Consider the following 44,936-nt stretch of genomic DNA (forward strand, 5'->3'; position numbering starts at 1 on the left):
CGTCAGCGTCGTTTACTTCTATATAGTATAGAAGCAGGCACCACATTTCTTTTCTGCTTAATCGTTCACAGGGGACTTCGATTACTTTCATGATATCTTTTTTATATTTTTCTAAGCCAGGTAAAAACAAATGAAGATTAGCATCTACTAATATTTTCAAGGCATTTTTTCTATTCTTACCCATTAAGAGTTTTTCAAACTCTGCTCGTTTTCGTTCTACGGCAATTTTGGAAAGTAATTGATTGAGATTCGATAATGCCATTAGTGTTTCTGTATCAATTTGAAAAGACAGTTGACTAGCAAAGCGGACGGCCCGCAACATTCGCAATGCATCCTCATGAAAGCGTTCTTTTGCTAGTCCTACTGTTTGGATTAACTTATTATGAATATCATTTTGTCCGCCAAATGGGTCAATTAAATTGCCATTCAGGTCCATAGCAATGGCATTCATCGTAAAATCCCGCCGTTTCAGGTCTTCAGTTAGGCTGCGAATAAACGCTACTTCTTTCGGTCTCCGGTAATCCTGATATTCTCCTTCTGTCCTGAAGGTAGTTATCTCATACGAATTCTGATTATGAAGAACGAGAACGGTTCCATGTTCAATTCCGATATCAATGGTTTTTTTGAATAATGTTTTCACTTCATCCGGGGTAGCAGATGTAGCAATATCTACATCACTGATTTGCTTTCCCAGCAGGTAATCCCGGACCGATCCTCCCACGAAATAGGCTTGAAAGCCAGCATCCTCGAGTATCTTTAAAACGGGTACGGCGGATAAGAAGGGTTCTTTCATGGAAATCACCTTGCCAACAAATTGTAGTAAATCGATTCATACTGTTCCACTATATTTTCCGTGTTAAATTTCCTTTTAGCGATGGTTTGTGCTTCCTGAGAGAACTGATGATGCACGCTCGAATCTTTTAATAATTCGATCCCCTTTCGCGAGATACCTGGCACGTCACCTACTTCACAAATATAACCAGTCACGCCGTGTTCAATTACCTCGGGAATGCCGCCGACATTTGTCCCAATGCAGGGAACTCCGCACGCCATCGCTTCAAGTGCAACAAGTCCAAAACTTTCTTTTTCCGACAATAACAACATTAAATCACTTATGGAATATAATTCATCAAGATTCTCCTGTTTTCCCAGAAAGATAACCTGGTCTTCAATAGCCAGCCGGGTAACAAGTTTGGAAACAATGGACATTTCCGGTCCATCGCCAACAAGAAGAAGTTTTGCCGGCATAGCCGCAGCGATGTTTGCAAAAACCTTCACAACATCCTGAACCCGCTTTACCGCTCGAAAATTGGATACATGGATAATGACCTTTTCATCTTCCTTAATCCCAAACTCACGTTTTAAATGCTGTGCTTCGCTTTTATGATAAACACGCTCATCGATAAAGTTATAGACGGTTTGAATTTGTTTATCTGGATGAATGAGCTCGTAGGTCTGTTCAACCAATGCATGGGAAACAGCAGTAACAGCATCTGACTTTTCAATTCCAAACTTTATGGCATCAGATAGCGATGGGTCGGAACCCAACACCGTAATATCGGTGCCATGTAAGGTGGTTATAATTTTGATGTCCCTGCCTAACATTTGCTTAGCCAAAATGGCACAAACAGCATGTGGAATGGCATAATGAACATGAAATAAATCCAGTTTCTCCCGATTCGCCACCTCCGCCATTTTGCTGGCCAAGGCAATATCATATGGAGGATACTGGAAAAGCGAATATTGATTAACTTCTACTTGATGGTAATAAATATTATGGTAGATCCTGTTTAGTCGAAACGGAACACTTGAAGAAATAAAATGAATTTCATGACCTTTTTCCGCTAGCATTTTCCCTAGTTCCGTTGCCACCACTCCGGAACCCCCAACTGTAGGGTAACAGGTGATTCCAATCTTAAGCTTTTTCATAAATTAATCTCCTAATAAATCACGATGCAGCAGAATCGGCACTTTCGTCTTAAAGCCTTCGGCAAAAGTGACACCCACCTGCTTGCCAAACATTTTTTCTCTAGCTTCCACTGTTTCAATATAGCCATTTACAAGCGGTGTATCAAAACTATCATCGGTTCTCACAAACTGGCTTTCATAGGCTTGTAAAGCTGATAGTTTTTTTTCAATGAACTCCGAAATATCGACTGCAAAGTCCGGCCGGTGAAAACCATTAATCATATAAAAATAGACATTGGCCGCCTTGTGCGGTTCGTTTGTTTGAGGGGTCCGATATTTTTTAATTCCAGCAGAAAATACAGCTTCTTCCACTAGTCGTGCACAATTCCCGTGATCTGGATGCCTATCAACTATATAAGGAACAAAAACAAGCTTCGGCTTATAGGTCCGGATCACATCTGCTATTTTATTAATGTATTCTTCCTGCATATATAATCCTCTGTCTGGAAAACCCAGTGAGGTACGATAAACGACACCCAAAATTTCAGCGGACTTTCTAGCTTCTTGTTTTCTTAGTGTCACCGTACCATTCGAAGACAGGTCAGCATCGGTTAAATCACATATACCTATTTGCTTTCCTGCAGCAGCCAATTTGGCAATCGTTCCCCCCATACCAATTTCCACATCGTCGGCATGAGCTCCAAAAGCAAGAATATCTAGTGTTTTATTCATTTTCATCACTTTTTTCATTTACAATTTTTCGCCAATCCAACAAGCCTTCATCAATTCCCCTTATTAATAATTCTGCTGTTCCCATATTCGTCGCAAGTGGGATAGAATATACATCACACAATCGAACTAATGCTGTAATATCCGGTTCATGTGGTTGAGCAGTTAACGGATCACGAAAAAAGAAAACCGCATCCATATTGTTTTGGGCGATCATGGCACCAATTTGCTGATCGCCCCCCAGTGGGCCTGACTGAAACCGGGTAATAGGCAGCCCTGTTGCCTCTTGAATCCGCATGCCTGTTGTGCCTGTAGCAAATAAATGATGCTTGGCGAAAGTAAGTTTGTAGGCTGTTGCAAATTGAACTAAATCATCTTTCTTTTTATCGTGGGCAATTAAGGCAATGTTCATCGTAAGTCTCCTAATCTAAAATATTTTCAAGGCCATAAACAAACCTGTTTTGCTTCATAACGGTTTCCACTGCTACCTTTACGCCAGACATAAAGGAACTGCGGTCATATGAATCATGCCGAATGGTCAAGGTTTGTCCATCTGCGCCGAGTAAAACCTCCTGATGGGCAATTAACCCTGGCAAACGTACGGAGTGAATATGCATGCCATTGTACTGGGCACCTCGGGCACCTTGAAGAGTCTCTTTTTCATTAAGATGACCTTGAGTTTTAGCCTCCCTGACAGCCGAAATCATCTGGGCTGTTTTAACGGCTGTTCCTGAAGGAGCATCAAGTTTTTTGTCGTGATGCAGTTCAATAATTTCAACATCATTAAAATATTTAGCAGCCATTTGGGCAAACTTCATCATCAATACAGCGCCGATGGCAAAATTAGGGGCAATAATGCAGCCTAGATTTTTTTCTTGGCAGATTTGTTCTAATTGTGTAAGGTCTTCCTGTGAGAACCCCGTTGTTCCTACTACTGGTCGAACATTATACTCGAGGGCAGCAATAGTATGGTCCATTCCTACCTCAGGAGTGGTCAACTCGATTAATACGTCTGCTTCTTCTGACTGTAGACATTTCCTGATATCCGAATAAACAGGAACGTTTGAAATGTTCTGGAATCCTTCCAGGTCGCTTAACATCATTCCATCATTTTTATGATCAACCACAGCTGTTAGGATAAAATGTTCAGTACTAGTTACCATTTTGACTGCTTCTCGGCCCATTCGCCCCCGAGGTCCTGCAATGATTACTTTAATTGTATCGCTCATATTTCATTACTCTCCTGTTTTATTCTTGTCCAACGATTTTTATCTCTAGTGTTAAATTTCTTCATCACTTCATTGTGTGCTTGTTCCAAATCTACATTTAAAGAATTGGCTAAACAAATCAAAACGAAAAGCATATCGCCGATTTCTTCATCGATTTCTTTTTTCGTCTCTGAAGTTTTTTTCGGCTTTTCTCCGTAATAATGGTTTATTTCCCTGGCAAGTTCACCTAGTTCCTCTGTTAGTCTTGCCAGCATCGCCAGCGGACTAAAATAACCTTCTTTAAATTGGCTTATGTATGTATCCACTTCTTTTTGAAGTTGTTTCATTGATTTGCCGTCTGACAACATGGTTCACCCCTATTATGCTATAGTCAATATTCATGTTAGCTAAATTAACGCTGATTTACAAATGTTTTCGTTTTTTCGAACTGTTTTTCTGTCCAATTGCTATAACTGGGTTAATTCGATATAATAAAAACCGCCATTAGGGGAAAACCATGGAAGAGGTGGAAAGAAAATGAGATATGGACTCAAACCAAAAAATATCCTATTTATCTTGTTAGGTTCAGCAATAATGGCTTTCGGCCTCGTGAATTTCAATATGCAAAACAAGTTGGCTGAAGGCGGTTTTACCGGAATAACATTACTGCTCTATTTTCTGTTTCATTGGGATCCATCCTATACGAACCTCTTACTGAATATTCCTGTTTTTATTATTGGCTGGAAGTCATTGGGCCGGAATGCCTTTTTATATACCATTTTAGGGACAGTTGGTGTATCTGTTTTCCTTTGGATCTTTCAAAGGATGGCCATCGACATGCCTCTTGAGCATGATTTATTTCTTGCTGCCCTGTTCGCTGGTGTTTTTACCGGAATTGGTTTGGGGATTATCTTTCGTTATGGAGGTACAACTGGGGGAGTAGACATTATTGCAAGGCTTGTCCAAAAATATGCCGGATGGAATATGGGAAAGACGATGTTTTTATTTGATGCATGTGTAATCCTCCTTTCCTTAATAACCTACCTAAATTATAAACAAGCCATGTACACATTGGTTGCTGTGTTTGTAAGCGCACGGGTCATTGACTTTATCCAAGAAGGGACTTATTCTGCCCGGGGAGCGATGGTTATTTCCGAGAAAAATGATCAAATAGCAGATAAGATATTGCAGGAAATGGGACGTGGCGTTACTGCACTTAGGGGATATGGGGTATATACGAAAAGTGAACGGGATGTTCTATATTGTGTAGTAGGGAAAAATGAAATTATGCGTTTAAAAAATTTAATCACTTCCATTGACCCACATGCATTTGTCTCGATATCAGTGGTAAACGATGTGCATGGTGAAGGTTTTACTCTCGATGAAAATAAAATGCCTATAATTGACTAAAAGCAATGTCTTAGCGACATTGCTTTTTAATCATCGTTTCTATTCATCCCTGTAAAGATCAAAACCAGCCTCAACAGTTCGAGAACAGCAACCGCTGCGGCTGCAACATAAGTAAGGGCAGCTGCATTTAATACCTTTTTTGCCTCTGGTCTTTGTCTCTGGTCGATTAATCCAAGTGATAAAACCTGTTTCATAGCCCGGTTTGAGGCATTATATTCCACTGGCAGTGTTACAATTTGAAATAATACCGCAGCTGCCATTAAAATGATTCCCAAGAGAAGTAATCCGGACAATTGTGCAAATATCCCAATCATAATCAGAATCCATGAAGCATTCGAACCAAAATTAGCAACAGGAACTAACGCGTGACGAAACCTTAGGAATGCGTAGCTTTCAGCATCTTGAATCGCATGCCCGCATTCATGAGCTGCCACAGCTGCTGCTGCAATCGAATTACTATGATAATTTTGCGAGGACAAACGAACGGTTTTGGTTCGCGGGTCATAATGGTCACTTAAGTATCCTCTCACTTCTTCGACACCAACATTATATAAACCATTTTCATTCAAAATTTGCCTGGCAACCTCTGCCCCACGAAGATAGGCAGCAGAATTCACTCTCGAATACTTTGAGTAGGTACCTTTTACTTTCATTTGAGCCCATATAGGAATCAACGCAATGATGATAAAATAGATAAGATAGAACATATGTTACCCCCTAACCAGCTCTTTTGACATAAATTTTAGTAAAGCTGATTAGATGCGTCAATCTTTTTGCTCCCTTGAGCGGTCTTTCTTCAAGTCTTTTTCCCCTTGATATTTTCTCCATCCGACGTAGGACAAGGTCATTATAATGATGCTTCCTGTCGATATAATTACCCACCATAACGACGGATCTGCCTCATCATCTTCAATATTAGCAAATAATTTTTCCAAATCTGCATCGAGCTTATCAAGCTCCTGCTGCCCATCTTTATCTTGAATAATTTGAGAACGATATTCATCAATAAATTTAATACGAGCATCTAATCTTTGTATATTTTCTGCTGGCAAGTCAATTTTCATACTAGGATAAATGACGTTATAAAGGGATAAAAACATGTTAAAATTCGAATGAAAATCAGCAGTATTTCCACTGACTGCTGCTTCCTTTGCCTGATGAAAAGCTGTTCTGATTGGGTCTTCCATCTCTGTCCATAAGGGCTGATTGCTTGTTGCGATGGCATCAATGACTAGGCGAAACTTTGTCAACTTATTGATTCTTTCTTCATGTTTCATATCCGGACTAACAGCCGCCTCCATCGCCTCATCATGGGAGCTATTAATAATCCTTACCTCATCCATCGTTAATGGTTTCACTGTGACCGAAATACTTTCGAATGTGTCAGAAAAATAATCCAGCATTTTTTTGGCATCATCATATCTATGAAACTTTACCATTTGCAGAGCTTCATCCGAGATGTCATCTAACTTGTCCATTGGAGATTCGGTTTCTGCTGCAACGGACAAGGGAATAATCATAATAAAAATGGCAAATAAAAGGAACCACTTCTTTTTCAATTCTTGTCCCCCCTTTCATTTCTATAAATGTATGAAAGGTTGGACAAGGATAGACCATGATTATTTTATTTCTAGTTTAAAACGGTTGGCCCGTATACAGTAAAAATAGGCTATTCCAATTGAAGCGATTGACAGCCAAAACGTAAAGTAGCCAATTTGCGGCATATATTGATCAAGCATGGAATAATTCGGCATCATAAAGAATACATAGTCAATTATGTCATTATGTAAGGTCCAGATAGCTGCCACTACTAAATGCCAAGTTTTCATCCTATAAAACGGCGAGTACAAAACACCTTGCACTGCCATGGCAAAATGAGAGCCGATTAACATATATCCCGTCCAATCCAGTTCTCCTTGGACTATTAAAACAAGGAAATTCATCACAACCGCCCAAATACCATATTTAAATAATGTTACAATCGCTAGAGCCTCGATCAAAGGCCAGTTCTTTTTTAGTAAAAATGCCAACAACACAAATACAAAAAACAGACTCGCAGTTGGACTGTCCGGCACAAAGGCAAGAAAAATTGCCGGTGTTTGCTTTAGTTGATAACCATACCAATAATAGCCATAAATAGTTCCTACTATATTGACCAGGAATAGTAGTATTAAAACTTTACGATTTCCTAAGATGGGATAGATCCAGCGCACCTACAAACCTCCTATCTTCGTTGATATATGAAAAAAGCTGAGGAAACCCTCAGCTTTTTAATTGCTATTTTTTCGCAATGTCTGCAATGAATTCAGAAAGCTTTTTGAGCTGTTCATCATCACCCTTGAAGACACCAGCAGGCATTTTGCCTTTACCTTGTTTTGCAATTTTGGTAACTTCTTCAGCCGTAACACCTGATCCGGTAAGTGCCGGAGCAAGCGCACCTCCTGTAAGGTTTTCACCGTGACAAGTGAGACAAGTGTTGTCCTTCGCTATTTGATAACCTTCTGCTGTTTTATCAATATCCACTTTAGCTACAATCTTACCTTGACGTTCTGCTGCTTCCCAATCATGTGTTGCAACAGATTGCCAAGTTAAAAAGGTAATGCCAGCTAATGCTAATAACATAAATCCTGTAGCCAATGGCCGTCTGCTAGGACGACGTTCAGGGCCGTTATCAATAAACGGAGCTAATATTAATCCCCCGAAAGCAAGTCCCGGGATAACCATGGCACCGATTACCGTATACGGACCAGAAGCATATGAATATTTTAAAAGTTGGTACAAGAATAAGAAATACCAGTCTGGCATTGGTATGTACCCCGTATCGGTTGGGTCGGCTATCCTTTCAAGCGGTGCTGGGTGAGCAACGGTTAAACAAAGGAACCCAACAAGAAAAACTGCACCTACCATCCATTCTTTTAATAGAAAGTTAGGCCAGAACGCTTCGGTTTTACCAGGGTATTCTGAGTAATCTTTTGGAAGTTTTGGCGTCCGCATTTCTGGTGCTATTACGCGTGAGTCGCCGACAAACTTCATACCTTTACCGCGATGCATCGAGCAATCCCCCTCCTTTTTCCGTAGAAATAGAAAATAATTTCATCTCATTTAATCAGAATCAAAGTGGTCCGGAAATACCTTGTCTACGAATCATTACAAAGTGTGCGGCCATTAGTGCAAACAGCACAGCAGGCAGGAAGAACACATGAATTGCAAAGAATCGAGACAATGTTTGAGCTCCAACAATTGTTTCATGACCAGCCATTAAGGTTTTTAGGTAAGGCCCAATAAATGGTACTGAGTCAACAATTTGAAGGGTTACTTTTGTTGCGAATAATGCCTTCATATCCCATGGAAGCAGGTACCCCGTTAAACCTAGACCCATCATGACGAAGAATATAAGTACGCCGACGATCCAGTTTAACTCACGAGGTTTCTTGTATGCACCTTGGAAAAAGACACGCAAAGTATGTAAGAACATCATAACAATGACTAAACTTGCTCCCCAGTGATGCATGCCACGGACAATTTGTCCAAACGCCACTTCATTTTGTAAATAAAATACAGATTCCCACGCATTTTTAATATCTGGCACATAATACATGGTTAAAAACATACCAGAGAGAATTTGGATAACTGTTACAAAGAACGTTAGACCACCAAAGCAATAAACAAATGCGGAAAAATGGTGTGCAGGGTTTACATGCTCAGGTACTTCATGGTCTGCAATATCGCGCCACATCGGCGTAATATCTAAACGTTCATCTACCCAATCGTAAATTTTGTTTAACATGATTACGCCTCCTTCCGTGGTTCAGCTTTTCCTAAGTAAAGGTAACCATCTTTTTCTTTGTATGGATATACATCAAGTGGTGCTAATGGCGGTGTACCAGGAATATTGGTACCATCCTTTTCGTATCGGCCGTAATGGCAAGGACAGAAGAATTGGTTAGGGTGCTCCTTATTGGAGTTCCAGTTAACCGTACAGCCTAAGTGTTTACAAACCGGTGACAGGGCTACTACTTTTCCGTCATCACCCTTATAAACCCAAGCTGATTGTGTAACATCTGACTCGTACCAAGCATCCTTCTGCTTGAAAGTAAAGTCAACTCGTACAGGTTCATCTGTTAAATCGGCAACCTTTTGTGTGGTCGCAATAAATTCTCCGCCTTCTTCTGCTCGTAAAACAGGATCAACAGCAAATCTAACCATTGGCATTAACATTCCGGCTGCCATGAAACCGCCTACACCTGTTAAAGTGTAGCTTAAGAATTGTCGTCTTGAAACTCGCTCCTTACTCATGCTTATCCCCCCCTATTCGCGAAGTAAGTCCAATGGACATAATAAATACATATAAAACTAGGACATAACAATGATACTTCAATCTTCTTTGAAGGTCAATATCATACTATTTCAAAAAATAATTGATATGGTTATTTGCCCTGATTTTCTTGCCACTTTTGGGTAAAAAGAGGCAACAACTGGCTTACCTGGCTGTCTACCAATGTTATTTTTTGCCCATCACTCATAGATTCTAGTGGTATGGCCGGGAGCCAAATGAAGGAACCATCATACTTTTCTTCTTGCCGTCTCCACTCCGCATCAGCGGTTAAATAAAAAATGTGTTGAAATCCCGCAGCAGCAAGACTTAATTCCCAATTTTTCAACTGTTCCGCTGTTATTTCACTTGATGCCTTCTTTAAGTATGTAAACGGTGGCAGCAGCAATAGTCTTCCAGCAAACTGCCTTTCTACTTGAGCAGTCAATAAAGATATAAATTCAACTGCTTCAGCTGATTGTTTTAATTCTGCTTCCAAAGAGATTGAATATAACGGCACTATAGCTGTATCGATGTATTCCTTTGCAGACAAGAATGTCTGTACATCTTTTGAAATCCATTTCATGAATGCACCAACCTTTTTAAGCTTACTATCACTATACTATTTATTATCCCATTTTTCAAAAAAAGATAAAGTGATAACCCCTCATGATTCGTTAAAAATAAGCTCTGTTAAATGATAGTTAGATTTCTAACACTGTTGATTGAAGCAGGCGCTCAACTACTGTAGGAGTACCGGGCAGGACGAGCTCACAGGCCGAGGAACTCGCCGAGGAGGATCCCCGGCACGCCCGCGGGTTCACTGAATGACTGATAAGAATTTCAACAGTCCAATTTAACAGGCTCACCCCTGCAAAAAGGTTTTGCACTATGGGGTATGGATATAAGCGACTTGTCCATTTTCAGGGTAACAGAAAAAAGAAAGGAAGCCTTGCTTAATGCAAGCTTCCCGATTCATTAGATTTGGGTAGTTTATTTAACTGTTCAGTTAACACACTAAACGCCTGCCTGTCTTGCTTATCTAAGGCTTCATCGATGAGTCTAATAAGCTTTTCCCGCTGAAAACGTTCAATACTACTTTGTAATAGTTGCTCAGCAATTATTCCATCCTTCTCGTTGACCTGAAGATGTTTTGGAACATATGGATTTTCTTCCAATACTGCTGCATATTGATGGGCCTGATTGGAGGCGTGAAAATTAAGTTGGATATATATATCTTCATCCCTATTTAGTCGAATATCATGAAAAGATTTCTCCGCATCGGTTGTCATGACATTTTCCTTATAAAAGCGAAACGGAACCTTATCAACACAATGAGTCGACATAATTAAACCACGGGGACAATATTGGGCTTGCTCTACAAAATGTACCTTCTCCATCAGAGAATCGTGGCTCATTAAGTAATTCAGAATCCACACGCACTCTCTTCTTTTTAATTGATAATGATTTAAAAACCAGCGAATAAAGTCCTTCTTCTCGTTGACAGAAACAGGGGTTGCCATAATCTTTTCCCTCCTCTGCATTTTATGCGCTTAATTATCCTCAGTAAGGCGGTTAAGTACATCTAAAAATTCCGAATTAGTTGGATCTAATAAAAGCAGCTGTTTAAAAATTTCGGCAGCATGAGCCGTTTTTCCTTCCTCGATTAAAAAATATCCATAGTCCTGTAAAAAATCCTCATTATTTTTAAAGAAAGTATATGCGATTTCGTATTTGTCTAATGCTTCGGAATATCTCTCCAGTTTATCGAGGGCAAATGCAGAGTCCCATAACAGCTGAGGCTCCTGTTCCTCTAATAGATTTAGACTAGAGATAAGTTCGAGAACATCTTCGTAACGCTCCTGATGAAACAACAATTTATTTAACGTCAAAGCAGCTTCAATAAATCCGGGATCTAATACAAGTGATTCGCGCAAGAATTGTTCAGCTTCTTCAGAAAGTCCTAATTTCATGGCAATCTTGCCGCCATGGAAAAATAAATCTTTGTTAAATTCATCGTGTTTGATGCCTTCTTTTACCGCGTTAAAACTGTTCTCTAATTCCTCTTCCCGCTCATACGCTAGGCCGAGAGGCAAATAAAGCGAATGGTACTCAGGATCTAGTTCCTTTAATTCGTTGAATTTCTCGATGGCGGTACGATTATAGCCCGCCTGAAGAGCAGTAAAGGCATAACCAAATAACGTATTAATTTCTAATTCCTCATTGAGTGCTTTCTCATAGTAAACAAGAGCATCTTCAAATACACCTGATGTGCTAAGTAAGTCGGCCATTCTTGAATTTACGTTAACCCCGGCAACGACATCGACTTCCTGCAAGACACTTTTATATGCATTTACTGCCTTAACAATCTCTCCTTGCTCACTATAGAGCTCTCCTAATGCAAAATCAATAATAATTTCATTAGGTAGCAAGTCCTTTGCTTTCAGGAGTTTTCCTTCACTTACTTCGTATAGCCCTTGAAGCTGATATAGGTCAGCTAATAATAGCAACGACTGACCAAAAAAAGCATCGTGTTCGGAAATTCTCTCCAACACAAGAATTGCTTCCTCTTCTTCACCGAGTTCCAGAAGAATTTCCCCTAACAAAACAAGAAGCTCTCCTTCCTCGGGATAAGTTTCTAATAAATTCTCGATTAAAGCTTTTGCTTCATCTAAAAAACCATAGTGGAATAGTTCTTCCCCAAGCATGAACTTTTCGTCAGGCCTGCCGCTTCGTAGTACATCATTATATTCATTAATTGCTGCATTATGTTGGCCGTTTTCCAACATGTTGATAATTTTATTAATTCGATCCATCTGTCTATTACCTCTTCCCCTAGATTGAAAAATATGATGGGGTTTTCACTTTTACATGTTCTCCATAACCCGGTTTAAAAGATACCACTTTTCCGGAGCGGATAATTTTTCCCCGATGAACTGTTACAGTAAGTCTATCTTTATGATATTGAAACAAATCGGCTTGTTCAACTTTCCCGATTTGTATTGAATGGTCATATAGATTATAGCTTAACTCTGTACCATTCATCAGACTTCCTTTATAAGGATAAATGCCTATTTTATTCAAGATGGCCGTTGATAAAGGCTGGTTTTCTTCTATCTCCTCCAGGATTGCAGGTATTTTTTCATTTACCATGACCTCTTTCCATTTCGACAAAACCAATTTGACTTCCTTCTTTTCAGAGCAAGAAATAATTGGAATTAACGGGCTGTTAAACGGAAACATCGCATCCTTAATCCAGCTCCAAGGAATGTTGGCAAGTTCTGTTGCATCTTGGACCTCAACGAAAATGGCAGGTATTTTTTTCTTTTTACAGCTTCTAATAAATGATTGCGTAATCATCCTAACAGGAATCCTTACCCCAATTAGAAAATCAATCGGACTGCTGTTTAGCGATGTTTCCATCTCGCTCACTTTCGAATGGAGTTCATATTCATAATTGAGCGTTACATAGGTAAGAAACGTAGTGCATCCTTTTAGTAAAAACTGGTTTGTTATCAATTGTTTCAACTTTGGGAATGATTCATGCTGAGAGATGTTTGAATTAAGGAGGATATAAGTTGGTGTCATAATAAATTGACCCAGGTTCATTTTCATTAAAGAAGAGCGCTTAAAATTGGATTGAATGGCAGCTATTCGGTCTTCTTGGATTAAGAAAGAACAGGTTTTGAGCTGTCTATCCTTTAGAATCTGGGCATTTTCGATAATATAGGCCATCCTCTCACCCTTTTCTCCTGCATAATTGCCCATCTGATGTAAGGGCTGACCGCAGTATTGTCTAGTGTCTTTAAGACAAGCTATGCGAATGAGCGAACATCTATGACTGGTGGGATGCATAAAAAAAGAGGTGACACCGAAGTCCACCTCATTCACTCAACAAGTGATTTAAATGTGTAAAGAAGTTTGGATAGGATACAGAAATGGCTTCCGGCTGCTCCAAGGCCACTTCTCCATCACAGAGGAGCGCCGCTATGGCCAGCATCATGCCAATCCGATGGTCGCCATGGCTGGATACAGAACCGCCATGCAGTTTCGAATTTCCATGGATTAACATTCCATCCTCAGTAGCCTCAATTGCTGCACCTAGCTTCTGTAATTCTAGGACAACCGTATCAATTCGGTTTGTTTCCTTTACTTTTAGTTCCTCCGCATTCCGAATGATGGTAGGCCCATCTGCCTGGGTTGCCATAAGTGCAATAATCGGTATTTCATCAATTAAGGTGGGAATAATATCACCTTCAATGACAGTACCTTTGAGATTAGAAGTTTTAACTACGATATCCCCCGCCGGCTCAAAGGAACCATTATCGTATTCAAAAATTTTAAGTTCAGCGCCCATCCTTTTCATCACTTCAATCATTCCGGTTCTGGTTGGGTTTAACCCAACATTTTTCAGCACAATACTGCTACCGGACACTGTAACTCCGGCAGCTAAGAAGAAAGCAGCGGAAGAAATGTCGCCAGGAACGTGAACTGCAGCGGCGGATAGTTTTTGTCCACCTTTTACTTTTATCAAACGGTTTTCTTTTATGATTTCAGCGCCAAATTGGCGAATCATTCTTTCAGTGTGATCCCTTGTTTCTGCAGGTTCTTCTATCACAGTTTCTCCATTCGCTTGCAATCCGGCAAGGATGATAGATGATTTCACCTGTGCACTTGCGACAGGAAGCCGATAGTTAATCGCGTTTAGCTCTCCCCCGCGGATAGAAATAGGTGTATACTTGGCGTTTTGTCTTCCGTCGATGATTGCACCCATTTTAGCTAACGGGTCTGTTACGCGCGTCATTGGTCTTTTCCCTATGGAATGGTCTCCTATAATGGAAGTATAAAATGGCCTTCCAGCTAAAATCCCCATAAGTAACCGAATCGTAGTGCCTGAATTGCCCACATCTAATATTTCATTGGGTTCTGATAAGCCTTCAAAGCCATTGCCAATAATCCGAAGCCTGTGATTTTCTTCCTCTATCGTTACTCCTAATTTACGAAAACAGGAAATCGTACTTAAACAGTCATCTCCTGGCAGGAAGTTGGAAACGATGGTCTCGCCATGCGCAATAGAACCAAACATGACAGAACGGTGGGAAATCGACTTATCCCCTGGAATTATTATTTCACCTGTTAACTTATGCTTATTGCTTTTGAGTTCTAATAACGTCATTTCATCACCTTACTTCAACATTTTAAATGCCCAACGAGGTTGCAAAGTTAGTATGAGACAAAATACATTGTTCTGCACGAGTACGATCATGTTCTGTTTGAAAGCTAATAACGCATACTCCATTAATGTCCTCACGGGTTTCAAGTATCCGTATATTGGTAATACTAATTCTTTCCTTAGCCAGATATCCCGTAATCTCTGAGATCACCCCAGGATAATCTGGAAGATCTACATATAAATCGTAAAATGCCGGTATAGCCCCTTTTTCCTTCATCGGCAGCTCATCACGAAATTGTTTAGCTTGGTAAAAATAATCATAAATTTGTTCGCCTTGTCCTTCTATGAGCATTTGTTTTACTCGGTTCATTTCTGCTTGCCATTGATCTAGCAGGCCGATTAAATTTTCTTTGTTTTGCAATAGTATGTCCTTCCACATTTTTGGACTACTGGAGGCAATGCGGGTAATATCGCGAAACCCACCTGCTGCAAGGCGAGGAATCAAATGTTCCGATTGAGATAGGCTTTCTGTCTGCCGAACAATAGAAGCTGCAATAATGTGAGGAAAGTGACTCACTACTCCCGTGAGATAATCATGATTTTCTGGTGTTATCGTTAAAAACTTTGCATTCGTCCCCGCTAACCATTGTTTCAGAAGATCTACCTTCTCGGCCGCAATATGTACATCCGGCGCTAGTAAATAAAAGGCGTTTTCAAATAGAATTTCTTTGGCCGCGGTGATCCCCGTTTTATGGGAGCCAGCCATTGGATGTCCGCCGATAAAAGTAATGCCTTTTTGCGTTAAACAGGCTGCACCTTTGACTATCTTTTCCTTTGTGCTACCGGTATCAGTAATAATTACATCTGGTTTTAATGGAAGCTCGGATAGTAATTCAATAATGGCATATGTTTCATTTACTGGGACGGAAATGATGATTAAGTCAGCCTCGAGCGCCCCAGCCGTAACTGTTTCTGCTACCTCATCAATCACACCGAGCATCTTTGCTAGCCTTGCTTGTTCACTATTAATATCATAACCAATTATTTGTGCATGGTTATGTTGCTTTTTAATACATAGGGCTAGTGAACCGCCGATTAATCCTAACCCAATTACAAAAACCCGGCCTGTCAAAAAACTCCCTCCCCATTAGAAAAACGCAAGCGCCTTATGTAGGCGCTTAAGCAAAATGTCCTAAATTTCTTTAACGTAATAGGATATAAACTTTTTAGTTCTTATTCAAAAAATCAGATAAAGCTGACAGCAAACCTTCATTTTGTTCCTTGGTTCCTACCGTGATTCTTATGGCAGTAGGGAACCCTAATGCTTTACCTGAACGGACAATATAGCCTCTTTCTAGAAGGTATTGAAAGGCTTCGTCTGAATCAACCTCTAAATCAATTAAAATAAAATTTGTTTGCGTAGGATAATACTTTAGATTCCTTTGTTCACAAAAATCGTAATATTGGGCTAGACCTTGTCTGTTTTGTTCTCTGCAGAATTGAACAAATTCTTGGTCACGAATTGCTACAGCAGCAGCTAACTGCCCTAGAGAGTTCGCATTAAATGGTTCTCTTGCGGGTTCAAGAGCTTTTATGATTGCCCGATTAGCTACACCATACCCAACCCGTAACGATGCTAATCCATAGATTTTGGAAAACGTTCTTAAAACAATTAAATTGGGATACTTTCGGGTCAGACTAATAGAATCGTAATAATCTTCAGCCGTTACATATTCATAGTAAGCCTCATCCAGCACAATCAAGATGTGCTCCGGCACCTGGTCTAGAAACCTAGTGAGGCGTTCTTCTGGTATATATGTACCTGTTGGGTTATTGGGGCTGCAAACCCAAATAACATTGGTTTTTTCATCAATTGCCTCCAGCATAGCTTTTAGATCATGCTCACCATCTTTATCGGGGATTTCCTTAATAACCGTACCTTCAATAACAGCATTGTGTTTGTACTGTGAAAAGGTATGTTCTGACATAATGGTGCTTGCATTCGGGTGCAGCAATGCTCGTGAAATCATTTGAATCAGGTTATCCGAACCGTTCCCTAAGATAATTTCTTCTTCATTTACATGAAGAAATGCAGCAAGTTCCTCTCTTAATGCAGTAGCATATCCATCCGGATAAATAGCGAGACTGGCTGGTGCAGTTTGTAGTGCTTCGAGCACTTTTTTTGAGGATCCAAAAGGATTTTCATTTGATGCCAGCTTTACAATGTTGTCTAAGTTGTATTCCCGTTTAACCGATTCGATTGATTTCCCCGGCTTATAGGGAGTTAAGGTTAATAGTTGTTCTTTCCATCTCATTTTTCTCACTCCGTTGGTAAATTTCTCCGTAGTTATTATACTGCTGTATTTGCATCTAAGTCAGGTCTTAGAACCTTAGCACCATTTAAGTAAACATGATGAATCTCTTCTTGTGTTAGGCTTGTATTCATGTGCAGCATGACTCGAATGCACAACTTCAATGAATTCTCCACCGGAATTTCGCGCATACACATCACCGGAACGTAAGTCCATCCGGCAAAGTTGCGCAATGCCTTTGCTGGGAAGGCAGCCGTGATATCTTCGGTAGTTGAAATAAAGACGGAGGCAACGGTATCGGGCTGTATATGATTCTCTTTAATCATTTTTTCGAACAGCTCCTCTGTTGCAGCAAATATCTCATCTGCGGTATTGCTGCTAATCGTCGTTGCTCCTCTCACCCCTCTAATCATGAAAATCCCCCTTATTTAAAAGCATACAGTCCATTTAACAACAGTGACTCTGAAATTTCTTTAAGAACCGGATGTCCTACTTTTTCGAGCAGGACAAAGCGAATCGATTCACCTACTGATTTTTTATCCTGTTTCATCCTGCTTATAACCGAATCTAAATCAAGTCGCTCCGGTAAACTGGTTTGATAACCCAAACGTTTTGTCCATTCACTAAAATCTTTTAAATCAAAATCAAGTTCAAGTATTTCAATGCTCAATTTTAAAGCAAAAATCATTCCAATCAATACGGCTTCCCCGTGAGTGAATTTCCCATATCCCATTTCTGCTTCAATTGCATGGCCTAACGTATGCCCAAAATTTAAGTAGGCCCGAATTCCTGTTTCCCTTTCATCCTGGCTGACGTAAGAATTTTTTACTTTTATTCCTTTTATTAATGATTGAGACAACTGGCCTTGTGTCATGCTGTTTAAGTCCTGAATATTCATCCGAAGCCACTGGTAAAAATCCAGGTCGTAAATAAGAGCATGTTTAATCACCTCAGCAAACCCGGACCTGACTTCTTGCTCTGGGAGTGTATCCAGCAGACTTAGATCATAAAATACAGCATCCGGCTGGTGGAAGGCACCAATCATGTTTTTCCCCATGGGATGGTTGATAGCTACTTTACCTCCAACTGCACTATCATGGGCTAATATAGTCGTTGGCACCTGGATAAACGATATTCCTCTCATAAAGGTGGAAGCAACAAAACCAGCTAAGTCACCAACCGCACCGCCTCCAAATGAAATAATGACTGATTTTCGGTCAAGGCGATTTTGTAAACCAGCTGTTAGAGCATCATAAAAAACATCAAAAGTTTTCGCTTTTTCACCACTCGGGGCAGTAAAAACAACTGGATCCCAATCATCAAGTACGGAAACCAATTTCTCAAGATGAAGCCTAGCCACTGTTTCATCCGTAATCACTAAAATTTTTGTCAAGCTAGGGAAATGGCTTTTTAAAAACGGTGGAATATGGCCTAAGGCCCCTTCCCCAACAAACACATCATACAGCTTTGACTCTGTTTCGATGTGGATCGTCTCCATTAAAATCCCCTCGCATATTCCCGTTGCTTTTGTATTTCTTCAACAAAGGTTTCAAAACGGTCACTATAAAATTGTTCCACAAGAGCATTGGCTAATTCCCAAGCAACAACATGCTCTGCAACAACAGCAGCTGCAGGAACTGCACAACTGTCTGATCGTTCAATACTTGCTGAGAATGGTTCTTTTGTTTCAATGTCCACACTCATTAGCGGTTTATAAAGAGTTGGGATTGGCTTCATTACACCCCTGACTACAATTGGCATTCCTGTTGTCATCCCGCCTTCAAAGCCGCCTAGCCGGTTTGATTTCCGGTAATATCCTGTCTCTTTATCCCAAGCAATTTCATCGTGAACCTCACTGCCTGGCTTTCTTGCTGCCTCAAATCCAATCCCAAATTCCACTCCTTTAAAGGCGTTAATACTGACCATGGCTCCAGCTAGTTTAGCATCTAATTTTCGATCATAATGTACATAACTTCCGATTCCCGCTGGCATTCCTTCGGCAATGACCTCGACAATCCCGCCAATGGAATCGCCACTTTTTTTTGCTTCATCAATAGCATTCATCATGTCCTGCTCTACATTTGGGTCAACGGTGCGGACAGGTGAGCTTTCTGAACGTTCTTTTAAAGCTTCCAATGTTAAGGTACGGTCGACATTAGCTTTAATCCCACCGATTTCGACCACATGTGCCACAATGTTCACTCCTACTAAAGACAATAGCTTTTTGGCAACGGCTCCTGCGGCGACACGAACTGTTGTCTCACGTGCAGATGATCGTTCTAAAACATTTCTCATATCCCGATGGCCATATTTAATCCCGCCATTTAAGTCTGCATGACCGGGGCGAGGACGGGTTACCTTGCGTTTTACTTCATCCTCTTCCATGTCTACAAGCGGCTCCGCACCCATTATTTTGGTCCAATGTTTCCAATCATTATTTTTAACCACTAATGCAACAGGTGATCCCAACGTTTGCCCATGCCGTACTCCCGACATGATTTCTACTGTATCTTTCTCGATTTGCATCCGTCTTCCCCGGCCGTATCCTTGTTGTCTTCTTGCCAATTCAGCATTTATATCTTCCGTCAAAAGCGGCATCCCTGCGGGCAGCCCTTCCAAAATTGCTGTCAATTGCGGACCGTGTGATTCTCCCGCTGTCAAATATCTTAATCCCATACTCTTTCCCCCTTCAACTCATTAAAGGATTTATGTATCAATATAACATATTGTGTCGGATTCGCATAGTAGGACAATTCAGAAAATAGTTAGAATTTTTATATAAAGAAGCTAGTTGTTCTTACATCGCCAATAAAAAACACTTGTATCTAAGTACAAGTGTCAGATTGTAGACTGTACACAAAAGGCATTACGAAGGTTCACATTCGGGTGCCTTTTTCTAATTATGACTCTTTTTACTATAGTTTTGTATTAAACTGCCCCATCCAAGGTCAATTCATATGCCAATTCTGGTTAATCCCAATTCCCTGTCTCCATGTTTTTACGTCCTTTACATAGCAACCACTCTCTGGATTGGTGGTACTTTCTTTTATTTCCTTGATTCCTTTTTTTCAAACTTATCTAGTAGAAAAGGTTTTTTTCATGCTTTTCACTATGGCAGCTTATATCTTACGGACCATATGGTCCTCAGGTACAAACTGCTCTAAAGCGATCATTCCTACTTGGTCACGGTTCATCTGTGTGTTTTTTGTTAACATTTCATCACTCTCATAAAAAACGTGGCATAATTAAAAAGAAAAATAATCTATAGGTCATCTATGTTGTTTGCCCTGTTGATTGGAGCAGAAATGCGAAGACCCCGCGAAGCGCCTGGAGCACAAATAACGGCCCCCCCATAAAAAGAGCAAAAAAAGACTGTCGGCAAACCCGAAGTTTTTTCAGATTTGTCGACAGTCTGCCACTTGTATCTAAGTACAAGTGTTTATAATTTATTAAGTTAATAAATCCATTCGTTCACTAATTTGGAGTATTCTGCTAGTTCTGATTTACTAAAGAATAAACCGATTTCCCGGGCAGCGCTTTCAATTGAATCAGATCCGTGTATAACGTTTTTGCCAACTGTTAGACCAAAGTCTCCGCGGATTGTTCCTGGTGCAGCATCCTTTGGATTTGTAGATCCCATCATTTGGCGAGCAGTGCTAATGACATTTTCCCCTTGCCATACCATTGCAAAAACAGGCCCTGATGTAATGAAGTCAACCAATTCGCCAAAGAAAGGACGTTCCTTATGTTCACTATAATGCTGTTCAGCAAGCTCGGTAGGGATACTCATTAACTTTGCACCCAATAGTTGAAAGCCCTTTCTTTCAAAACGTGACACAATTTCCCCAATTAAATTACGCTGTACCCCATCAGGTTTAACCATTAAAAATGTGCTCTCCATCATTTCCACTCCCACTTTATATGTATAGGATTGTTATACCAAAATACAATCCACGAAAATATTAACATTGTTTTGAATATTTCGCAAGACTGTCTACATAACAAAACAAGTATAGAAATGGAAATGATGAAATTACATTTTAGAACTTACGTCTACCAATATTTTTCGCGATCTCCTGGAAGGATTTTTTTGCACGGTTATCTGGAAGCTCTTTTAATATTGCCAGAGCCTTATTCAAGTACTGATCACTGAGCTGAACCGACTTTTCAATCGCACCTGTTTGTTTTATTAGGGAGATAATCTCCTCGATATCCAATGCCGTTGTGTCCGGATGCACCTGTTCGATTTTTTCTCGAACTGTTTTGTTTTCCATAGCAAAAAATACCGGTGCTGTGATATTGCCATGCAGCAAGTCACTTCCAGCTGGTTTTCCAAGTTCTTCACCTGTAGCTGTAAAATCAAGAATATCGTCAGTAATTTGATAAGACATACCTACATAATAGCCAAACTGATACAATTTCTTATGCACTGACTCTTCCACATTTGCCGCTATTGCTCCCAATTGGCAGCTAGACGCAATCAACAATGCTGTTTTTCTTTTAATTCTCCGCAAATAGTCTCGAAATTTTTGGTCATAACGGTATTTATCTTTAATTTGTTCAATTTCTCCCACCGTCACTTCGACCATTGTATCTGCCAATATTTTATGCGCTAAGGGATTTTCAATATTAGTCATTGATTCAAGGGCAAGGGCAAATACAAAATCCCCTGTATACATAGCAACTTGGTTGTCCCATTTTGATTTTACAGTTGGCTTTCCTCGGCGAAGATCAGCATCATCAATGACATCATCGTGAACCAACGAGGCCATATGAATAAGTTCAAGCGCCACTGCAACATCCTTTAGGACATTGATGTCATAATCTCCAAACTTCCCCGCAAGCAGCACAAAAATAGGACGTATCCTTTTTCCGCCAGCCAGCAATGTATGCATAGAAGCCTGTTTTAAAAGAAGAGACTCGGTTTTAATAGTCTCCTCTAGTTTTTTCTCTATGATATTAATATCAGAATTCAAAAATGAATACATCATTTTTAATTTCATTGTATTCACCCAGCTTTTCATCCTATCTGTTTTGCGCGATTATTTTTTCTTCCCGATGTGTACTGCAGCGGCACCACCACTATAAGGCTTATATTTAACCTCAGAAAATCCTGCCGTTTCGAACAAAGATGCTAGTTCTTTCATCCCTGGAAAATCACGGGCAGACTCCTGAAGCCAAGAGTATTCCTTATAACTTTTAGCAAACAATTTACCAAACATCGGCATGATATACCGGAAATATAGGTAGAAAAGCTGTCTATATCCTATTAGAGTTGGCTGGCTTGTCTCTAAACAAACAGCAATTCCGCCAGGCTTCACAACACGATACATTTCCTTTAATACCTGAAGATAATCCGGGACATTTCGAAGTCCGAACCCAATGGTCACGTAATCGAAACTATTATCAGGGAAAGGGAGTTCCATTGCATTGCCATGGATTAATTTTACTTGGTCTAGATGAAGCTGCTCAACCTTTTCTTCTCCTACCTTCAACATATTTTTGCTAAAATCAAGCCCAACTACTTTTCCATGTGGTCCGACAGCTTCTGCTAAAGCAATCGTCCAATCAGCAGTCCCACAACAAACATCAAGAGCATGCGCTCCTTGCTGAACATTCATTCTTTTCATGGTGTCTTTCCGCCATTTAAGGTGCTGCTGAAAACTGATCACAGAGTTCATTTTATCGTAGCTATCAGAAATCTTTTCAAATACATGATGAACCCGTTCTTCCTTGGATTGCTGCATCTTTACCCTTCCTCCGCAAATGTTTTCACATATGGCTGATGTTGATTTAATAAAGTAGTGACTTTATTTTTCAAAAATTCATTTACATACGGCACTTTTGTCATTGCTTTTTCAATTGCCTGTTTTGTCTGCTTCAAATACTGCTCACAAATGATTAATAGCTGTTGCTGCTGTTCACTAGACAATTCAGATAATCGACAGTCACTGTATGGATATAAATGTGTTTTCAGACTTTCAAATAGGACGGAGTCTTGTTGTTGGACAAAATGTTCCTTTTCATTAAGTAGCCGTTTAAAGAATAACAAGTCTTCAAGAAAATAATTCCAGATATCTAATTTAAAATAACCAGCAAACCGTGTCATAAGAGAGCTTTCAATCAATTTCAAGCTTTCCATTACTTGATCAATACTCGATGGGCTTTGATAGTAAAAGGTTATCTTACTTTCATTAACCTCTTTGACACCTTTGGACAGTGTTTTAATCATTGAAATATCCTTTGAGTCTGCTAGAAGTTTGTAATATAAACCGCTAAAATAATCACCGGCTAATACCGTCAACTGCCGTTCGACTCCATCTTCCTGGAGCTTGGATATATGTTCATGAGTATCAAGGGCTATTTGTATGAGCATGGCCGATAGACAAAGGTTCTCACTTTCCCGCTCCTCCAAATTATGCAAATCTGCAATCGAAACAAGGACAAGAAGCTTATCCTGGTCGATAGTTGGGGATTCAATGTATTTAAGCAAGTAAGTGTCCCACACATATTTTTCGACCTTCTCTTTAATGTTGGTATACTTTTGTCGAATATCCAGCACAATTATCACCCTTGTTTCCCCGAAGTAATATGTCTATGTATGTCTATTATTTAACAAAAAGAGAGTAACGACTAAAAAAGCCCCTGTACGCTATAAAAGGCTCTCACCATTATATCACAAAAGAGAATAATTCGGCACTGCATGACCAAATAAATATATTTCCTTTTCTAAATAACGCAAAGTTTATTCAGAAAAGGAAAGTTATCGGTAGATTATTTTTTCATTTCACTGTCAATTTCCCCATAATTGGTAAGGATTTTGGCATTCCCTCTTATTTTTATCGCAGAAGTGTGTTCTGTAAACTGGGCAAGTAGCACCTCACCTTTATCAAGTTTCTCTAAATGATGAAATTTAGTGTCCGAACCTCTTGTTAGACCGATTACACTAACACCATCTTCCTCTGCCTTTATAACAACATAATCACCGTTTAGACTCCGCTGCTTTTCCAAGTCGCTTCACCCCTGGTTTTTATTTTTTCATCATTAATTTTTGATTAATGAAAGGATTTCTGCCCTTGCTGCCGGATCTTCAGACAACGTTCCACGAACTGCGGTTGTTACCGTTTTGGATCCCGGCTTCTTAACGCCTCTCATCGTCATACACATATGTTCTGCCTCTACAACGACCATTACACCATGTGGTTCAAGCTTTTCTACAATGCTATCGGCAACTGTGGAGGTAATCCTTTCTTGAAGCTGCGGACGTTTAGCAACAGCTTCTACTGCCCTTGCCAATTTGCTTAGCCCCGTGACTCGGCCATTTTGAGGTATGTAAGCCACATGTGCTTTTCCAAAGAAAGGGACAAGATGATGTTCACACATGGAATAAAACGGTATATCTTTCACCAATACAAGCTCCTCGTGGTCTTCACTGAATATGGTTTCGAAATGTTGCTTTGGGTCCTCATTTAATCCGCTAAAAACTTCTTCATACATCTTTGCTACCCTCTTAGGGGTATCAAGTAGTCCTTCCCGGTTTGGGTCTTCACCGATTGCTTCCAATATTAAACGTACCGCTTCCTCAATCTGGGTACGATTCACTTCTGTCATACGTCAATTCCTCCTAATATTCTGCTGTCAATTTGATGACAAGTTCATATTAGCATACTCGTTTCAATGCAAGCAAAAAATTCAAGCATATCAGAGTCACCCAAAAAGAAAAAAGGCCATGGGTGTCCATGGCCTTTGCCTAAGCATTCGCTTAAAGCAATAATTTATGTAATTATTTTACTGCATCTTTAAGCGCCTTACCTGGTTTGAAAGCAGGAACCTTGCTCGCACCAATTTCGATCTCCTCACCAGTTTGAGGATTGCGTCCTTTACGTGCTGCACGCTCACGTACTTCAAAGTTTCCAAAACCGATAAGTTGTACCTTATCACCATTTTTTAAAGCATCTAAAATTGTGTCAAAAACAGCATCAACTGCTTTCGTAGCGTCTTTTTTAGAAAGCTCGCCGGCCTCAGCAACTGCATTGATAAGTTCTGTCTTGTTCATGCCATTCACCTCCTCCCAAAGAAATTCGAGATAAATAAGAATACTTATCTACATTTCTAAACAAAATTTCTAATTTCTATACGTAACAGTTTTGTTTTTTATGCAAAAATTACCAAAGAATTTTGCATGTACAACAACGAATGAACCCCCAAGAAATCCCGTGAAATAAAGGCTTCAGCACTATTACGTAATCTGTTAAAAGATTAACACAATCAAATCCGCATATCAAGAAGAATTCAAGAAATTATGGTAATCTTTTCTTTTGTTCTACAAAATTCTACTTTTTTAGACTTTTTCTGGTAGAAAAGTCCCACAAAAAGTAAAAAAAGGACTCCAATTGGGAGTCCCTAACCTAGAGGATTATTGCGATTAAACCGCCAGAACCCTCGTTAATAATTCTTTCTAATGTTTCTTTTAATTTATATCTAGCATTTTCAGGCATTAACGAAAGCTTCGCATGAATGCCTTCACGAACAATTGAACTCAAACTGCGCCCGAAAATATCCGAGTTCCAAATTGAAAGCGGGTCATCCTCAAAGTCCTGCATCAGGTATCGGACCAACTCTTCACTTTGCTTTTCCGTACCAATTATCGGAGCAAATTCTGATTCGACGTCAACTTTAATCATATGAATGGAAGGTGCTACAGCTTTTAACCTCACACCAAACCGGGCACCCTGCCTGATGATTTCCGGTTCCTCCAAACTCATATCTGAAAGAGTTGGCGAGGCGATTCCGTATCCAGTCTGCTTCACCATCTTCAATGCATCTGAAATATGATCATATTCAGCTTTTGCATGGGCAAAGTCCTGCATCAACTCCAGAAGATGATCTTTTCCCCGGATCTCAACACCTACAATTTCTTTTAAAATATCATCATACAATTCATCTGGGGCAAACAAGTCAATTTCAGCTACTCCAGAGCCCATTTCAACCCCAGCTAATCCTGCTTTCTCAATAAAGTCAAACTCACTGAATTGCTGCACTACCCTATCTACGTCTCTTAATCTCTTGATATCTTTAACAGTTTCTCTGACAGCATCTTGGTAGCTCTCACGAAGCCAATGGTTTTCCCTTAGAACCATAACCCAACTTGGAAGGTTAACATTCACCTCTAAAACTGGGAATTCATAGAGAGCTTCACGCAGTACATTCAATACATCGCTTTCTCTCATGCTCTCAACACTCATGGCAATAACAGGAATATCATATTTTTCAGAAAGACTGGACCTTAATGTTTCCGTCGCCGGATGATATGGCTGAGCACTGTTTACAACCATGATAAATGGTTTTCCAACTTCCTTTAATTCTTCAATGACTCTTTCTTCAGCTTCAATATAGTTGCTTCTTGGTATTTCACCAATAGTGCCATCAGTTGTTACCACGACACCAAGTGTAGAATGTTCTTGTATTACTTTTCTAGTACCTATTTCAGCCGCTTCATGGAAAGGTATAGGTTCTTCATACCAAGGAGTGTTAATCATCCTAGGACCATTCTCATCCTCATATCCCTTTGCACCTGGAACAGTATAACCCACACAATCTACCAGCCGAATATTCACATCCAAGCCCTCATCAACATGAACCGTAGCCGCCTGATTCGGCACAAATTTTGGTTCAGTTGTCATAATCGTCTTTCCAGCGGCACTCTGTGGAAGTTCGTCCTGTGCCCGTGATCTTTCCGCTTCACTTGATATATTCGGTAATACCACTAGCTCCATGAATTTCTTAATGAATGTCGACTTTCCCGTACGGACTGCTCCTACTACCCCTAAATAAATATCGCCTCCGGTCCTCTCGGCAATATCCTTAAAAATATCAACCTTTTCCAAGTGATCCCCTCCTGAATTTTAGAGTGTAAAGTGGGATAATTTCATCCATATAGCTATTTTTGGACAGTATATGTTTATGACGTTGTCCTATATGGTTATGACACTTTTCTTAAATTTTTTACCTCCTTATTCAAGTTTCATAAGGATTCATGGATTAATAGTGCCTAAGTCTTCTTCACTGGAGGGTTTCTATTAATTATTTTCACGGATATGACATATCAGGAATTATCACATCACGCTCATTACAGAACAAAAAAACCCTTCACCTACAATATATTTCTTGGTGAAGGGGATATGACTAAAATTAATTCTTATTTATTATATCCAAGATATTCACTCCATTTATTTCTCAAGGAAAACTGGTTCATTTGTAGCAGCCTCTATTGTGTATGGAAGTGAGTAAGCAGGGACAAACAACGAATCTTCGGTAAGAAGCTGGCGGATGTCTTCTCCTGGAGTGATTTGGCGCTTTGTCTGTTTTAAAGCTTGATATAAATCCGGAGCGTAATCCGCATAAATTCCTCCATCCGTACTAATAACAAAGGAAAGGTTCTGCCCGGTAAATGGGCTAATTGCATATGGCGGCTTGTTATAGCCCAATTGTTTATAATCTAACGTATAGACATTTCTAGCAATCTGCTTTTTAAAGGGCGGGTATCCCTTCGTTTTAATTCTTAATTGAATTTCGCGAATAGTCTCGGCCATTCTTAAATCAAGCAGTTTCACTGTTGGATTCGTTTCTACATCAATTAACACATATTGAAAAATCCCACCGCTCTCAAATGCATTCCCAGGAGGCTCAGCGATATATTTAGGTGCAATTTTTTTAAACTCAATGGGATACTTTTGATAAATCGGTGTGTTATAGTCTTTTGTCTTAATAGGGAGAATCCCCCCATTGTCCTGTCTAAATTCATCTACCGCTGTCTGAACGGATTGTATTTGGTCCTTATAGGGTATTTGGTTTTCCGTTAATTTTTCATCAGGGTACATACATCCTGTCAATAAAAAAACGATTAAGCTGAACAAACAGGCAGCTCTTGTCCATTTCATATAATCACCTTTAATATTATGTAAAATATACAAGATTACGCTAAAAAGACGATTAACAGCGTAAATCCTGCTCCAATCAAAAATACATAGGCCAAAATCGCAGTTAGAATCTTAAATACTCCTTTTAGTTTAAATCTGCTTAAATAAATGGTGATCATGGCAAGAAACATCAAGCCGATTCCGGCAATTGAAATCCACATTTTTACCATTCCAGGTGACAAGTGTAATACCCCCTTTTCCGAATGCTATTATAACATAAGAACTTGTTATATAAAAAATAAAAAAAGCTGAAGTAAAGTGGGGCGTCTCTTTACTTCAGCCAGCGGACTAAAAATACCCAAACCAGGCGTTAAACTACCAAGTTGCTTCGCTCACATTTTATGCATACTAAATGAAAAGCGTATCATCGAACGCCTATATTCTTGTTAAAAAGGTACTTTTTTATTATTTATAACATTCGTTCATCCAGTACATTCACTAAATCTTCCATCTCATGAGTCTTTCCACGTGACATGAGTTCATCTACAGCATCTTTGGCATTTTTGCCAGCAAACAAGATTCCGTAAAGGGCATTCGTTATCGGCATTTTCACTTCATATTTTTTGGCTAACTGATGTGCTGCTTTTGTGGTTCTAACCCCTTCAACCACCATACCCATGTTATCAAGTACCTCTTCAAGTGTTTTTCCTTTTCCTAGCTGATTTCCCGCTCTCCAATTTCTAGAATGTACGCTTGTACAAGTCACAATTAAATCGCCAATTCCGGCCAGTCCGGAAAAAGTAAGTGGATTGGCTCCCATTTTTGTACCCAGTCTCGCTATCTCAGCCAACCCTCTTGTAATCAAAGCGGCTTTCGCATTATCTCCATAGCCAAGCCCATCCGATATTCCCGCTGCCAATGCGATGATATTTTTTAAGGCGCCGCCAATTTCCACACCGATCACATCAGGGTTGGTATAAACACGAAAATTATGATTGATAAACAGGTCCTGAATTCTTTCGGCCGCTGTCATTTCTTCCGAAGTAACCGTTACGGTTGTAGGGTGTCGCAAACTTACTTCCTCAGCATGACTAGGGCCAGATAAAACAACAACAGCTTCTAAACGTTCAGGGGGCATTTCCTGTTTAATCATTTCAGAAATTCTAAGCAAGGAGTCGGGTTCGATTCCTTTACTCACATGGGCGATAATAATAGGTTCAGTAAGAACTGGTGCCAATTTGCCAATCACTTCGCGTATTGCCTTTGTCGGTACTGCTAATATGACAGTATGGATTCCTGACAGAGCCTCTGATAACGAAGCCTGTCCAACGATTAATTCCGGAAGGTCAATTTCAGGCAAATATTTTTTGTTTGTGTGGTGCTCATTAATTTCTTTTACCTGCTCTTCGTTATGGCTCCATAGCCGTACCTTGTGTCCATTATCCGCTAAAACCATTGCAAGTGCTGTGCCCCAGCTTCCAGCACCTAATACAGCAATTTCTTCTGATTTTCCCTGCAAGACAACTCACCCGGCTTTCCGTTATTTTCTCTCCCTAGCGAAAATTTTAATTGGTGTCCCCTCAAAACCAAATGCGTCCCTAATTCGATTCTCGAGGAAACGTTCATAAGAAAAATGCAATAATTCAGGTTCATTTACAAAGATGACGAAAGTAGGCGGTTTTACAGCTACTTGAGTTGCATAATAAATTTTCAGCCGCTTCCCTTTATCTGTAGGTGTCGGATTCATGGCAACAGCATCCATAATGACATCGTTCAGGACACTCGTCTCGACTCGTCTAGAATGGTTTTCACTAGCCAAATTAATCATTGGCAGCAAGGTATGAATTCGTTTTTTAGTCTTGGCTGACAAAAATACAATTGGAGCGTAGGATAAATACAAGAAGTGGTCCCGTACTTTTTGTTCAAACTCCTTCATTGTTTTTTCATCTTTCTCAATGGCATCCCATTTATTAACAACAATGACAACAGCTCGCCCAGCTTCATGTGCATAACCGGCAATTTTTTTGTCCTGTTCAATAATCCCTTCTTCTGCATTTAAAACCATTAGGACTACATCAGAACGTTCAATAGCTCTTAATGCACGGAGTACACTATATTTTTCGGTATTCTCATAAACTTTCCCTTTTTTTCTAATACCTGCTGTATCAATAATGACATATTTTTCTCCATTATATGTATATGGTGAATCTATAGCATCCCGAGTTGTACCGGCAATATTACTAACAATTACCCGCTCTTCTCCTAAAATTGCATTAACCAGGGAAGACTTTCCTACATTTGGCCGGCCAATTAGAGAAAACTTAATCACATCATCATCATACTCGTCCTGTTCATCTTTAGGAAAATGTTTTGCCGCAGCATCCAACAGGTCACCCAATCCTAGTCCATGGGAGCCTGAGATTGGAATAGGCTCGCCAAACCCCAGCGCATAAAAGTCGTAAATAAGGTCGCGCATTTCAGGATTATCAATCTTATTAACTCCTAAAACAATAGGTTTTTTGGACCTGTATAAAATCTTAGCCACTTCTTCATCAGCGGCTGTGACACCTTCTCGTCCATTGGTTAAAAAGATGATAACATCCGCTTCGTCTATAGCAACTTCTGCTTGCTGGCGGATTTGTTCTAAAAACGGCTCATCTCCGATATCAATTCCACCAGTATCAATGATATTAAAATCATGTGTTAACCATTCCCCAGAACTATATATGCGATCGCGTGTTACGCCTGGAACATCTTCAACAATAGAAATTCTTTCTCCAACAATCCGATTAAAAATAGTGGACTTTCCAACATTCGGTCTTCCGACAATGGCAATAACCGGTTTAACCATCATAATCGCCATCCTTTCTTTCTGTATTTAAGCACTTAGCTTAAGAAAGAAACCCTTCTTATATGAGAAGGGTAACTTTTATTATCTTAGCAAATGTTTATCGCCTCCTGCAATGGTAAGAGTCCTAAATATTTTACGATGACTTCTGCTTAGCCTTTTCTTGAAGATGAAACAGTTGCTGCAGTACTGAGCCTGAATGTTCCAGAAGATTCCACCCAGAAAGTAAAAGGGCCGTTAATGAAAGGACATTTAAATAATCAAACGAACCAATCTCATAGGGGAATTCCAATCGATTTACTATATAGGCATAGAAAATCTCTCCCTGCATCATTCCGCAGACAACCATTAATAATCTTCGTTTTAATGTTTTTTGGAGCAGCATACTCAAATAACCAATAATAATTGCCAGCATCCATTCCCTTTTAAACAATATCCAAATCGGATCGAATATTTCGAACAATTGAAACGTGATATAGGAAATGGATAGGATTAATGAACAAATAGAAAGATAGATGATAGCACTTAATTTTTGTTTACTAATTTCCCAATACGCAAACACCAATAAGAAAATACCGCCGATGAAAACTTTATTTTGACCGATCGTCAAATAACTATTTGAAACAATGATGGTTACTAAAATCAACGCAGATAATTTAAACCGATATGGATTTTGTTTGTTAACGATAAAGGTAAGATACACCCAAAACAACCAGAAGATCCAGTAAAACATGTACCCATCCATTTCGCATACACCTCCTATTATTTTCATTATGGGCTGCCAATATGTATTTTCATACTTCCTTGAATAATATTCAGGGAGAGAATCATTCTATAAACAGGAGGTGTGAGGCGATGGGAAAAGACCGTCAAGAAGAAAAACTGAAAAAGATAGGGAAAACCGGGAAAGACCGAGATCAAGCACTGCACTATCCAGGCTCAACTAAGATGTCAAGTCCCGAAGAAGCACGGGATTTAAATAACGGAAAATACGATATGTAAAACTCGAACAAAAAAGAGGATAGCAAAGAACTTAATCTTTTTAGAAAAGAAAAAGCCGAGTGAAGCTTCGCAGACAGGCTTCGCTACTTACCAGTTACGGTGATTGAAAGTGGCTAGTGAGGCACTCAATGGCTGCAACCCAGCCGAACTATATAAATGATTGCAACACATTTTGCAAGGCTAGAAATGGTGTGTTGCAATACATTAGGTTAATTTACTTCCTGTTTATTGAGCGGAAGGTGCGAAGACTCCTGCGGGAGTACGGGGCTGGGGAGACCCCGCAGGCGTTCGCGCCGAGGAGGCTCCCCGGCACGCCCTAAGGTCCGCGAAGGAAATGGAGAAGAATTCAACAGGCCCCGTAGCATGGATAATAAATTTCAAAAAAGGTTTTTTATATAAAAAATTGTCGAGAAATACCCTTTCTCGACAATTTGAGGATGACTGCAGTCATCCTCTTTTACGCTCCATTGAACGCTGGCTATACATTTTTGTATCTATTCCTCTTTGATTTAACCAATGATAGACTTCACCAGAGATTAAAACAGGGGTCCTTTTTAGATCGGAAATTGTTTGCGCTCCGAGAGCGGTCATAATAAGCACCATTTCTTGATGCAGAGATTCAATTTCCTCCTTAAGCTTGTCAATTCCCTCTTCGACGAGAACTCTTAGGAAATACCCCGCCATTCCAATTGCATCAGCCCCTAAGGAGAGCCCTTTTATAATATCCAGACTTCTATTAAATCCACCCGAGCCAATAATCGAAAGCTGTTTCGAAACGGAGGAAGCTTCTACAATTGATACGGGTGTAGGAATACCCCAATCAGTAAAAAACGACAATGTCTTTTTTCTACGTTTATTTTCAATCTCAGCGAAATTCGTTCCTCCATACCCTCCGATATCAACAATTTTGACACCTGAGGATAATAATGCCTGCACGGTTTCTTTCGACATGCCAAATCCCACTTCTTTTACAATAACCGGCACGTCCAGCCTCTTAACAATCTCTTCAATTCTCTTCAACGCACCAGTGAAGTCTCTGTCCCCTTCCGGCATGGTTAGTTCTTGTATGACATTCAAATGGATTTGCAGGGCATCAGCAGCAATCATATCTACAGCAGTTTTTGCATCATCCACCGTTGCTTCACTTCCAAGATTAGCAATCATAATACCAGAAGGATTCTCTTTGCGAATGACTTCGTATGTATACCTTTGGGTTGGGTCCTTTATTGCGGCGGTTTGGGAACCAACTGCCATTGCCAGCCCTGTTTCCTTTGCTGCGATTGCCAGCTGTTGATTTATTTGAAACGTTTTTTCACCGCCACCCCCTGTCATCGCATTGATGAAAATTGGCGAACTTAAAGAAAGTTCGCCAATGACATGGTGTAACCGAACATCACTCATACTGATATCTGGTAAGCTCTGGTGAATAAACTTTATATCGTCAAAAGCAGACGAGCTCTTATGCCCTGCTTCCAGGGCATAACGGATATGATCCCATTTACGTTCGGTCCTAGACACAATCAATCACCATTATTTTCCTAGATTCTTTAATTTATCTCCGATCATTTCTCCTAGCTGGAAGCCTTTTGACTCTTCAGGTAGTTCATAATCGACATTCTCTTCCACTTCTTTTTCAAGCAGGTCTTTTATGCTTAAAGAAAGGCGCTGTTCTTGTTCATTGGCATCTAGTACCTTAACCTGCACCTCTTGGCCTTCCTTCAATACTTCATGAGGAGTTCCGATATGTTTGTGAGCAATCTGAGAAATATGGACTAGTCCCTCTACTCCTGGGAAAACCTCAACAAAAGCACCGTAAGACACCAAGCGCTTCACAGTACCGGTTAGGATACTGCCAGCAGGAGCTTTATCAGAAATATTTGTCCAAGGTCCTGGTAGTGTATCTTTAATGGATAAAGAAATTCTTTCATTCTCACGGTCAACATTTAATACTTTAACTTGGACTTTTTGCCCCTCTTGCACCACATCAGAAGGTTTATTGACATGTTCGTGAGATAATTGAGAGATATGAACAAGGCCATCAATACCACCAATATCAACGAACGCACCAAAATCGGTAATTCGCTGTACGGTACCTTCAATCACCTGACCAGGTTCTAAAGCATTCAAACGACCTTGCTTTTGTTTGCCCTTTTCTTCCTCAACCACAGCACGGTGAGATAGGATAAGACGGTTCTTTTCTTTATCAAGCTCAACAATCTTAAATGTAAGAGTACGGCCTTTATAATCACTGAAATCTTCTACAAAGTAGGTTTCTACTAATGAAGCTGGGATAAAGCCTCGAACTCCAAGATCAACTACTAAACCGCCCTTTACAACGTCTTTGACTTCTGTTTCAATGATTTCACCAGATTGGAATTTTTCCTCTAGGGCATCCCAAGCCTTTTCAGCATCTACTTTTCTCTTAGAAAGGACTAAAGCTTCTTCTTCTACTTTTACTACTGAAAGTTCTAATTCATCGCCTACAGAAACAGCATCAGAAGCTTTTTCAATATGCAAGCTTGACAATTCACTGATTGGAATAATGCCATCCAATTTGCTTCCTTGAATGTCTACAAGCACCTGTTTCTCCTCGACTTTGGTAACTTGTCCCGTTACTCTGTCGCCAATTTCAAAATTTCTTACTTCAACTTGATTCAACTCTTCAGACATATGTAATCCTCCTTAATCCTACTACAAATCTATACATGAACCGCGAATTGCCAATTCAGTCACCATAAGAGTGCAAAAAGGCACTCAAAATCACACAATTTTGTATGTCGGACCAGCCACTTCGGCAATTCATTTGGCTGCTAATATTATTATGGATGCAATATTTGTCAATAAATTCTGATTAGCCAAAAAAAAGATTCTCATTTATTAACTTCTTATAAATAAGCTATTTTGTCAAGCAGAACCTATCGATACTCATTAATAAGTTTATGAATTTCTGACATAATTAATTCAGTAACTTGTTCAGGGGATGCTTTGGATGCCCGCATTTTCTCCATATCAATTGGCTTACCAAAAACAACTTTCATTTTATGTAACGCTTTATAAGGCCCAATGACTGCGCATGGAGATACTACACAATTGGTTCTAAGCGCAAAGAACCCCGCTCCTGCCAAACCTTTTCCTAATTCTCCATTTTTACTTCTAGTTCCCTCAGGAAACAGACCTAAAACATGTCCTTCCTTTAAAACACTCATGCCTTTTCTAAGTGCCTCGCGGTCACTCATTCCTCTTTTTACGGGAAATGCATTGCACTTCCGTACAATGCTGCCTAGGACTGGAACACGAAAAATTTCTTCTTTCGCCATAAAATAGATGGGTCTTGGAGCTGAAATTCCAACCACGATTGGGTCAAAATTATGAATATGGTTGGAACACAAAAGCACCCCTTGTTCCTTTGGGATATTTTCCTTCCCTATTACTTCTATTCTATACCATGGCTGGAAAATTGATTTCACCACAGCTCTTGCGAATGAATAAAATGTCACACTACCCAATCCTTTCGTTTGCAAGCTTCATAATCGCTTCGACTACATCAGGAATGGTCATTGAAGTGGTATCAATTTCAATTGCATCATCTGCTTTTTTTAAAGGTGCAGCCTCTCGCTCAGAATCGATTTTATCTCTGCGGGCGATTTCTTGCTTTAATTTTTCTAAATCTGATTGAAATCCCTTTTGAAGGTTTTCGTGATGCCGCCGCAATGCCCGTTCTTCCACACTAGCTAGCAGGAACACCTTTACTTCAGCATTAGGCAGAACATGGGTGCCGATATCTCTTCCATCCATTACCACGCCTCCCCCTTTTGCAAAATCCTGTTGCCGTCTGACCATTTCCTCACGTACCTTTTTGTGCTTCGAAACAATCGAGACTGAGTTGGTGACATCACTTGTTCGAATTGCTTCTGTGACATCTTGATGATCCAAATAGACTAGTTGCCCATTAATAGCAGGCAATAATTCTATATTTGTGGATAACAGCATGTCTAACAAGGTATCCTCATCCTCTAAGTTAACCTTATTTAAAAGTGCTTTATAGGTTAACGACCGATACATGGCACCAGTATCAATATAAATATACGATAATTTTTCAGCAACAATCTTTGCTACTGTGCTTTTGCCAGCCGCAGCTGGACCATCAATAGCAATTGATATTTTTTTATCCATAAATCCTCCTTGTTACGTTACTCTCTTAGGTTGTCTCGTATTTATTTTACCATAATTTACGGATTACCTTTGTTTTTTAGTCCATTAAAAAGGATAATTTTATTAAATTTTAGTTTCCTGACACACTGTTGCATTCCAATACTCCTTATACAAAAAATAAAAGCAGTTGCCTGCTTTATTTTCCCCTTTGGAAAGTCTGGAGTATTTCGGTGAGCGTGCTTTCATTCACACCTTCATATTTTGTAAGTTGATTTAGTTTCGGCATGATATCGAGTTGATGAAACATAAGTTGTGTTAATAGTAAGAAGACAAACTGAATAATAATAACTTTGATTAGAATTTGTTCTATTCGTTTCACGATTATCACCTGGTTTTGTTATCAAGTTATTCCCATTATCGGTAAACTACAGGTCTTTTATTCTAATCTGTTGGAAAGGGAAAAAGGAAAAGCAACTGCTTTTCCTACAACACCCCGTCATAAGTTTCTTCTGGATTTTTCAGTTTTTCCACTTCTTCCTCATTACCGTCCTTTGCATTTATGAAAATACGATAAGTATCGTTACCGATTGTCCCTAGAAACTCATAACATAATACTTCTTCATTTAAATCATTAACAATAATCGCCTGTCGGTCTTCCATTACCTTTAAGTTAGGATTAATCTTTGTTTTTGCCTCGTCAACCGAAATGGCCGGTTTCTCAATATTCCTTTTTTTGAAAGACTTTAGATATTCTTCAGCCGACACCCCGATGATATCTCCATTATCCAAAGCTACCTGTACTTTTATCGACTCTGGGTAAACTCTTACACCGTTACTGTTCGTTACGAAATTGAAAACACCCATGTTTTCATATTGTGAGCTTTCAAATTGCTCCATATTTTTATAACCGTTATCTGATAAGAAGGCCTTAGCTCGATTACTAGCATCATTCAGACTAATTGCTTGTTTTTTTACCTCCCGATTATTGATGAACCAAATCGGGCGGCCAGCTTTTTTAGTAATATCCATATTGGCTTCCTGGCCTGTTTTTTTATTTTGGACGGCCACACTATAAAATCCAAAATCAGAACCCTTTCCATTTTTCGTCACTTTCACTGTGGCATTTCCGTCAAATTTCATGTATTTTTTTGCAATCCTAATTGCTTCATTGCGAGATATTGTCTTTCCAATAATATTGTTATAGTTTTCGTCCTTTATTTGCATATTGGAGAATGTTACGCCTTGGTCAGATTCATCGTAGCCGGTCACTGTTTTTTCTACGGTTTTAAATCCATCAATGATCGTATTGTCCGTCTGTTCTTTTCCTGATGCAAGGGCCATTTCGACATCCATCCAGCGCAAATTATTTTTCAACACCATTGATTGCACTTTACGAAGTTCATTCTGGATATCTCCTGATTGTTTATAGAGCGTCTTTAATGTTTCATATTCCTTTTCTGATAATGGATCCTTCTCCAAGTCTCTAACTGCTGTTTTATAGCTAAAATTTCCTATGTTCGCTAAGAATTCTTCCGTTTTATTAAATGGCAGTAACGACAAGGGCAGCTGTCCCACATCACTATGTGCTTGGGAGGTTAGTCTCCAAACCTCAATGAGGGATGGAGATAAAGAGTTTTTTGAGTTCATGGCAAGGGTTGTGCCTATTTTATCATGCAATAAATCAACCCGATAAGTTAAGTTGTGAAATGCCCGTTGATAATTATTCTCGGCATTCAAAAGTACCGCGTTCTTTTCCTGATGCTCCTGATAACCCCAGTAGGCTGTACCGGCAATGCCTAATGCCAGAATTCCTATCAATATTCCTCTAATCATGCTTTTCACCTCTATTTACAGAAGATATGTTTTCCGATCTTTTTAATTTGCGGTCTTCCCCAAATCCATGAACTTGTAGCGGTAGCTGGATTAAAATAGTATAACGCTTCACCTGTTGGATCCCAGCCATTAATGGCATCCATCACCGCTTTTTTCGAATTTTCATTCGGAGTCAGCCAAATTTGTCCATCCGCTACAGCAGTAAACGCGCCCGGTTCAAATATCACACCGGAGACTGTATTCGGAAAAGAAGGACTGTTAACCCGATTTAAGATAACGGCAGCAACAGCGACTTGTCCTATGTATGGCTCACCTCGGGACTCTCCATGAACGGCATTTGCCATCAGCCGAATATCATTTTGCGAAAACCCTTTTGGAGTATTGGAAGCTGTTGGTTTCGCTTTATTTGTTCCGGTTGTTTTAGCGGTATTCCCTCCTGAAGTCGTTGGAGGATTTTTATAATCATATTTTGTGACCTTCACCAGCTTTGCCTTTGTTGTGGGACCTGCCACTCCATCAATAGGCAGACCAAATTCATATTGAAAATTTCGCAATGCCCAATAGGTCCCCCAGCCAAAGACCCCATCAATCTTCCCATGATAAAACCCAATATAGTTAAGCCGTGATTGCAGTTCAATAACATCATCACCAACTGCCCCCTGCTGAATCACTTGACCTGTGAATGCTTGAGCAGAGTTTGTCTTTACCAATGATACTGGTGTAAGGCAAAGAAGAGCCAAGATGAGATATTTTGTAAACCATTTCTTCTTCATGGATTAATAACCCCCATTGTAAATCTTTTTACAGTAACCCTATTTTTTGTTTTACTGGGGATTTTATTCCAAAAAAATAAAAACCCTTCACTTATAAATGAAGAGTTTTTTGAATCGGGATATTAAAATGTTTGGCACTTAGTATTTTTGCTTTTTTTACTTTCCGGAGGCCAAACCACCACAGGAAAATCATAAACGGAAAAATAATAATTAGCCAGTTTTCAAGTGATATCAAAATAAAATCGTAGAAACCATGCAGCAAGGCAGGTAACATCAATGAGAGAGTGACCCACTTAGCTTTACTACCTTCCGTAAATTTGGCTTTCCCAATATAATAACCCATAATGACTCCAAACAGGGCATGACTGGACACTGGTAATAACGCACGTGTCATAGCATGTTCAATTCCGTTGGCGACTAAATAAAAAACATTCTCGACGGTTGCAAATCCAAGTGATACTGCGGATCCGTAGACAATGCCATCAAATGGTTCATCAAATTCAACATGTTGATACACAATATAGAATAGGATAAACCATTTAAAAAATTCTTCTAAAAGGCTACTAGTCAAGAACGCGTCGATAAATTCTGTCTTAACCAGATTTTCGGCTTCAAGTACGTGCTGGATAAACATGATTGGAAATACTAAAAGCGCACCGTATAGAAAAGTCCGCAGCACAAATGAAACTGGCTCAGATTCATATTCATCTTTCAGGTAAAAGTAACTAAGCAGGGCAATGCCCGGAGCGATTCCGGCCGATAATATTCCCAGCATGATAAACTCCTTTTAACATCATTTACTTAAGTCTAACATGGAAAGACAAATAAAGAAAACAATAGATTCATTCCGATGTATACATTTTTTAGAAGAATGTACAAGAGTGTACACCCGTAATACAAGCCGTTTCACCTTCAATATGAAATATGGTTGACTCCACTGGCTAATGCAACAGCCAATTTGATTCTTGCCTTTTTCGAGTCATAGTCACTGCCAAGAATGACTCCTTTCTTATACAAGTCATAAGCACTTCCTTTATAGTCATAGGTGGTATATACAGCACCTTCCTCTGCACTCGTGGCTATGACGATTTTAATTCCTTCTTTAATCGCCTGTTCAATTTCTTCCATCATTGAAGGGGCCACCTGCCCTCGGCCAACACCTTCAAGAACAATACCACTTACACCCGACTCCCGCGCTGCTTTTATAAATTTCCCGTCCGCCCCAATATAACACTTAATAATATCCACTTGCGGGATTGCTGATGCAACGTGGAAATACTCCCGTTTCATTGGTTTCTGGAAAATCTGAACAGTATCGTTGTCAATGATTCCAAGATAACCAAATCCAAAAGCATTAAATCCTTGGAGATTGGAAGCATGTTCTTTTTTTACATACCGGGCAGCAAAAATTCGTTCATTAAAGACGACCACCGTACCTGCACCGTGTAAATCAGGTGAACAAGCGGAATAAATCGCGTGCCTTAAATTGGTGTACACATCACTGCCTAAATCTTCTGGAGATCGCTGCGAACCTGTCACTACTACCGGGCGAGTATCTTTAATGGTTAGGTCCAGAAAATAAGCCGTTTCCTCCATTGTATCGGTACCATGGGTAACCACGACCCCTGAAACCGATTGATCATGAAAATAAGTCTCAATTTTATTCTTTAAAGTCAGCAGGTCATCAAAAGTAATATGAATACTTGCTTTTTGAAAAACAGATTCCACTATGACTTCTATGTCATTTGGTAATTGGCACATGGCGATTAATTCTTCACCTGTTAAAGCACCTGATGACAGTTTACCTGATTCTTTGTTTGGCTTACTTGCAATCGTTCCACCTGTTGTCAATAAGACCACTTTTCTCATTTTTGTCACCCTCTTGCCTCTTTTTCCACGATGGATCGCCCAATTTGACCGCCATGAAACCGTCCATTTTCAATAAATATTTCATTTGCATTATTCCCTGCAGCAATTACGCCCGCAATATATATCCCTTGAACGTTAGTTTCCATGGTGTCTGGGTTATAAAAAGGCCGACCTGTTTCCTTGTCAATCTTGACACCCATGGTTTTGAGAAATTGGTGATCCGGGTGATATCCAGTCATAGCAAAAACATAATCGTTTTCGATCACCTTTTCAGTTCCATTTTTCAAATAAACAACTTGGTCTTCAGTAATTTCTTTTACCACCGAGTTAAACTCCATTTTAATCCTCTCATTGCGGACCAATGACTCAAATTCAGGAAGAATCCAGGGTTTGATACTTGTGGAGTATTCGGTTCCTCGGTATATTACTGTCACCCGTGCATTGGCTTTTACTAGCTCAATGGCAGCATCCACACTGGAGTTTTTCCCGCCTATGACACAAACATCTTTATCAAAATAAGGGTGTGCTTCCTTAAAATAGTGGAATACTTTGGGAAGGTTTTCGCCAGGTACATTCATATAATTTGGATGATCATAATAGCCTGTTGCAATTACAACATAGCGCGCCTGATAAACGGCTTTATCTGTCAAAACCTTAAAGAACTCCCCTTGTTTCGATACCTCTGCAACTTTTTCAAATGCGTTGATCCGAAGCTTCTTTCTTTTTGCTACTTCACGATAATACACAAGTGCCTGGTTTCTTCTCGGTTTATAATTATCCGTTACAAAAGGGAAGTCCCCAATCTCTAATTTCTCGCTTGTGCTAAAAAATGTCTGGTGGGTTGGATAATGATATATAGCATTCACAATATTCCCCTTTTCAATAATTAAGGGATTTTTTCCAATATCCTGCATAGCAATGGCAGCTGCTAGACCACATGGACCTCCGCCTACGATGATGATATCTTCGATTTGCATGATTAATTCTCTCCTTTAAAAACACACATCTAACGGAAACTTTCTATTAAAAAACTCCTATCCAACTATGATAGGAGTTTTTAAGAAATATTTCAATGTTAAATCCATCCCCTGAACCGGCTTGCCTCTGCCATTTTTCTTACGCCGACCATATAGGCAGCCAATCTCATATCTACCCTTCGTGTTTGAGCTGTTTCATAAATATTATTAAAAGCTTTTACCATCACCTTTTCAAGCTTTTCTTCTACCTCTTCCTCGGTCCAATAATAACCTTGGTTATTTTGAACCCATTCAAAGTAAGAAACAGTTACACCACCAGCTGAGGCAAGAACATCCGGAACAAGGAGAATTCCACGATTAGTAAGAATTTTAGTTGCTTCTAGTGTAGTAGGACCATTGGCTGCTTCGACGACGATGTTCGCACGGATATTATGAGCATTATCTTCTGTAATTTGATTTTCAATTGCCGCAGGAACAAGAATATCGCATTCCAGTTCAAGCAATTCTTTGTTAGTAATTGTATTGTTAAATAGTTTAGTAACTGTTCCAAAACTGTCACGGCGATCCAAAAGGTAATCGATATCCAGGCCATCGGGATTGTAAAGTGCCCCATAAGCATCAGAGATGCCCACTACTTTAGCGCCGCCGTCATGCATGAATTTAGATAGATAACTGCCCGCATTCCCAAAGCCTTGGATCACCACCCGGGCACCTTTGAGCGAAATTCCACGTTTTTTAGCCGCTTCCTGAATACAGATTGTTACTCCTTTTGCGGTTGCAGATTCACGTCCATGGGAACCTCCAAGTACAAGGGGCTTGCCTGTAATAAACCCTGGTGAATTAAATTCATCGATTCTGCTATATTCGTCCATCATCCAAGCCATAATTTGAGAATTGGTATAAACATCTGGGGCAGGAATATCCTTAGTAGGCCCGACGATTTGGCTGATGGCCCGTACATATCCCCGGCTCAATCTTTCAAGCTCCCGAAAAGACATGTCGCGCGGGTCACAAACAATGCCGCCTTTTCCTCCCCCATAAGGCAAATCTACTATTCCACATTTTAAACTCATCCAAATGGAAAGGGCTTTTACTTCTGTTTCTGTTACATTTGGATGGAAGCGAATGCCGCCTTTTGTGGGTCCTACGGCATCATTGTGCTGCGCCCGATATCCAGTAAATATTTTCACGGAACCATCGTCCATTTTTACAGGTATCTTAACAGTCATCATGCGCAATGGTTCCTTTAATAGTTCATAAACTTCTTCAGGATAACCTAATTTTTCTAGGGCACTATGGATAACAGTCTGTGTAGATTTTAACACATCGTTTTTATCCTCAGAATTCTTTTTTTCAGTACCTTTTTCGGCTGCCATTAGTAAACCTCCTAGGAAATCACTTTTAAAAATGTTCCCGCTTTCAGTCACAAGTATTACACTTTTGCTTGACTAATGCAAGAGTTAAAATCATTGTCATATTGAGTATGTAACCGCCGGTAATATTGATATACAAGTATTTTATTGTGTACCCTTCCTTCAGGTCAGTAACGCCTCATACAAAAAGGAGAGGACGTCCCCTCCTTTAAAGTTTGATTAAAGAAAGTATTTGATAATTGTTTCAATGGCAGTATCCTCTACGATATTTCTGCCATATTCTTTGAGAATAAATGGACTTTTGATGGAGGCATTTCCATACTCTGAGAGGAGGGCTGCAGCCACTTCATTCTGTTTATCGTCCATTTGGTCAATCAACAAATAATAACGGTTATTCATTTCAAAGATACTGCCTCCCAGTATATTTAACGGGTATAGCCTTTTCGAAACTCCAATGAGGTCTTCAAAATCTTGGAATTCATACAAAAGATCCTGATAACCTCCAACCATTACCTGCATTTCGATAATGCCATCATCAATCATTTCTTCATCTTCTTTGTCATTACTGACAGTGATAATGATAATGATTCCTTGGGCATGGAGGGAGAATATTTCCACCGCAACAGGCCCCCTGATGTCAACATCAAATTCGACACTTGCCTCTTCCACCATATCGTGAAACAATTGGTTCCACTTACCTGAATCCTTCCAAACCTCATCATTAGTGAGTCCTCTTTCAAACAGATCATCTGAGGTTAAGAAGATTTTTATTTTATTGACTGCCAATCGTTCTAAGCGCATTTTTTTGCCCCCTGCCGTGACAATAACTCTTGGTTTAATGTATGGTCTTTGGGGCATTATTGTGAATTGTCTATATTAACTAGGGAGACACTTGTCCATTTTGAATCGTCAATAAATGGCATTCAGCAGGGGCTCCCAATCTTAGAGGTATCCCAGTAGTGCCATACCCATTGCTAATTAGCAATAAGGTGCTTCCTACTTTTTCCAACCCTCCGCGTTTGTATGGACTGTAACCCAACAGATGGATTTGCCCGCCATGGGTATGCCCACTCAAAACGAGGTTAATATGGTGTTCCGGCAATATTTTATCCACTATGTTTGGATAATGGCTGACTACAATCTTAAAACCGGAATTTTCTGTCTTCTCTAGCGCCAAATCAAGCCGATCGCGATTTTGATTCAAATCGTCTACACCAATTAAGTGAAGATTTTCGTGCCCGTCGTCTCGTAGGCTGACGGCTTTATTGTCCAATAAAGTAATTCCTAAATCTGTCAACATGGATGACAGTTTGTTTTCATCAGCTTCAAAATCATTATTGCCCCATACAAAATATACAGGACCTATTGTTAGTAATTTCCCTAAGTTCTCCTTAATCCTTTCGTACGGTACCCCCTTCTCAGTTAGATCACCGCCGATGACAACGAAATCAGCCTTGCCTTTTACTGCTAGGACCACTCTATCTGAGATGCTCCGTCTATGAATATCAGAAATAAAAAAAATGGAAATTGGGTCCATCTTTTTAGGATAGTCGGGGGATAAGAAATGATGAACAACCACATTGTTCGAAAATGCTTCCCGCAGCATCAAAGAAAGAAGGCATCCTCCAAAAAGGAACAGGATTACCACAAAGTACATCATTCCATTTTCCCCTTTTCCATCATCTTCTCACGGAAATGATAACATATATCAAACTCAAACAAAAAAGGATGAGACTATGAATCCAGCTTAAGTGAAATAATATAGAGAAAACTAGGAGGATACCAATCATATGGCCAATGGCACGTATTCCTTTTGGTTTTTGAATCAGTTCCCTTAGCAGACTACCATTCATTTGCACTCCTGCACATAACACTACGGTGGAAGCAAAAAACTCTAAAGGTTGAAGAATTACTTGAAGAATGAAATCGGTTAAATAAAATGGATGCTGTATTGTTAGCCAAGTGGCCAAGCAATAACCGCAGAGCAATATAGCCATTAATCTAACTAATGCAAATCCCATAAAATATCCCCCCATACCAATGTATGAGGGGGAATATTTATTTTTAACCTTGGCTCTGTTAAATTTGGCTGTTGATTTCCGCTCCAGTCGCTCGCTTTCCGCGGGCGTGCCGGGGAG

General features: G+C 39.8%; 51 protein-coding genes (1 of these 51 only partly in view). 2 read left to right on the plus strand and 49 right to left on the minus strand.

What is annotated here, in order from left to right; translation table 11 throughout:
- The 6 genes in view from BN2425_RS08770 to BN2425_RS08795 are tightly spaced (at most 10 nt apart) and all read right to left on the minus strand, a layout consistent with a single transcriptional unit that may run on beyond the window.
- Nucleotides 1-793, minus strand: the 5' portion of a protein-coding gene (locus BN2425_RS08770; protein ID WP_042457789.1) for a CCA tRNA nucleotidyltransferase. 407 nt of this gene lie to the left of the window's left edge; the window shows 793 of its 1,200 coding nt (coding positions 1-793); its start codon is at nt 791-793; its stop codon lies beyond the left edge, outside the window.
- A gap of 5 nt (nt 794-798) precedes the next feature.
- Entirely contained in the window at nt 799-1,929 is a 1,131-nt protein-coding gene (bshA, locus tag BN2425_RS08775) for an N-acetyl-alpha-D-glucosaminyl L-malate synthase BshA (RefSeq protein ID WP_042457792.1), read from the minus strand.
- Nucleotides 1,930-1,932: 3 nt separating this feature from the next.
- The gene (gene bshB1 / locus BN2425_RS08780; RefSeq protein WP_042457922.1) at nt 1,933-2,640 is read right to left on the minus strand and encodes a bacillithiol biosynthesis deacetylase BshB1; all 708 of its coding nucleotides are present in this window, start codon (nt 2,638-2,640) and stop codon (nt 1,933-1,935) included.
- Nucleotides 2,633-3,049, minus strand: a complete 417-nt coding sequence (mgsA, locus tag BN2425_RS08785) for a methylglyoxal synthase (protein ID WP_042457795.1) — start codon at nt 3,047-3,049, stop codon at nt 2,633-2,635. The genes bshB1 and mgsA overlap by 8 nt, the downstream gene beginning before the upstream one ends.
- A gap of 10 nt (nt 3,050-3,059) precedes the next feature.
- Nucleotides 3,060-3,866 carry a 4-hydroxy-tetrahydrodipicolinate reductase gene (gene dapB / locus BN2425_RS08790; protein WP_042457798.1) on the minus strand — a complete coding sequence of 269 codons (807 nt, stop codon included), beginning with the start codon at nt 3,864-3,866 and terminating at the stop codon, nt 3,060-3,062.
- Nucleotides 3,863-4,213, minus strand: coding sequence for a nucleotide pyrophosphohydrolase (locus BN2425_RS08795; RefSeq protein ID WP_042457801.1), 351 nt, complete (start codon nt 4,211-4,213; stop codon nt 3,863-3,865). Before BN2425_RS08795 ends, dapB begins: the two co-directional genes overlap by 4 nt.
- Before the next feature lie 169 nt (nt 4,214-4,382).
- On the opposite strand from BN2425_RS08795, the gene BN2425_RS08800 reads away from it, so the two are divergent.
- Entirely contained in the window at nt 4,383-5,255 is an 873-nt protein-coding gene (locus tag BN2425_RS08800; RefSeq protein ID WP_042457803.1) for a YitT family protein, read from the plus strand.
- A 26-nt stretch (nt 5,256-5,281) separates the two neighbouring features.
- Here the strand turns inward: BN2425_RS08800 and BN2425_RS08805 are convergent, their stop codons facing one another.
- The 29 genes from BN2425_RS08805 to BN2425_RS08950 form a co-directional block, all read right to left on the minus strand.
- The gene (locus BN2425_RS08805) at nt 5,282-5,962 is read right to left on the minus strand and encodes a zinc metallopeptidase (RefSeq protein ID WP_042457807.1); all 681 of its coding nucleotides are present in this window, start codon (nt 5,960-5,962) and stop codon (nt 5,282-5,284) included.
- A gap of 57 nt (nt 5,963-6,019) precedes the next feature.
- Nucleotides 6,020-6,814 carry a sporulation protein YpjB gene (ypjB, locus tag BN2425_RS08810; protein WP_235714592.1) on the minus strand — a complete coding sequence of 265 codons (795 nt, stop codon included), beginning with the start codon at nt 6,812-6,814 and terminating at the stop codon, nt 6,020-6,022.
- 60 nt (nt 6,815-6,874) lie between these two features.
- Nucleotides 6,875-7,468: a DUF1405 domain-containing protein gene (locus BN2425_RS08815; protein WP_042457810.1), complete on the minus strand. Its 594-nt coding sequence runs from the start codon at nt 7,466-7,468 to the stop codon at nt 6,875-6,877.
- Between the two features lie 64 nt (nt 7,469-7,532).
- Entirely contained in the window at nt 7,533-8,306 is a 774-nt protein-coding gene (locus tag BN2425_RS08820; RefSeq protein ID WP_042457813.1) for a menaquinol-cytochrome c reductase cytochrome b/c subunit, read from the minus strand.
- Between the two features lie 61 nt (nt 8,307-8,367).
- Nucleotides 8,368-9,042, minus strand: a complete 675-nt coding sequence (qcrB, locus tag BN2425_RS08825; protein WP_042457816.1) for a menaquinol-cytochrome c reductase cytochrome b subunit — start codon at nt 9,040-9,042, stop codon at nt 8,368-8,370.
- Nucleotides 9,043-9,044: 2 nt separating this feature from the next.
- A complete protein-coding gene (locus BN2425_RS08830) occupies nt 9,045-9,551 on the minus strand; it encodes a QcrA and Rieske domain-containing protein (protein ID WP_042457819.1) in 507 nt (168 codons plus the stop codon).
- A gap of 131 nt (nt 9,552-9,682) precedes the next feature.
- The gene (locus BN2425_RS08835; protein ID WP_042457821.1) at nt 9,683-10,153 is read right to left on the minus strand and encodes a YpiF family protein; all 471 of its coding nucleotides are present in this window, start codon (nt 10,151-10,153) and stop codon (nt 9,683-9,685) included.
- A gap of 370 nt (nt 10,154-10,523) precedes the next feature.
- On the minus strand, nt 10,524-11,090 hold the full coding sequence (locus BN2425_RS08840; RefSeq protein ID WP_042457824.1) for a ReoY family proteolytic degradation factor: 567 nt from the start codon (nt 11,088-11,090) through the stop codon (nt 10,524-10,526).
- 30 nt (nt 11,091-11,120) lie between these two features.
- On the minus strand, nt 11,121-12,383 hold the full coding sequence (locus tag BN2425_RS08845; RefSeq protein WP_042457827.1) for a tetratricopeptide repeat protein: 1,263 nt from the start codon (nt 12,381-12,383) through the stop codon (nt 11,121-11,123).
- Between the two features lie 19 nt (nt 12,384-12,402).
- Nucleotides 12,403-13,302: a hypothetical protein gene (locus tag BN2425_RS08850; RefSeq protein WP_042457830.1), complete on the minus strand. Its 900-nt coding sequence runs from the start codon at nt 13,300-13,302 to the stop codon at nt 12,403-12,405.
- 148 nt (nt 13,303-13,450) lie between these two features.
- Nucleotides 13,451-14,743, minus strand: a complete 1,293-nt coding sequence (gene aroA, locus BN2425_RS08855) for a 3-phosphoshikimate 1-carboxyvinyltransferase (RefSeq protein WP_042457832.1) — start codon at nt 14,741-14,743, stop codon at nt 13,451-13,453.
- 22 nt (nt 14,744-14,765) lie between these two features.
- Entirely contained in the window at nt 14,766-15,872 is a 1,107-nt protein-coding gene (locus tag BN2425_RS08860) for a prephenate dehydrogenase (protein ID WP_042457834.1), read from the minus strand.
- 94 nt (nt 15,873-15,966) lie between these two features.
- Nucleotides 15,967-17,055, minus strand: coding sequence for a histidinol-phosphate transaminase (hisC, locus tag BN2425_RS08865; RefSeq protein ID WP_042457836.1), 1,089 nt, complete (start codon nt 17,053-17,055; stop codon nt 15,967-15,969).
- Between the two features lie 35 nt (nt 17,056-17,090).
- Nucleotides 17,091-17,465: a chorismate mutase gene (aroH, locus tag BN2425_RS08870; protein WP_042457838.1), complete on the minus strand. Its 375-nt coding sequence runs from the start codon at nt 17,463-17,465 to the stop codon at nt 17,091-17,093.
- An 11-nt stretch (nt 17,466-17,476) separates the two neighbouring features.
- Nucleotides 17,477-18,550 (minus strand): 3-dehydroquinate synthase, encoded by a 1,074-nt coding sequence (aroB, locus tag BN2425_RS08875; RefSeq protein WP_042457841.1) that lies wholly within the window; start codon nt 18,548-18,550, stop codon nt 17,477-17,479.
- Nucleotides 18,550-19,728, minus strand: coding sequence for a chorismate synthase (aroC, locus tag BN2425_RS08880; protein WP_042457844.1), 1,179 nt, complete (start codon nt 19,726-19,728; stop codon nt 18,550-18,552). The genes aroB and aroC overlap by 1 nt, the downstream gene beginning before the upstream one ends.
- A gap of 778 nt (nt 19,729-20,506) precedes the next feature.
- Nucleotides 20,507-20,953, minus strand: coding sequence for a nucleoside-diphosphate kinase (ndk, locus tag BN2425_RS08890; RefSeq protein WP_042457846.1), 447 nt, complete (start codon nt 20,951-20,953; stop codon nt 20,507-20,509).
- A 139-nt stretch (nt 20,954-21,092) separates the two neighbouring features.
- Nucleotides 21,093-22,055 carry a heptaprenyl diphosphate synthase component II gene (gene hepT, locus BN2425_RS08895; protein WP_042457928.1) on the minus strand — a complete coding sequence of 321 codons (963 nt, stop codon included), beginning with the start codon at nt 22,053-22,055 and terminating at the stop codon, nt 21,093-21,095.
- A gap of 39 nt (nt 22,056-22,094) precedes the next feature.
- Nucleotides 22,095-22,799, minus strand: a complete 705-nt coding sequence (locus BN2425_RS08900; RefSeq protein WP_042457849.1) for a demethylmenaquinone methyltransferase — start codon at nt 22,797-22,799, stop codon at nt 22,095-22,097.
- Nucleotides 22,800-22,801: 2 nt separating this feature from the next.
- Nucleotides 22,802-23,614: a heptaprenyl diphosphate synthase component 1 gene (locus BN2425_RS08905; RefSeq protein WP_042457931.1), complete on the minus strand. Its 813-nt coding sequence runs from the start codon at nt 23,612-23,614 to the stop codon at nt 22,802-22,804.
- A gap of 212 nt (nt 23,615-23,826) precedes the next feature.
- A complete protein-coding gene (gene mtrB, locus BN2425_RS08910; RefSeq protein ID WP_042457852.1) occupies nt 23,827-24,063 on the minus strand; it encodes a trp RNA-binding attenuation protein MtrB in 237 nt (78 codons plus the stop codon).
- Nucleotides 24,064-24,096: 33 nt separating this feature from the next.
- Nucleotides 24,097-24,663 (minus strand): GTP cyclohydrolase I FolE, encoded by a 567-nt coding sequence (gene folE / locus BN2425_RS08915; RefSeq protein WP_042457854.1) that lies wholly within the window; start codon nt 24,661-24,663, stop codon nt 24,097-24,099.
- A 172-nt stretch (nt 24,664-24,835) separates the two neighbouring features.
- Complete coding sequence (gene hbs, locus BN2425_RS08920) at nt 24,836-25,108, minus strand: non-specific DNA-binding protein Hbs (protein WP_042457856.1); 273 nt, start codon at nt 25,106-25,108, stop codon at nt 24,836-24,838.
- A gap of 352 nt (nt 25,109-25,460) precedes the next feature.
- Nucleotides 25,461-26,939 (minus strand): stage IV sporulation protein A, encoded by a 1,479-nt coding sequence (gene spoIVA / locus BN2425_RS08925; protein WP_042457859.1) that lies wholly within the window; start codon nt 26,937-26,939, stop codon nt 25,461-25,463.
- A gap of 342 nt (nt 26,940-27,281) precedes the next feature.
- On the minus strand, nt 27,282-27,992 hold the full coding sequence (locus tag BN2425_RS08930; RefSeq protein ID WP_042457862.1) for a hypothetical protein: 711 nt from the start codon (nt 27,990-27,992) through the stop codon (nt 27,282-27,284).
- Nucleotides 27,993-28,027: 35 nt separating this feature from the next.
- On the minus strand, nt 28,028-28,213 hold the full coding sequence (locus tag BN2425_RS08935) for a DUF2768 domain-containing protein (RefSeq protein ID WP_042457865.1): 186 nt from the start codon (nt 28,211-28,213) through the stop codon (nt 28,028-28,030).
- A 227-nt stretch (nt 28,214-28,440) separates the two neighbouring features.
- Nucleotides 28,441-29,490, minus strand: coding sequence for an NAD(P)H-dependent glycerol-3-phosphate dehydrogenase (locus tag BN2425_RS08940; RefSeq protein WP_042457868.1), 1,050 nt, complete (start codon nt 29,488-29,490; stop codon nt 28,441-28,443).
- 21 nt (nt 29,491-29,511) lie between these two features.
- Complete coding sequence (der, locus tag BN2425_RS08945) at nt 29,512-30,822, minus strand: ribosome biogenesis GTPase Der (RefSeq protein WP_042457934.1); 1,311 nt, start codon at nt 30,820-30,822, stop codon at nt 29,512-29,514.
- Nucleotides 30,823-30,955: 133 nt separating this feature from the next.
- On the minus strand, nt 30,956-31,564 hold the full coding sequence (locus BN2425_RS08950; protein ID WP_042457871.1) for a YphA family membrane protein: 609 nt from the start codon (nt 31,562-31,564) through the stop codon (nt 30,956-30,958).
- A 110-nt stretch (nt 31,565-31,674) separates the two neighbouring features.
- Between BN2425_RS08950 and BN2425_RS08955 the strand changes: the two genes are divergently transcribed.
- Nucleotides 31,675-31,821, plus strand: a complete 147-nt coding sequence (locus tag BN2425_RS08955; protein ID WP_074433030.1) for a YpzI family protein — start codon at nt 31,675-31,677, stop codon at nt 31,819-31,821.
- Between the two features lie 447 nt (nt 31,822-32,268).
- On the opposite strand, the gene fni is transcribed toward BN2425_RS08955, so the two are convergent.
- The 14 genes from fni to BN2425_RS09025 form a co-directional block, all read right to left on the minus strand.
- Nucleotides 32,269-33,339 carry a type 2 isopentenyl-diphosphate Delta-isomerase gene (gene fni, locus BN2425_RS08960; RefSeq protein ID WP_042457937.1) on the minus strand — a complete coding sequence of 357 codons (1,071 nt, stop codon included), beginning with the start codon at nt 33,337-33,339 and terminating at the stop codon, nt 32,269-32,271.
- 12 nt (nt 33,340-33,351) lie between these two features.
- The gene (gene rpsA, locus BN2425_RS08965; protein WP_042457874.1) at nt 33,352-34,491 is read right to left on the minus strand and encodes a 30S ribosomal protein S1; all 1,140 of its coding nucleotides are present in this window, start codon (nt 34,489-34,491) and stop codon (nt 33,352-33,354) included.
- 245 nt (nt 34,492-34,736) lie between these two features.
- The gene (locus BN2425_RS08970) at nt 34,737-35,318 is read right to left on the minus strand and encodes a lysophospholipid acyltransferase family protein (RefSeq protein WP_042457877.1); all 582 of its coding nucleotides are present in this window, start codon (nt 35,316-35,318) and stop codon (nt 34,737-34,739) included.
- Between the two features lies 1 nt (nt 35,319).
- Complete coding sequence (cmk, locus tag BN2425_RS08975; protein ID WP_042457880.1) at nt 35,320-35,994, minus strand: (d)CMP kinase; 675 nt, start codon at nt 35,992-35,994, stop codon at nt 35,320-35,322.
- A gap of 175 nt (nt 35,995-36,169) precedes the next feature.
- A complete protein-coding gene (locus tag BN2425_RS22725; RefSeq protein ID WP_319922070.1) occupies nt 36,170-36,361 on the minus strand; it encodes a YpfB family protein in 192 nt (63 codons plus the stop codon).
- Nucleotides 36,362-36,456: 95 nt separating this feature from the next.
- The gene (gene ypeB, locus BN2425_RS08985; RefSeq protein WP_042457886.1) at nt 36,457-37,806 is read right to left on the minus strand and encodes a germination protein YpeB; all 1,350 of its coding nucleotides are present in this window, start codon (nt 37,804-37,806) and stop codon (nt 36,457-36,459) included.
- Nucleotides 37,807-37,817: 11 nt separating this feature from the next.
- The gene (sleB, locus tag BN2425_RS08990) at nt 37,818-38,579 is read right to left on the minus strand and encodes a spore cortex-lytic enzyme (RefSeq protein WP_042457888.1); all 762 of its coding nucleotides are present in this window, start codon (nt 38,577-38,579) and stop codon (nt 37,818-37,820) included.
- Nucleotides 38,580-38,670: 91 nt separating this feature from the next.
- Nucleotides 38,671-39,354, minus strand: a complete 684-nt coding sequence (gene prsW, locus BN2425_RS08995) for a glutamic-type intramembrane protease PrsW (protein WP_042457891.1) — start codon at nt 39,352-39,354, stop codon at nt 38,671-38,673.
- A gap of 137 nt (nt 39,355-39,491) precedes the next feature.
- Nucleotides 39,492-40,448, minus strand: a complete 957-nt coding sequence (locus tag BN2425_RS09000) for an asparaginase (RefSeq protein WP_042457939.1) — start codon at nt 40,446-40,448, stop codon at nt 39,492-39,494.
- Between the two features lie 5 nt (nt 40,449-40,453).
- A complete protein-coding gene (locus tag BN2425_RS09005) occupies nt 40,454-41,425 on the minus strand; it encodes a YpdA family putative bacillithiol disulfide reductase (RefSeq protein WP_042457894.1) in 972 nt (323 codons plus the stop codon).
- A 98-nt stretch (nt 41,426-41,523) separates the two neighbouring features.
- Nucleotides 41,524-42,801, minus strand: a complete 1,278-nt coding sequence (locus BN2425_RS09010; RefSeq protein WP_042457897.1) for a Glu/Leu/Phe/Val family dehydrogenase — start codon at nt 42,799-42,801, stop codon at nt 41,524-41,526.
- Nucleotides 42,802-43,017: 216 nt separating this feature from the next.
- Nucleotides 43,018-43,599, minus strand: coding sequence for an adaptor protein MecA (locus tag BN2425_RS09015; RefSeq protein ID WP_042457900.1), 582 nt, complete (start codon nt 43,597-43,599; stop codon nt 43,018-43,020).
- Nucleotides 43,600-43,678: 79 nt separating this feature from the next.
- Nucleotides 43,679-44,458, minus strand: a complete 780-nt coding sequence (locus BN2425_RS09020; protein ID WP_042457903.1) for a metallophosphoesterase — start codon at nt 44,456-44,458, stop codon at nt 43,679-43,681.
- 19 nt (nt 44,459-44,477) lie between these two features.
- The gene (locus BN2425_RS09025) at nt 44,478-44,819 is read right to left on the minus strand and encodes a hypothetical protein (RefSeq protein ID WP_042457907.1); all 342 of its coding nucleotides are present in this window, start codon (nt 44,817-44,819) and stop codon (nt 44,478-44,480) included.
- Nucleotides 44,820-44,936 lie beyond the last annotated feature (117 nt).

The sequence above is a fragment of the Neobacillus dielmonensis genome (assembly GCF_000612665.1).
GTDB lineage: Bacteria > Bacillota > Bacilli > Bacillales > Cytobacillaceae > Neobacillus > Neobacillus dielmonensis.

Bases quoted from the DNA above. Each gene is read 5' to 3' on its own strand.
- ypeB (WP_042457886.1), bottom strand. From the start codon at position 37,806: ATGATTAGAGGAATATTGATAGGAATTCTGGCATTAGGCATTGCCGGT.
- BN2425_RS08845 (WP_042457827.1), bottom strand. From the start codon at position 12,383: ATGGATCGAATTAATAAAATTATCAACATGTTGGAAAACGGCCAACAT.
- rpsA (WP_042457874.1), bottom strand. From the start codon at position 34,491: ATGTCTGAAGAGTTGAATCAAGTTGAAGTAAGAAATTTTGAAATTGGC.
- prsW (WP_042457891.1), bottom strand. From the start codon at position 39,354: ATGCTGGGAATATTATCGGCCGGAATCGCTCCGGGCATTGCCCTGCTT.
- BN2425_RS08850 (WP_042457830.1), bottom strand. From the start codon at position 13,302: ATGGCCTATATTATCGAAAATGCCCAGATTCTAAAGGATAGACAGCTC.
- sleB (WP_042457888.1), bottom strand. From the start codon at position 38,579: ATGAAGAAGAAATGGTTTACAAAATATCTCATCTTGGCTCTTCTTTGC.
- bshA (WP_042457792.1), bottom strand. From the start codon at position 1,929: ATGAAAAAGCTTAAGATTGGAATCACCTGTTACCCTACAGTTGGGGGT.
- aroA (WP_042457832.1), bottom strand. From the start codon at position 14,743: ATGACGTTATTAGAACTCAAAAGCAATAAGCATAAGTTAACAGGTGAA.
- BN2425_RS08800 (WP_042457803.1), top strand. From the start codon at position 4,383: ATGAGATATGGACTCAAACCAAAAAATATCCTATTTATCTTGTTAGGT.
- BN2425_RS09015 (WP_042457900.1), bottom strand. From the start codon at position 43,599: ATGCGCTTAGAACGATTGGCAGTCAATAAAATAAAAATCTTCTTAACC.
- aroH (WP_042457838.1), bottom strand. From the start codon at position 17,465: ATGATTAGAGGGGTGAGAGGAGCAACGACGATTAGCAGCAATACCGCA.
- aroB (WP_042457841.1), bottom strand. From the start codon at position 18,550: ATGGAGACGATCCACATCGAAACAGAGTCAAAGCTGTATGATGTGTTT.
- BN2425_RS09005 (WP_042457894.1), bottom strand. From the start codon at position 41,425: ATGCAAATCGAAGATATCATCATCGTAGGCGGAGGTCCATGTGGTCTA.
- BN2425_RS09020 (WP_042457903.1), bottom strand. From the start codon at position 44,458: ATGATGTACTTTGTGGTAATCCTGTTCCTTTTTGGAGGATGCCTTCTT.
- folE (WP_042457854.1), bottom strand. From the start codon at position 24,663: ATGACAGAAGTGAATCGTACCCAGATTGAGGAAGCGGTACGTTTAATA.
- BN2425_RS09025 (WP_042457907.1), bottom strand. From the start codon at position 44,819: ATGGGATTTGCATTAGTTAGATTAATGGCTATATTGCTCTGCGGTTAT.
- ndk (WP_042457846.1), bottom strand. From the start codon at position 20,953: ATGGAGAGCACATTTTTAATGGTTAAACCTGATGGGGTACAGCGTAAT.
- hisC (WP_042457836.1), bottom strand. From the start codon at position 17,055: ATGAGATGGAAAGAACAACTATTAACCTTAACTCCCTATAAGCCGGGG.
- hbs (WP_042457856.1), bottom strand. From the start codon at position 25,108: ATGAACAAGACAGAACTTATCAATGCAGTTGCTGAGGCCGGCGAGCTT.
- aroC (WP_042457844.1), bottom strand. From the start codon at position 19,728: ATGGGATTAAGATATTTGACAGCGGGAGAATCACACGGTCCGCAATTG.
- BN2425_RS08835 (WP_042457821.1), bottom strand. From the start codon at position 10,153: ATGAAATGGATTTCAAAAGATGTACAGACATTCTTGTCTGCAAAGGAA.
- BN2425_RS08820 (WP_042457813.1), bottom strand. From the start codon at position 8,306: ATGCATCGCGGTAAAGGTATGAAGTTTGTCGGCGACTCACGCGTAATA.
- BN2425_RS09000 (WP_042457939.1), bottom strand. From the start codon at position 40,448: ATGAGAAAAGTGGTCTTATTGACAACAGGTGGAACGATTGCAAGTAAG.
- BN2425_RS08795 (WP_042457801.1), bottom strand. From the start codon at position 4,213: ATGTTGTCAGACGGCAAATCAATGAAACAACTTCAAAAAGAAGTGGAT.
- BN2425_RS08900 (WP_042457849.1), bottom strand. From the start codon at position 22,799: ATGCAGCAATCCAAGGAAGAACGGGTTCATCATGTATTTGAAAAGATT.
- bshB1 (WP_042457922.1), bottom strand. From the start codon at position 2,640: ATGAATAAAACACTAGATATTCTTGCTTTTGGAGCTCATGCCGACGAT.
- der (WP_042457934.1), bottom strand. From the start codon at position 30,822: ATGGTTAAACCGGTTATTGCCATTGTCGGAAGACCGAATGTTGGAAAG.
- BN2425_RS08830 (WP_042457819.1), bottom strand. From the start codon at position 9,551: ATGAGTAAGGAGCGAGTTTCAAGACGACAATTCTTAAGCTACACTTTA.
- hepT (WP_042457928.1), bottom strand. From the start codon at position 22,055: ATGAAATTAAAAATGATGTATTCATTTTTGAATTCTGATATTAATATC.
- BN2425_RS08840 (WP_042457824.1), bottom strand. From the start codon at position 11,090: ATGGCAACCCCTGTTTCTGTCAACGAGAAGAAGGACTTTATTCGCTGG.
- mgsA (WP_042457795.1), bottom strand. From the start codon at position 3,049: ATGAACATTGCCTTAATTGCCCACGATAAAAAGAAAGATGATTTAGTT.
- BN2425_RS08950 (WP_042457871.1), bottom strand. From the start codon at position 31,564: ATGGATGGGTACATGTTTTACTGGATCTTCTGGTTGTTTTGGGTGTAT.
- cmk (WP_042457880.1), bottom strand. From the start codon at position 35,994: ATGGATAAAAAAATATCAATTGCTATTGATGGTCCAGCTGCGGCTGGC.
- BN2425_RS08955 (WP_074433030.1), top strand. From the start codon at position 31,675: ATGGGAAAAGACCGTCAAGAAGAAAAACTGAAAAAGATAGGGAAAACC.
- BN2425_RS08930 (WP_042457862.1), bottom strand. From the start codon at position 27,992: ATGAAATGGACAAGAGCTGCCTGTTTGTTCAGCTTAATCGTTTTTTTA.
- BN2425_RS09010 (WP_042457897.1), bottom strand. From the start codon at position 42,801: ATGGCAGCCGAAAAAGGTACTGAAAAAAAGAATTCTGAGGATAAAAAC.
- BN2425_RS08805 (WP_042457807.1), bottom strand. From the start codon at position 5,962: ATGTTCTATCTTATCTATTTTATCATCATTGCGTTGATTCCTATATGG.
- dapB (WP_042457798.1), bottom strand. From the start codon at position 3,866: ATGAGCGATACAATTAAAGTAATCATTGCAGGACCTCGGGGGCGAATG.
- qcrB (WP_042457816.1), bottom strand. From the start codon at position 9,042: ATGTTAAACAAAATTTACGATTGGGTAGATGAACGTTTAGATATTACG.